The 57,671-nt window shown below is 43.6% G+C and carries 57 protein-coding genes (1 of these 57 only partly in view); 20 read left to right on the forward strand and 37 right to left on the reverse strand.

Features of this window, described 5'->3' with window-relative positions; translation table 11 throughout:
• On the reverse strand, positions 1-807 hold the 5' portion of the coding sequence (locus tag DEHRE_RS12745) for a beta-ketoacyl-ACP synthase III (protein WP_019224675.1). The gene continues 177 nt to the left of window position 1, outside the view; the window shows 807 of its 984 coding nt (coding positions 1-807); the start codon lies at positions 805-807; its stop codon lies beyond the left edge, outside the window.
• A gap of 97 nt (positions 808-904) precedes the next feature.
• Positions 905-1,432, reverse strand: a complete 528-nt coding sequence (locus DEHRE_RS12750) for a MarR family winged helix-turn-helix transcriptional regulator (RefSeq protein WP_019224674.1) — start codon at positions 1,430-1,432, stop codon at positions 905-907.
• Positions 1,433-1,620: 188 nt separating this feature from the next.
• Here DEHRE_RS12750 and DEHRE_RS12755 point away from each other — a divergent pair, with 188 nt between their 5' ends.
• Positions 1,621-1,977 (forward strand): LysM peptidoglycan-binding domain-containing protein, encoded by a 357-nt coding sequence (locus tag DEHRE_RS12755; protein ID WP_019224673.1) that lies wholly within the window; start codon positions 1,621-1,623, stop codon positions 1,975-1,977.
• Between the two features lie 3 nt (positions 1,978-1,980).
• Here the strand turns inward: DEHRE_RS12755 and DEHRE_RS12760 are convergent, their stop codons facing one another.
• Complete coding sequence (locus tag DEHRE_RS12760) at positions 1,981-2,652, reverse strand: hypothetical protein (RefSeq protein WP_242836965.1); 672 nt, start codon at positions 2,650-2,652, stop codon at positions 1,981-1,983.
• Positions 2,653-2,848: 196 nt separating this feature from the next.
• Between DEHRE_RS12760 and DEHRE_RS14520 the strand changes: the two genes are divergently transcribed.
• Positions 2,849-2,998 carry a DUF1540 domain-containing protein gene (locus DEHRE_RS14520; RefSeq protein WP_019224671.1) on the forward strand — a complete coding sequence of 50 codons (150 nt, stop codon included), beginning with the start codon at positions 2,849-2,851 and terminating at the stop codon, positions 2,996-2,998.
• An 81-nt stretch (positions 2,999-3,079) separates the two neighbouring features.
• Here the strand turns inward: DEHRE_RS14520 and DEHRE_RS12765 are convergent, their stop codons facing one another.
• The 4 genes from DEHRE_RS12765 to DEHRE_RS12780 form a co-directional block, all read right to left on the reverse strand.
• Positions 3,080-3,463, reverse strand: coding sequence for a hotdog fold thioesterase (locus DEHRE_RS12765; RefSeq protein ID WP_019224670.1), 384 nt, complete (start codon positions 3,461-3,463; stop codon positions 3,080-3,082).
• Positions 3,448-5,097 carry a sensor histidine kinase gene (locus tag DEHRE_RS12770; RefSeq protein WP_242836966.1) on the reverse strand — a complete coding sequence of 550 codons (1,650 nt, stop codon included), beginning with the start codon at positions 5,095-5,097 and terminating at the stop codon, positions 3,448-3,450. The genes DEHRE_RS12765 and DEHRE_RS12770 overlap by 16 nt, the downstream gene beginning before the upstream one ends.
• Before the next feature lie 19 nt (positions 5,098-5,116).
• Positions 5,117-6,175, reverse strand: a complete 1,059-nt coding sequence (locus DEHRE_RS12775) for an HD domain-containing phosphohydrolase (protein ID WP_019224668.1) — start codon at positions 6,173-6,175, stop codon at positions 5,117-5,119.
• Positions 6,176-6,314: 139 nt separating this feature from the next.
• Positions 6,315-6,590, reverse strand: a complete 276-nt coding sequence (locus DEHRE_RS12780; RefSeq protein WP_019224667.1) for a DUF1294 domain-containing protein — start codon at positions 6,588-6,590, stop codon at positions 6,315-6,317.
• A gap of 348 nt (positions 6,591-6,938) precedes the next feature.
• Between DEHRE_RS12780 and DEHRE_RS12785 the strand changes: the two genes are divergently transcribed.
• The 8 genes from DEHRE_RS12785 (at position 6,939) to DEHRE_RS15415 (ending at position 12,769) form a co-directional block, all read left to right on the forward strand.
• The gene (locus tag DEHRE_RS12785; RefSeq protein ID WP_021315824.1) at positions 6,939-7,238 is read left to right on the forward strand and encodes a zinc-ribbon domain containing protein; all 300 of its coding nucleotides are present in this window, start codon (positions 6,939-6,941) and stop codon (positions 7,236-7,238) included.
• Positions 7,239-7,431: 193 nt separating this feature from the next.
• A complete protein-coding gene (locus tag DEHRE_RS12790) occupies positions 7,432-9,825 on the forward strand; it encodes a vitamin B12-dependent ribonucleotide reductase (protein WP_019224664.1) in 2,394 nt (797 codons plus the stop codon).
• Between the two features lie 127 nt (positions 9,826-9,952).
• On the forward strand, positions 9,953-10,123 hold the full coding sequence (locus DEHRE_RS15055) for a hypothetical protein (protein ID WP_019224663.1): 171 nt from the start codon (positions 9,953-9,955) through the stop codon (positions 10,121-10,123).
• A gap of 15 nt (positions 10,124-10,138) precedes the next feature.
• A complete protein-coding gene (locus DEHRE_RS14525; protein WP_015044768.1) occupies positions 10,139-10,309 on the forward strand; it encodes a CDIF630_02480 family spore surface protein in 171 nt (56 codons plus the stop codon).
• Positions 10,310-10,504: 195 nt separating this feature from the next.
• Positions 10,505-11,086: a TetR/AcrR family transcriptional regulator gene (locus tag DEHRE_RS12795; RefSeq protein ID WP_019224662.1), complete on the forward strand. Its 582-nt coding sequence runs from the start codon at positions 10,505-10,507 to the stop codon at positions 11,084-11,086.
• A gap of 59 nt (positions 11,087-11,145) precedes the next feature.
• Positions 11,146-11,466 carry a YhgE/Pip domain-containing protein gene (locus DEHRE_RS15405; RefSeq protein ID WP_242836967.1) on the forward strand — a complete coding sequence of 107 codons (321 nt, stop codon included), beginning with the start codon at positions 11,146-11,148 and terminating at the stop codon, positions 11,464-11,466.
• 102 nt (positions 11,467-11,568) lie between these two features.
• A complete protein-coding gene (locus DEHRE_RS15410; protein WP_019224661.1) occupies positions 11,569-11,715 on the forward strand; it encodes a hypothetical protein in 147 nt (48 codons plus the stop codon).
• Positions 11,716-11,719: 4 nt separating this feature from the next.
• Positions 11,720-12,769 carry a YhgE/Pip family protein gene (locus tag DEHRE_RS15415; protein ID WP_242836968.1) on the forward strand — a complete coding sequence of 350 codons (1,050 nt, stop codon included), beginning with the start codon at positions 11,720-11,722 and terminating at the stop codon, positions 12,767-12,769.
• A gap of 106 nt (positions 12,770-12,875) precedes the next feature.
• Here the strand turns inward: DEHRE_RS15415 and nifJ are convergent, their stop codons facing one another.
• The 7 genes from nifJ to DEHRE_RS12835 all read right to left on the reverse strand — a co-directional run bounded on the left by nifJ (position 12,876) and on the right by DEHRE_RS12835 (position 21,233).
• Positions 12,876-16,427: a pyruvate:ferredoxin (flavodoxin) oxidoreductase gene (nifJ, locus tag DEHRE_RS12805; RefSeq protein ID WP_019224660.1), complete on the reverse strand. Its 3,552-nt coding sequence runs from the start codon at positions 16,425-16,427 to the stop codon at positions 12,876-12,878.
• A 266-nt stretch (positions 16,428-16,693) separates the two neighbouring features.
• Positions 16,694-17,254 carry a hypothetical protein gene (locus tag DEHRE_RS12810; protein ID WP_019224659.1) on the reverse strand — a complete coding sequence of 187 codons (561 nt, stop codon included), beginning with the start codon at positions 17,252-17,254 and terminating at the stop codon, positions 16,694-16,696.
• A gap of 20 nt (positions 17,255-17,274) precedes the next feature.
• Positions 17,275-17,691, reverse strand: a complete 417-nt coding sequence (locus DEHRE_RS12815) for a hypothetical protein (protein WP_019224658.1) — start codon at positions 17,689-17,691, stop codon at positions 17,275-17,277.
• A 134-nt stretch (positions 17,692-17,825) separates the two neighbouring features.
• The gene (locus tag DEHRE_RS12820) at positions 17,826-19,232 is read right to left on the reverse strand and encodes a sensor histidine kinase (RefSeq protein ID WP_019224657.1); all 1,407 of its coding nucleotides are present in this window, start codon (positions 19,230-19,232) and stop codon (positions 17,826-17,828) included.
• On the reverse strand, positions 19,225-19,929 hold the full coding sequence (locus DEHRE_RS12825; protein ID WP_019224656.1) for a response regulator transcription factor: 705 nt from the start codon (positions 19,927-19,929) through the stop codon (positions 19,225-19,227). The genes DEHRE_RS12820 and DEHRE_RS12825 overlap by 8 nt, the downstream gene beginning before the upstream one ends.
• 191 nt (positions 19,930-20,120) lie before the next feature.
• On the reverse strand, positions 20,121-20,285 hold the full coding sequence (gene rd, locus DEHRE_RS12830) for a rubredoxin (protein WP_019224655.1): 165 nt from the start codon (positions 20,283-20,285) through the stop codon (positions 20,121-20,123).
• 216 nt (positions 20,286-20,501) lie between these two features.
• Positions 20,502-21,233 (reverse strand): FadR/GntR family transcriptional regulator, encoded by a 732-nt coding sequence (locus DEHRE_RS12835; RefSeq protein ID WP_019224654.1) that lies wholly within the window; start codon positions 21,231-21,233, stop codon positions 20,502-20,504.
• A 139-nt stretch (positions 21,234-21,372) separates the two neighbouring features.
• Here DEHRE_RS12835 and sleB point away from each other — a divergent pair, with 139 nt between their 5' ends.
• From sleB to cshA, 7 genes are all read left to right on the forward strand, one after another.
• Positions 21,373-22,068, forward strand: a complete 696-nt coding sequence (gene sleB, locus DEHRE_RS12840) for a spore cortex-lytic enzyme (RefSeq protein ID WP_019224653.1) — start codon at positions 21,373-21,375, stop codon at positions 22,066-22,068.
• Between the two features lie 11 nt (positions 22,069-22,079).
• A complete protein-coding gene (locus tag DEHRE_RS12845) occupies positions 22,080-23,447 on the forward strand; it encodes a PepSY1/2 domain-containing protein (RefSeq protein ID WP_019224652.1) in 1,368 nt (455 codons plus the stop codon).
• A 41-nt stretch (positions 23,448-23,488) separates the two neighbouring features.
• Complete coding sequence (locus DEHRE_RS15060; protein ID WP_015044780.1) at positions 23,489-23,626, forward strand: hypothetical protein; 138 nt, start codon at positions 23,489-23,491, stop codon at positions 23,624-23,626.
• On the forward strand, positions 23,608-24,300 hold the full coding sequence (locus DEHRE_RS12850) for a Crp/Fnr family transcriptional regulator (RefSeq protein ID WP_019224651.1): 693 nt from the start codon (positions 23,608-23,610) through the stop codon (positions 24,298-24,300). Before DEHRE_RS15060 ends, DEHRE_RS12850 begins: the two co-directional genes overlap by 19 nt.
• Positions 24,301-24,337: 37 nt before the next feature.
• A complete protein-coding gene (locus DEHRE_RS12855; protein ID WP_019224650.1) occupies positions 24,338-24,604 on the forward strand; it encodes a hypothetical protein in 267 nt (88 codons plus the stop codon).
• 270 nt (positions 24,605-24,874) lie between these two features.
• Complete coding sequence (locus DEHRE_RS12860; RefSeq protein WP_025206193.1) at positions 24,875-26,032, forward strand: ABC transporter substrate-binding protein; 1,158 nt, start codon at positions 24,875-24,877, stop codon at positions 26,030-26,032.
• A gap of 277 nt (positions 26,033-26,309) precedes the next feature.
• Positions 26,310-27,725, forward strand: a complete 1,416-nt coding sequence (cshA, locus tag DEHRE_RS12865; RefSeq protein WP_019224648.1) for a degradosome RNA helicase CshA — start codon at positions 26,310-26,312, stop codon at positions 27,723-27,725.
• 115 nt (positions 27,726-27,840) lie between these two features.
• Here the strand turns inward: cshA and DEHRE_RS12870 are convergent, their stop codons facing one another.
• From DEHRE_RS12870 to modA, 3 genes are all read right to left on the reverse strand, one after another.
• Positions 27,841-28,512: an ABC transporter ATP-binding protein gene (locus tag DEHRE_RS12870; protein ID WP_026071816.1), complete on the reverse strand. Its 672-nt coding sequence runs from the start codon at positions 28,510-28,512 to the stop codon at positions 27,841-27,843.
• A gap of 5 nt (positions 28,513-28,517) precedes the next feature.
• A complete protein-coding gene (modB, locus tag DEHRE_RS12875) occupies positions 28,518-29,210 on the reverse strand; it encodes a molybdate ABC transporter permease subunit (RefSeq protein WP_019224647.1) in 693 nt (230 codons plus the stop codon).
• 279 nt (positions 29,211-29,489) lie between these two features.
• Positions 29,490-30,278, reverse strand: a complete 789-nt coding sequence (modA, locus tag DEHRE_RS12880; RefSeq protein WP_019224646.1) for a molybdate ABC transporter substrate-binding protein — start codon at positions 30,276-30,278, stop codon at positions 29,490-29,492.
• 233 nt (positions 30,279-30,511) lie between these two features.
• Between modA and DEHRE_RS12885 the strand changes: the two genes are divergently transcribed.
• Positions 30,512-31,465, forward strand: coding sequence for a helix-turn-helix transcriptional regulator (locus tag DEHRE_RS12885; RefSeq protein WP_019224645.1), 954 nt, complete (start codon positions 30,512-30,514; stop codon positions 31,463-31,465).
• 107 nt (positions 31,466-31,572) lie between these two features.
• Here the strand turns inward: DEHRE_RS12885 and DEHRE_RS12890 are convergent, their stop codons facing one another.
• The 6 genes from DEHRE_RS12890 to DEHRE_RS12915 form a co-directional block, all read right to left on the reverse strand.
• Positions 31,573-32,415 (reverse strand): DegV family protein, encoded by an 843-nt coding sequence (locus DEHRE_RS12890; protein WP_015044790.1) that lies wholly within the window; start codon positions 32,413-32,415, stop codon positions 31,573-31,575.
• A 333-nt stretch (positions 32,416-32,748) separates the two neighbouring features.
• On the reverse strand, positions 32,749-33,264 hold the full coding sequence (locus DEHRE_RS12895; protein WP_019224644.1) for a hypothetical protein: 516 nt from the start codon (positions 33,262-33,264) through the stop codon (positions 32,749-32,751).
• A 22-nt stretch (positions 33,265-33,286) separates the two neighbouring features.
• On the reverse strand, positions 33,287-34,381 hold the full coding sequence (locus tag DEHRE_RS12900; protein WP_242836969.1) for a sensor histidine kinase: 1,095 nt from the start codon (positions 34,379-34,381) through the stop codon (positions 33,287-33,289).
• A complete protein-coding gene (locus DEHRE_RS15420; RefSeq protein ID WP_038603407.1) occupies positions 34,378-34,764 on the reverse strand; it encodes a hypothetical protein in 387 nt (128 codons plus the stop codon). The genes DEHRE_RS12900 and DEHRE_RS15420 overlap by 4 nt, the downstream gene beginning before the upstream one ends.
• Before the next feature lie 16 nt (positions 34,765-34,780).
• Entirely contained in the window at positions 34,781-35,455 is a 675-nt protein-coding gene (locus DEHRE_RS12910; protein WP_019224642.1) for a response regulator transcription factor, read from the reverse strand.
• A gap of 132 nt (positions 35,456-35,587) precedes the next feature.
• The gene (locus DEHRE_RS12915) at positions 35,588-36,766 is read right to left on the reverse strand and encodes a GGDEF domain-containing protein (protein WP_019224641.1); all 1,179 of its coding nucleotides are present in this window, start codon (positions 36,764-36,766) and stop codon (positions 35,588-35,590) included.
• Between the two features lie 201 nt (positions 36,767-36,967).
• Here DEHRE_RS12915 and DEHRE_RS12925 point away from each other — a divergent pair, with 201 nt between their 5' ends.
• On the forward strand, positions 36,968-38,152 hold the full coding sequence (locus DEHRE_RS12925; RefSeq protein ID WP_019224639.1) for a pyridoxal phosphate-dependent aminotransferase: 1,185 nt from the start codon (positions 36,968-36,970) through the stop codon (positions 38,150-38,152).
• A 166-nt stretch (positions 38,153-38,318) separates the two neighbouring features.
• Here DEHRE_RS12925 and DEHRE_RS12930 read toward each other — a convergent pair whose 3' ends face one another.
• Both DEHRE_RS12930 and DEHRE_RS12935 read right to left on the reverse strand, forming a co-directional pair.
• Positions 38,319-38,558 carry a DUF2922 domain-containing protein gene (locus DEHRE_RS12930; RefSeq protein WP_019224638.1) on the reverse strand — a complete coding sequence of 80 codons (240 nt, stop codon included), beginning with the start codon at positions 38,556-38,558 and terminating at the stop codon, positions 38,319-38,321.
• 37 nt (positions 38,559-38,595) lie between these two features.
• Positions 38,596-38,820, reverse strand: coding sequence for a DUF1659 domain-containing protein (locus tag DEHRE_RS12935; RefSeq protein ID WP_019224637.1), 225 nt, complete (start codon positions 38,818-38,820; stop codon positions 38,596-38,598).
• A 143-nt stretch (positions 38,821-38,963) separates the two neighbouring features.
• On the opposite strand from DEHRE_RS12935, the gene DEHRE_RS12940 reads away from it, so the two are divergent.
• Positions 38,964-39,710: a DUF3102 domain-containing protein gene (locus DEHRE_RS12940; RefSeq protein WP_019224636.1), complete on the forward strand. Its 747-nt coding sequence runs from the start codon at positions 38,964-38,966 to the stop codon at positions 39,708-39,710.
• Positions 39,711-39,727: 17 nt separating this feature from the next.
• On the opposite strand, the gene DEHRE_RS12945 is transcribed toward DEHRE_RS12940, so the two are convergent.
• The 12 genes from DEHRE_RS12945 to DEHRE_RS13000 all read right to left on the reverse strand — a co-directional run bounded on the left by DEHRE_RS12945 (position 39,728) and on the right by DEHRE_RS13000 (position 57,578).
• Positions 39,728-40,948: a S1C family serine protease gene (locus tag DEHRE_RS12945; RefSeq protein ID WP_019224635.1), complete on the reverse strand. Its 1,221-nt coding sequence runs from the start codon at positions 40,946-40,948 to the stop codon at positions 39,728-39,730.
• A 173-nt stretch (positions 40,949-41,121) separates the two neighbouring features.
• Positions 41,122-41,892, reverse strand: a complete 771-nt coding sequence (locus tag DEHRE_RS12950; RefSeq protein WP_025206194.1) for an energy-coupling factor ABC transporter ATP-binding protein — start codon at positions 41,890-41,892, stop codon at positions 41,122-41,124.
• Positions 41,893-42,702 (reverse strand): cobalt ECF transporter T component CbiQ, encoded by an 810-nt coding sequence (cbiQ, locus tag DEHRE_RS12955; RefSeq protein ID WP_025206195.1) that lies wholly within the window; start codon positions 42,700-42,702, stop codon positions 41,893-41,895.
• A gap of 72 nt (positions 42,703-42,774) precedes the next feature.
• Positions 42,775-43,833, reverse strand: a complete 1,059-nt coding sequence (locus DEHRE_RS12960) for an energy-coupling factor ABC transporter permease (protein ID WP_019224634.1) — start codon at positions 43,831-43,833, stop codon at positions 42,775-42,777.
• A 365-nt stretch (positions 43,834-44,198) separates the two neighbouring features.
• Complete coding sequence (locus tag DEHRE_RS12965) at positions 44,199-45,239, reverse strand: bifunctional glycosyltransferase family 2/GtrA family protein (protein WP_019224633.1); 1,041 nt, start codon at positions 45,237-45,239, stop codon at positions 44,199-44,201.
• A gap of 162 nt (positions 45,240-45,401) precedes the next feature.
• Positions 45,402-46,904 carry an HD domain-containing phosphohydrolase gene (locus DEHRE_RS12970; protein ID WP_025206196.1) on the reverse strand — a complete coding sequence of 501 codons (1,503 nt, stop codon included), beginning with the start codon at positions 46,902-46,904 and terminating at the stop codon, positions 45,402-45,404.
• A complete protein-coding gene (locus tag DEHRE_RS12975; RefSeq protein WP_242836971.1) occupies positions 46,888-48,879 on the reverse strand; it encodes a sensor histidine kinase in 1,992 nt (663 codons plus the stop codon). The genes DEHRE_RS12970 and DEHRE_RS12975 overlap by 17 nt, the downstream gene beginning before the upstream one ends.
• 47 nt (positions 48,880-48,926) lie before the next feature.
• Positions 48,927-53,237: a non-ribosomal peptide synthetase family protein gene (locus DEHRE_RS12980; RefSeq protein WP_025206197.1), complete on the reverse strand. Its 4,311-nt coding sequence runs from the start codon at positions 53,235-53,237 to the stop codon at positions 48,927-48,929.
• A gap of 82 nt (positions 53,238-53,319) precedes the next feature.
• On the reverse strand, positions 53,320-53,985 hold the full coding sequence (locus DEHRE_RS12985) for a 4'-phosphopantetheinyl transferase family protein (RefSeq protein ID WP_025206198.1): 666 nt from the start codon (positions 53,983-53,985) through the stop codon (positions 53,320-53,322).
• An 800-nt stretch (positions 53,986-54,785) separates the two neighbouring features.
• Positions 54,786-56,210, reverse strand: a complete 1,425-nt coding sequence (locus tag DEHRE_RS12990) for a sensor histidine kinase (protein ID WP_025206199.1) — start codon at positions 56,208-56,210, stop codon at positions 54,786-54,788.
• Positions 56,194-56,883 (reverse strand): response regulator transcription factor, encoded by a 690-nt coding sequence (locus tag DEHRE_RS12995; protein WP_025206200.1) that lies wholly within the window; start codon positions 56,881-56,883, stop codon positions 56,194-56,196. Before DEHRE_RS12995 ends, DEHRE_RS12990 begins: the two co-directional genes overlap by 17 nt.
• Positions 56,884-57,011: 128 nt before the next feature.
• Entirely contained in the window at positions 57,012-57,578 is a 567-nt protein-coding gene (locus tag DEHRE_RS13000; RefSeq protein ID WP_242836973.1) for a DUF4342 domain-containing protein, read from the reverse strand.
• Positions 57,579-57,671 lie beyond the last annotated feature (93 nt).

Below are 57,671 nucleotides of genomic sequence, written 5' to 3' on the forward strand. Positions count from 1 at the left end.
CTTCGCCTGATCCACCTGCAGCTTTTTGGCCGCTGAATCGATGATCCGCAGGTTCGCCTGGTGCGGTATGATATGGTTAATGTCTTCCAGCGTATAAGGTGTATTTTCAAGTATCTTCAAAATACACTCAGGTAAAATATTGACTGCAAATTTAAAAACTTCCCGTCCGTTCATTTTGGCATGTGGGGGCTTTGCTTCCTCGGCCTCAATAAAGACGTTCTTGAGCGGAAGGGCAGGACATTCCAAACATTCGCCTTTGCTCCCATCAGAACCGATTACTTCGGAAATGATGCCTTGATTTCCTCTTTTGATAACCGCCGCGCCAGCCCCGTCTGCAAACAGGACACAAGTGCCGCGGTCTTCCCAGTCCGTTATTTTGGAAAGGGCCTCGGCACCAATGATCAGTGCCTTTTGATACATCCCTGTTCTGATAAACTGGGAGGCAATGCTGAGTCCAAAAATAAAACCGGTGCAAGCCGCACTGATATCAAAACAAGCTGCCCGGCTGGCTCCGAGACTATTCTGGACAAAACATGCCGTTGACGGGAAAAAATAGTCCGGTGTAACCGTGGCCACAATAATCAGATCAAGCTCCTCAGCGGCAACTCCGGCATCATCAAGCGCTCTGCGGGCGGCTGCAACTGCCAGATCCGCTGTGGTTTCCGTCAGTGAAATTCTACGTTCTTTGATCCCTGTCCGGGTACGGATCCATTCATCGCTTGTGTCAACAATCTTAGACAGATCATCATTCGTCACCCTGTTTTCAGGAACATAGCTGCCAGTGCCAATTATCTCGACGTCATACATATTTCCAAATTTCCTTTTCTCTCATATTATTTCGTTTATTATCATCCATTACGAATCTTCTGTTCGTTTACCTTTTTCATGTATCTTTTATCTCTTGTTAATGGTTAAAGGAATACTTCGAATCAAAAAATTCGGTGAGTTTCTGCAATGATTCGATTAAAATATTCTCCTGTTCCCCTAATCCGAGAAGCATATGCTTGACCATATCCAGATGGAATTTTTCATGAATCCTGTAGGCAAGCTTTCCCCTTCGGGTCAGACTGATCCTGACAATTCTCCGGTCTGCCTCATCCCTTTGTCTGGAAACGTACTCCTTTTTAACGAGGTTATTGATGAAAGAAGTAAGCGCTCCGACAGTGATACCCAGATCAGCGGCAACCTGAGACATTGTCCTGTCCTGATACATTCCAATCGCTTCAATCGCATGCAGTTCTGAGATAGACAAATTATTTAATGGTCCTTTCTTAATCTCATTCTGCTCTACATCTAGAATTTGATTAAATGTTCCAATCAGAAGTTCATTTAAAACAGTACGAAAATTTGTTTCCAACCTTTCACTTCCTCTCAGCGCATAATCAAAGTTTACCTTATTTTTAATTTGGTTGTCAAATATTTTAGTATTCAAACTAACTTGTACATCTCCTGCTTTAATCTGAATATTTTAGAAGTATTTTCACTATCCCTTTATGGATTTTCTTATTCTAACCTTTAAAACGAAAAAAATTTGGGGTTGGGTTTGTCCTTCTGTCCGGCAGACAGGTAATCCTTTCATACAATGAGAAGAGAAAAAATATCTGCTGGGAGTGAGCTTTCATGACCTGTCCGAAAGGAACAATCCCATATCAAATCAAGCCGGGTGATACTTTTTATAGCCTTGCCCGCAAATTCAATACAACTGCAGAGGCAATTGCATCGGTGAACACAGGAGTAAACCCAAATAACCTGAAACCGGGGGTCTTGATCTGCATTCCAATCAGGAGGAGCGTTGTTTCATGTCCACCAGCGAACCGTTATGTTATCAAAGCAGGTGATACCTTTTCCAAATTGGCTGGTAAATACCACCTTTCAACAACTTCGCTTATCTCACTGAACCCCGGAGTTGATCCCACGAACCTGCGGATCGGCCAAATGATCTGTCTTCCTGTCAAGAGACGGAGAAGATCCCGCTAAGGACTATGTGATCAAAGATATAAGAAGTGACAGAACAAATAAATTCCAGAAGGATTCCACAGCAGCCATGATTTGCGTCCCGCTTTTTTCCGGTGTCACATTAAAAGTTTCCCCCACTGAAATACTACCAATGCTTAAAGAAAGAAACGAAATAAACTGAGTTACACGCGTTTTTCCGATTGTCCCGGAAAAGGAAGACGGATAAAGCGAGTAGACCAGATTAAAGAGCAGTGCAAAAAACAAAATGACTGTTATCAGCGGAAGAATAATATCCTTTAGTTTGGCGTCTTTCCTTTCCTCGAGGGTTAACGTTTCGAAGATATATGTCCCGGCGCCCAGAGAAGCAATGATCGCATAGATATTAACAAAAAAAATAAATTTTGAATATCCTCTGCTGAAACTGCGGCCGTACAAACTAAATCCGACCGTAAGCGCGGCCGCAGCTCCAAAAATTGCCGGCGTAAGCAAAATCAGATTGGCTCTGGACGGAATCGAAGGTTCAAAGAGAGGATGGATGCCGTTATTCCAGCTATTTTGCTGCATTGGACAGCCCCAAGGCTTTCTGGGATTGCCCGGCTGCGGTTGATAATAATAATTTACCGGATTGCTGTGGTTTACGGCATATCTGTAATTAAAATCATTCGTGTGAGTCACCCCATTCCAAAAAATGATCATGGCAATAATAATATATGCGGCCTTCTTCAATAATTTTCCATTTATGCAAGCCTTATGAAAAAAGACGCCGAGGCGTCTTTAGAAATTTATTGATTTTGCTAACCACATAGTAAATTAATTTTTGTTCATAATAATAAGAGGTATAAACGCCAAAGCTTTAACGTTAATAAGATACTCGCCCAAGGAGGTGAAAAAAATGGGTTCAATTAAATGTACAGTCACCGAGTGTCATTACAATAAAGATGTCATGTGCGATGCGCCGATGATTCAGGTGAATCACAGAGGGGTCAAGTATTCCCAAGGCTCGGAAGAGACACAGTGTGATACCTTCAAACCTCAGAAGTAATGAATGCCAGACGTATGAAATTCCAGAGCCCATGTTCGCACCATGTCACCGTTAGTATGGTACGAACATGAGCTTTCTATTTTATTGTTTTCTGTAAACCGTTCCCTGAAACATGGCGATGAGATTGTCTTTCTCATCCGTGACTTCAACCAGATAGGTCGCTATTTTCCGGTTTAGGGATACTTCTTTGGCCCTGGCGGTGAGTATTCCCAGACCGGCAGCTTGACAATAGGTAATACTGACATTTACGGCAATTGCCGTACCCTCCCGGGAATTCGACGCTGCAGCGAGTGCCGAATCCGCCAGCGTGAAAATGGCTCCGCCCTGAGCGATCCCAAGCGCATTTAAATGGCGCTCGTCTATCTTTAACCTGGCCTCAGCTGTTCCGGCTTCGGCTTTGAGTATTTCTATCCCAACATATTTTGCAAAAATATCCTTACCCATTTCCTCTAATATGTTATCCATTTTGTCATCCTTTCTGCCGAGCCGGCATGAACCAAAGGAAGTTCAAACCAGAAATGGCTTCCCTTTCCCTCTTGACTGTCAAATCCAAGATTTCCGCCCATCAGTTCAATTAATTCTCTGGCAACCGGCAACCCAATCCCGGTACCTTCGATTAAATGGTTGATATTCGATGCCCTGAAAAAAGGATCAAATATCTTACCCTGTTCTTCCAACGGAATGCCTAAACCACTATCGATGATGCTTAACCGCAGCCACCCATCAAACTCCTGACAGCTGGATTCAACCATTCCATTATCAAAACTATATTTAATCGCATTCGAAAAAATATTCAGCAGCACTTGTTTCAAACGGATCTGGTCTGCCGCCACACAATAATTCTCACACCCGGAATACGCTGCCGTGATCGCAATTCCTTTCAGATCAGCCAGAGGCTTGACTAAATTGATCGAAGCTTCTAGGACAGGTTTTATTTCTACCGGTTTAATCACGACATCAAATTTGCCTGTTTCAATCTTCGCGAGATCAAGGACTTTATTAATCAGGTCAAGCAAGTGGTTCCCTGCTTTATAGATTTCTTTGACACTCTGCTTCTGAAATTCGTTTAAAGAAGCCTCCGTATCGATCTCCAGGAGTTGGGCAAAGCCCATAATCGCATTCAGGGGTGTTTTAAATTCGTGGCTCATACTCGAGAGGAATTCCGATTTGGCCAGGCTGGCCCGTTCAGCCTCCATCTTGGCTGAAATAAGCGAATTCTCCAGCGCCTTCCTATCGGTAATATTCCTTACGGAGATGGAAACACTATGCCTATCATTGTCAATAAGGGCTATCCGTGCCTGATACCAACGGACGCCTTTTGAAGTGTTCAGGAAATATTCAAATACCTCCGGTTCCTTGCCTTGAATAGCACGATTGATCAAGGTCATGTTGATCTTTGCGGTCTCCTCATCCATAACGGAATAAAAGGAGGAACCAATGATTTCAGCAGCCGGTCTAATTAAAATACTCTGATCATTTGTCCAAGCATTCCGAACGATCCCGGATTCATCTACTTCAAAAATAGCATCATCAATGGATTTTACCAGGGCCTGCAGATTTTCTTCCTTTTTCCTGATTTCAGACTGGTAAACTGTCAGATTGGCATCGAGATGATGCAGCCGTTTACCTAATTGTACGACTGAGACTGCCGTATCCTGCAACTCTTCAATGAAGAAATCCGGTTGTTCCTGGAGGTGCTGTCCTGTACCGATATCAAGGACCATCTGCTTAATCCTGGCCAGAGGGTCCGAGATCGCCTTGTTTATTCGATGAGCTTTCCGGTAAAACATGATGATAAATATACCATAGAAAATAAGAAGACCTACAATGATAAAACGGCCAATACGGTACAATTGATCGCTTAAACCGTTCAGCGCGGCATAGAGCTTTTCTCCCTGACCAGCAATCGGCATACCTGATACTTCTTTATGCAGCCAGAAGTGCGCGAGAATGAACATAGCAATAAACACCAATCCCATGATAATCAATGGAATGAGTGCTTCGCAAACATAGGTGCGCCAAGTCCACTGGAAAAGCGGTAGCTTTTTCTTTAACTCTTTTGACCTCATTCCAACACCGCCGCCGTTTATTACATTCAATGACCATAGGCAGAACTTGTTATTTATAGATTTCCGTAATTTCCCTGATTACCGGCATAATTTTCAGAAAATGATCGACAAGAGAAGGATCGAAGTGTGTGCCTCTACCTTTTTCTATCTCAGCTGAGGCTTCGTCGATTTCCCACGCCTTCTTGTAAGGACGCTCCGAAATCAAAGCATCAAACACATCACAAATGGCGGTGATTCGTCCCACCAACGGGATTTCCTCTCCTTGAAGCCCGTTCGGATAACCGTTTCCATCCCATTTTTCATGATGATACAGCGCAATCTGCTCAGCAAGCTTAATCATTTCCGCTGAACTGCCGGCCAGGATCTGAGCCCCTTTAACGGTATGGGTTTTCATTTTTTCCCAATCATCAGGAGTGAGTTTTCCTGGTGTCAGCAGTACTTCGTCGGGAATGCCAATTTTCCCAATGTCATGCAGCGTACTGGCATGAAACATTAGTTCACAGTCTTTTTCCGGCAATCCGAAGGCTTTACCAAGTTCATACGTGTATTTGCTCATTCGCAGAATGTGATTTCCTGTCTCGCTGTCCCGAAATTCTGCGGCTCTCGCCAGCCTGTGGATCAGTTCAACCTGCAAATCTTCCAGTTCTTTTGTTCTCTCCTGGACTTTATTGACCAGTCTGCGGTTGTTCTCTTTGATTTCGTTGTTCAGTAAACGTATTTCCAGTATATTTTTGATTCGCATCAGAACTTCAGCATAATCGAACGGCTTCCCAATAAAATCTTTGGCGCCGAGCGTCAAGGCTTTCAGTCTGTGCTCCTGATCGTTGTAGGCTGTAATGGCAATGATCGGAAGAAAGTCATCCTCTTTGACTGCATTCAACTGCTCCATTACCTCAAATCCATCAAGGTAAGGCATCCTTAAATCCATTAAAATCAGATCGGGATTATGCTCTCGATATAAGGACAGGGTTTCCCTGGAATCAGTGGTGGACATGATATTGCTGTATCCCGACATTTTTAACAGTTTTTCAAGTAACAAAATATTTACAGAATTATCGTCGACGATCAGTATTCTGGCCCTTGAAATACTATCAGTATTTATCTTCATCCGCCTCCCAATCTTTCACAAATCAACTGCTTATTAATGAGGAAATTTCCGGTCAGCCGGCCACTATATCTTAATATACCTTATTCTTATGGGAAATTCTAGATAAAAAATGTTTATCCTTGGAATCTCTACAAATTTTTTAAAATTTTTGCAGAAAATAAACAAGAACAGATATATTCAATATGATCAGAACAGGGATACCGTATATAAAGGCCTTATGCTTGGTTTTGTGCCGAAAGAAACGCATGGCCAGATAGATCCCCGGAGCACCAAATATCAGTCCTGTAAGAAAGAAACGGCGTTCAGGGACCCGCCGGCCTCCCCGTTTGGCCTTATATTTGTCCCACCCCATAACGGAAAAACCATAAATATTTACAAGGACAATGTATCCCCATATAAGCCAGTTATATTCCATATCTGCAGCCTCCTTGCTCAGTTAAAAACCATTTATGACCAAAATCATACCATGAATGAGACAGGAAAAAAATACGCAGAGAAATGCTTGAAAAGATATTAGGACTAAATAGGACAAAATATAAAGATATAGGACAAAACATAAAGATTAATAGAAAAAATGCTGAGAAGTTTGAAAAATTAGCCAGAATACTTTATACTTTGTTTTGACAATTTGTATTTTTTTAGTTATACTAAGTATTGCTCGTTAATATTTGAGGGATTAGAAGACCTTCTCGACTGCCTCAGGCTCAGGGAAGATGTCGAATCAACTTCCAATGAGGCGGGTAATAAATCTAGGAGGTCATTTATGTATAATGACAAAACACTAAGTTGTAAAGACTGTGGCCGTGAATTCACTTTTTCTGCATCCGAGCAGGAATTCTACGCTGAAAAAGGATTCACGAACGAACCAGGCCGCTGCCCCGAATGCCGTTCAGCAAGAAAAGCACAGAGCAGAAATGGTGGCTATTCGCGCCCTCAACGTGAAATGTTCCCTGCTGTTTGTTCTGCTTGTGGCAAAGAAACCACAGTACCTTTCCAACCTACTGGTGACAAACCTGTTTATTGCCGGGATTGCTACCAACCCCGCTCCAGAAACAACTGGTAATTTAATTGTTATCAGACCCTTCCGGGTATCTTACCCGGGGGGGTTTTTGTTTTGAGAGCCTATTTATTTTTTATGATTAATTTTTCCATTTGACCCCTTGACTACCAGATATAGTATCTGTAAACTTTATATAGTACTACTTGTAGTTTACTAACCGGATTTACAGTCCGAATGAATTTTGGAGGTATAAACGTTGCGTAACAATACGGAAGTTTGGAAAAAGTGGCCCAAAGCCAATCTTTCGCCGAATGCCAGAGTTGTCCTGGAACGGAGATATTTGAAGCAGGAAAATGACCAAAAATGCGAGACGCCGGAAGTGATGTTTTACCGGGTTGCTTCGGTCATTGCCGGCGCTGAAGAAAAGTATGGTAAGAATCCGCAGGAAATTGAAGATTTGACCAAAGAATTTTACACGGTCATGGCTAATTTGGAGTTTATGCCGAATTCGCCGACACTGATGAATGCCGGGCGTGACCTTGGACAGTTAAGTGCCTGCTTTGTTTTGCCGGTCGGGGACAGTATGGAGGATATATTTGATGCACTGAAACATGCAGCAATTATACATAAGTCAGGCGGCGGAACAGGCTTTAACTTTTCCCGGCTGCGCCAGAAGAACAGCATGGTGCGTTCCACTGGAGGGGTTGCTTCCGGTCCGGTTTCGTTTATGAAAGTCTTTAATGCCGCTACGGAGGCTGTCAAACAAGGAGGAACAAGACGCGGCGCCAACATGGGCATTCTTCGGATCGACCACCCGGATATTCTGGAATTTATCAGCTGCAAAGAAGATAACCGAGATATTAACAACTTCAATGTTTCGGTTGCTGTAACGGAATCATTTATGAAAGCTGTGGAAAATGACACGGAATATGACCTGATTGACCCTCATTCTGGAAAGTCGGCAGGTAAGCTCCCCGCCAAACAAGTCTTCGCTAAAATTGTTGACCACGCTTGGCGGAACGGTGAACCAGGCATGATCTTTATTGACCGGATGAACCGCGATAATCCGACGCCGCATATTGGCGTGATTGAGGCTACCAACCCCTGTGGCGAACAACCCTTACTCCCCAATGAAGCATGCAATCTTGGCTCCATTAATTTAAAGCTTATGGCGGCGGAAAAGGACGGAAAGACCGTAATTGACTGGGAGCGTTTAGGCTATGTCACAAGGCTCGCGACCCGTTTTCTTGATGATGTGATTGATATCAACCAATATCCTCTTCCCGTAATCGAAGAAATGGTCAAAGGAAACCGGAAAATTGGCCTGGGTGTTATGGGTTTTGCAGATTTGATGATTCTTCTGCAGACATCCTATATTTCCGAAGAAAGTACAGCCTTCGCCGAAAAGATTATGGAATTCATCCGTACCGAATCCCGTATAGAGTCCCAGCGACTGGCCAAGGAACGCGGTACCTTTCCTAATTATCAGGGTTCCATTTATGACGGCAAGATCGAATTACGCAATGCTACACTGACTACAGTTGCCCCGACAGGGACGATATCGATGATCTGCGGTGCTTCCAGCGGCGTGGAGCCGCTCTTTGCCGTGGCCTATACTAAAACGGTCATGGACGGTACGGCACTGATTGAGGTCAACCCGCTTTTTGAAGATTATGCGCATAAGTATGGCTTTTACTCAAAGGAGCTTATGTCCAAAATTGCCGAACGAGGTAACGTCTTCGGTTTGCCGGAAGTCCCGGAATGGGTACAGAAGGTCTTTGTTACCGCGCAGGAGATCTCTCCTGAATGGCATATCCGAATTCAGGCTGCTTTTCAAAAATATACGGATAATGCGGTTTCCAAAACTATTAATTTTGCAAATACAGCTACCTGCGAAGATGTTGCCGAAGCGTTTCGTTTAGCCTTTGAGCTTGGCTGCAAAGGAATTACGGTCTATCGGGACGGCAGCCGTGAACAGCAGGTGCTGTCTGCCGGAACGAAAGAAACTGCCAATCCGGCGGCTGATTTCAAAGCCACAGCTGAACCTGAGACGACTGCAAAGCTCGAGACCACCACTGAATCTGAAGCAACCGCTTCTGCACCGATGCCTACCATCAAGCCGAGGCCCCGCCCGCCGGTGACTGTCGGCGTCACTGAAAAGATTAAAATTGGTTGCGGTAATCTCTATGTTAGCGTAAACGCCGATGAAACCAGTATCTGTGAAGTGTTTACCAATACGGGAAGAGCCGGTGGCTGTTCTTCCCAATCGGAAGCAACCTCCCGCCTAATCTCGATCGCGATGCGTTCAGGTATCTCTGTTGATGCTATCATAGAGCAGATCCGTGGAATCCGCTGCCCCGCCTGCATCCGAAGAGAAGGTGTCAATGTCACCTCGTGCCCGGATGCAATCTCGCGGGTAATCAAAAAGTATAAGGATATCGGCGTAAACGGTAATTCTGCGATTATCAATCGCAATAAAACGGAAGAACCTGTCCTTTCGGATGATTTGAAGAAAACTGAAAAAGCCGTAATTAAAAAAGCTCAGGCCGCCGTCGCGATCGACAATGCCTGCCCTGAATGCGGAATGCCCGTGAATCACGAAGGCGGCTGCATGGTCTGCATCCACTGCGGCTATTCCAAATGCGGGTAAAATAACGACTTTTGAAAATGCACAGCCAATACACAGTCATCATTTTCCATTGATGACTGTGTATTTTTTTCTAAAAAATATCAAAAACTACAGGCAGCGAATAATTCTTGGTGAGGTGAATCACGCGATGGCGAAAGACAGACGCAAAGTCAAAGAAGTATTGACAACCAATAACTCGCTTGCTTGGGGTCACCTGAACAACACTCATCCGATGCCGGCAGGCTCGATTGCTTTTGCCAGTCCGCAGGCGATTGGCGGGATGGCTGAAGATAGAAGACGGTCCCCGGATAAAGCGTAGCGGAGGAATAGAAAAGTGGCCAATAATAAAAAGAAGGAAACTTTTATGGCGAACCCTGTTGAGAAACATACTACCGCTGCCTGGGACAGCCGCTTTGAAACAAAGAAGCCTGTATCAAATGTAGGCATTCCCGGAGAACTTGAAGTTCGCAATGCCAAAGAATATGTGGACTCTAACGAAAAATAAACAATTTGGGTCAAGGGGCTGTTGCAAAACGAATAGTAATCATTCGCATGCAGCAGCTCCTTTCCTATTGTTAATTACTTTAATGTAGAAAAATGCTTTCTTCTTGTGAATGATAAACTTTTTCTCTTGACAAATAAATCCTTAAAACATAGTATTTATACTGACTAGTCAGTATAAAGTGTAAAGGAGAAAGGGATGACAAACCAAAAAGATAAAGCAATATTTCAGGCTGCACTTCAATTATTCGCTGTCAATGGGTTTGAACGAACGACAATGGAAGACATTGCCTCTCAGGCAAAAGTTGCCAAAGGGACATTATTTTACCGGCACAAAAGCAAAGAAGAATTATTTGTCAGTATGATTCGCTGGACTATCGACCAATTTGTCGCAACAGTTAAAGAATCAGCCGAAAATGTAGAAGGAGCAATCCAACAGTTAGAAAAGTTAATTGAGGTTCAAACAAAGCTTTCCTTTGAACATCCTGAGTTTGCAAAAGTACTTTTAAGCGAAGTTTGGGGAAGACAAGACAGGCAACTCCTGCTGCGTGAAAGTTTAAGAGAATATTTGCAATTCATTGAAAAAATTATTCAGGAAGGAATAGAAAAGAAGGAAATCAGGCCTTTGGGCCCGGAACTTCTGGCTGTCTCCATATTTGGCATGACAGCGGCAGCAAGTCTTCGCATCCTATTATCCAATCAGAAGATCTCTTACGAAGCCACCGTAGAAGAAATCAAAGGGTATTGGTTAACTGGGATCAAATTATCAGAAAATCTTTGAAAAAACAATAGGAGCTGCAGTAGCTAATTAGTTATAAATAGCAGTTTGGAGGAAATGTCATGGCATTAGAGAAAAAACGTTGGAGAAAACGAGCAGTTATTGCAGCTGTAATCATTCTTCCCCTCATATACAGTGTATTTTTTCTTTCAGCGTTCTGGGATCCGTACAGCAAATTAGAGAAGCTTCCTGTGGCTTTTGTCAATCAGGACCAGGGCGCAGTTATCAATGGTAAGTCAAGAAATTTAGGAAATGAGATCACTGAAGAACTAAAATCCGATGAAAACATCAAATGGGTTTTGACTACGGACGCAGAAGCAAAGACAGGAATACAAAACAGAGAATATTATGCTGAAGTTTCGATACCGGCCGATTTCTCATAAAAAATAGCTTCGGCAGATAAATCAGATAAGAATGAGGGCATCATCATCTATCAACCGGAAGAGAAAAGAAATTTCCTTGCTGTCCAGGTTCTGAACAGAGTCATGCTCGAATTTAAAGATAAGGTTTCACAAAAGGCGACCAAAGAAATCGTCAGTGAAATGACGACCGAAATGAAAACGATTCCTGAGGATTTAGGTGAACACCGCCACTTTAGTCAGCCGTTCCCAACAGCTGCAGGCAGGAAGTAAACAATTGAATGACGGCATCGCATTAATCGATAGCAAGTCAAAAGAACTCATGAATGGTGCAACGCAATTGGCAAGCGGGGCAAATCAGTTAGGGACCGGCTTAAATCAGCTATCTGGTGGTGTAGGACAGTTGGCGGAAGGTTCCGCAGAATTGGCAGCTGTGTATCCACAACTAAATTCTGGTATCCAGACGGCTGCCATGGATATAGCGGCAGCTGCCCAAGGAAGCAGTGAACTGAACGCCAGTGCGGCTAAGTTTCCGGATGGCGAACAGCGGCTTCTAAACGGTAGTCAGACCTTGAATGATGGCATCAACGAGGCAAAGACTGCGGTTGCGGATTCAATCACAACAGCAAATGACAAAACGGCGAATCTTTCTGGACTCGATACCTACGCAGCAACACCTGTTGCGCTTAATCAGCTGAGCATTGATCCAGTGCCGAATTATGGAACAGCATTTTCACCGTATTTTATTTCGTTGTCATTATGGATCGGATCAATCCTCATGCTAATTGTTATTTACCTTGATCCGGAAATCAATTTTGAACGCCGTCTTTCAAGATATCTGCCTGCGGATCCAAGGTTTATTGGATTCTCACTGGTAGCTGCAGTTCAAGCGGTGGCATTAGCTCTTGTTTTACAGCACGGATTGCATCTGGTGGTGAAGAATGTTTTCATGTTTTATGTCGTGTGCATTCTGATTGCTTTATGCTTCACCGCCATTGTGGATTTTTTGATCGCGAACCTCAAGGATGTTGGCAAGTTTTTGGCACTTTTTTTACTGATCCTTCAGCTTACCGCTTGCGGAGGAACCTTCCCACTGGAGCTTGTACCACAATTCTTTGATATCGCATATCCATATTTACCAATGACATACGCAATCAATGCACTTAAAGAAGTAATATCCGGTGTCAACTACAGCTTTCTGTATGAGAATCTGTCTATATTGGGAGGCATCACAGTTGTAATTTTTGCAGTAAATCTACTGCTGAGCATCAGAGCAACGAAAAAGCAAAGGGAAAAATCCGCTGTTGAAATGACCGTTGTTTCATAGACAGGAGGTCATCTTCTTTCAATAATCGAAGGGGCCGTTGCAGAACGAATGAAAGTAAATTCGTCTGTAACAGCCCCATATAATTCTATAGCCGAATAATTGTAGATTAGGATTGGGAGGTTGCCATCTTCCTGTAGCTCTCATAACGTTCAGCAGCATGTTGTTCCGCCAAGCTAAACATGTCTTCGGCAATCTCAGGGAAAACGTTTTTCAAAGAAGCATAACGGATCTCGCTTTCCAGGAATTCTTTAAAGTTTCCTTTGGGTTCTTTGGAATCTAGGATAAACGGATTTTTACCCTGCTGCTTAAGATCCGGATTGTACCTGTAAAGATGCCAGTATCCTGCCTCTACTGCTTTTTTTTGCTGGGCCAGGCTCATCCCCATCCCGTTCTTAAGACCATGATTGAAGCAGGTGGAATAGGCAATGATCAGGGACGGTCCGTGATATCTTTCAGCCTCTGTAATCGCTTTGATCGTCTGCATCATATTCGCTCCCATTGCAATCTGGGCGACGTAAACATAGCCATAGGATATCGCCATCATGCCAAGGTCCTTTTTCCGGATCTTTTTGCCTGCGGCGGCAAACTTGGCAATCGCGGCTGTCGGGGTCGCTTTGGAGGACTGCCCGCCTGTATTGGAATAGACCTCCGTATCCATTACAAACAGGTTGACATCGTCCCCGCTGGCCAGGACATGATCGACACCATTATAGCCGATATCATACGCCCAGCCGTCCCCGCCGATTGCCCAAACTGAGCGTTTGACGAGATAGTCCTTTCTCTTCAGTATTTCACGGATGACAGGAAGACCCAAGGCAGCGTTGCCGTTCAATACCTGAAGCACTTTGGCGGAAGCGGTCAGCGACCTTTCCCCGTCCTGGTACGCATCGAGCCATTCTCTGAAAGCTGTCTTGATTTCTTCGGACAGCTCCATCGCCAGGGCTTCCTGCATCAGGGCAGAAATTCTTTCTCTGATCTGCAAAGCGCCGAGGTACATGCCGTATCCGTACTCCGCGTTATTTTCAAAAAGTGAGTTGGCCCAGGCCGGTCCTCTGCCCTCGGCATTGGTCGTATACGGGATGGAAGGGTAACTTCCTCCCCAAATTGAGGAACAGCCTGTCGCATTCGCGATCATCATACGTTCCCCGAAGAGCTGCGTCAGCAGTTTGACATACGGCGTTTCCCCGCAGCCCGGGCAGGCACCGTTAAACTCCAGCAGCGGACGGATAAACTGGCTTCCTTTTAAGGTATTGCGGTCCATACGGTCTTCCTTGGGCCGGATGGATAACGCATATTCCCAGTTTTCCGCTTCCATTTCGATTTCGTGTTCGGCTGGTTTCATGATTAATGCTTTTCCCGGAGCAGGACAAATGTCGGCACAGTTCATACAGCCTGTACAGTCCAGAGGGGCAATCTGTATACGGTAATGCAGGCCCTCCAGTCCTTTTCCGGCAGCTTCCTTCGTTATAAATGTCTCCGGTGCCTGGGCTTTTTCCTGATCATCCAATAAAAAGGGTCTGACCGTCGCATGCGGACAAATATAGGCGCACTGATTACACTGAATACATTTGTCTATCTGCCATTCTGGAATCTGGACTGCAATACCGCGTTTTTCATAGGCTGTTGTCCCGAGAGGCGTACTCCCGTCCTCCATCCCCAAAAAGGTACTGACAGGAAGCTCATCTCCCTCAGAGCGCGCAATCGGCCGCTGAATTTTCTTGATAAATTCGGGTTCTTCTTTGAGCTCCGTTTTTTGATCCTGGGCACTCTCCCAGGAAGCAGGCGCCTCAATACGGATAAGCCGGCTGATGCCTTGATCTACGGCGGCTTTGTTCATTTCAACGATCTTCTGCCCTTTCCGGCCGTAGGTTTTTTCAATCGAATTTTTCAGATACCGGACGGCATCTTCAATCGGTATGACATTCGCCAGCTTAAAGAATGCGGCCTGCATCACCATATTGATCCGTCCGCCCAGGCCAATCTGCGAAGCAATATCAATTGCGTCTATGACATAGAAATGGATGTTGTTTTGAAAGATCGTTTTCTTCAGGTATGCCGGAAGATGCTCTTCAAGTTCATCAAGGCTCTTCCACGGGCAATTCAAAACAAAAGTGCCATTTTTTTTGATTCCTTTCAGGAGATCATAATGGTAAATGAACGATTGATTATGGCAGGCAATGTAATCCGCGCTGAAGACCAAATAGCGGGACTTAATCGGACTTCTGCCGAATCTGAGGTGGGAAACCGTTGTCCCTCCTGATTTTTTGCTGTCATAGGAAAAATAGGCCTGGGCGTTAAGGTCGGTATTGTCCCCTATAATCTTTACCGCCGATTTGTTTGCCCCGACAGTCCCATCGGAACCAAGCCCCCAGAACTTGCAATTGATGGTCCCTTCCGGGGTTGTATCCAGCCATTCGCCCTCCGGTAAAGAAGTACCGGAGACATCATCCACAATCCCGATGGTAAAATGATTTTTTGGTTTGTCCTGTTTCAGATTCTGGTATATCGCCAGGATCTGAGAAGGCGTTGTGTCTTTGGATCCTAGCCCATACCTCCCCCCCACGATAACCGGCTGATAGGCTATTTGTTCCGGAGTCCCATCCGAGGTGTGCCTGAATAATTCTAGAATATCGAGGTAGAGCGGTTCGCCTAATGCTCCCGGCTCCTTGGTACGGTCCAAAACCGCAATTTTTTTGACGGAAGCGGGTAATACATTAAAGAAATATTTTGCCGAGAATGGCCGGTAAAGATGAACGATCACCATCCCGACCTTTTCCCCTCTCTTCTGCAGAACGTCAATCGTCTCTTCAACCGTGTCACAGACTGACCCCATTGCCACAATGACATTTTCAGCATCCGGTACTCCGTAATAATTAAAAGGGTGATAGACCCGTCCTGAAATTCTTTCTATTTCCCGCAGATAGCCTTCTACAATATCCGGGACCTTCTCATAAAACGGATTGGAAACCTCCCTGAACTGAAAGTAGACATCCGGATTCTGCGTTGATCCTTTTACAACGGGGTGTTCAGGACATAAGGAATGATCCCTGAAATCCTGAAGCGCCTGATGGTCTACAATTTCTCGGATCTCTTCCTGTTCAATTAAGCTGATTTTTTGATACTCATGCGATGTACGAAATCCGTCAAAGAAATGAAGAAACGGAATTCTGGATTGGATTGCACTTAGATGAGCGACATATCCCAAATCATGTGCTTCCTGGACGTTAGTTGATGCCAACAGCGCAAAACCTGTCTGCCTGCAGGCCATGACATCCTGATGGTCGCCGAAGATGGACAGCGCATGGGTTGCCAGTGCTCTGGCACTTACATGAAACACGGCCGGCAGCAGTTCCCCGGCAAGCTTGTACATATTCGGAATCATCAGAAGCAGCCCCTGAGAAGCGGTGTAAGTAGTGGTCAGCGCTCCTGAAGCGAGTGATCCGTGAACGGCTCCCGCAGCACCAGCTTCAGATTCCATTTCCACCACTTTTACAGGCTGACCGAAAATATTCTTTTTGCCGTGCGCCGACCATTCATCAATACCTTCGGCCATTGGAGATGACGGAGTGATCGGAAAGATGGCGGCAACTTCAGTCAGGGCGTAGGACGCCAGCGCTGCAGCTTCATTGCCATCCATCGTGGCCGTTTTCATTGGCATCAAAAGACCTCCTTTTTAGCTTAAGCTTGATCCATATTTGTGATCCATTATTAAATTGATGACCCAGTGCCTCGTTAACTCAGTACTAAGCTTTATGATCTATATTATTGATACTTTCCAGCGAAAAATGCACAGAAATGCAAACCAATCAATTTTGCAAGAATTACAAAAAAATACTGCCAATAGTGCGTTACTATTAGCAGTATCTCAGAGGCTTATGGTTAATCTCATTTTTGATCTTTCATCAGACAATTACTGGAGAATGTCTAATCCAGAAAATCCTCTAAATCTTCAATCGTCGCTTTCAGCGTCGTAATTCTTTGTTCTTGTGCCATAATAATATTATGCAGCGTTATTTTGGCCTGAGCAATATCCAGTTCTTTTTTTGTCTTTCTGAGATCAACGACTTGCTGCTGAACGTCGCCCAGCTGGCCTCCTATCTCAGCTTTATCTTCCTTGAGCGTCTGCAAAAAGTCCTTCAGCGGAGCAAGCAGGGCATCCATCTGTTCATCGGTCAAATTCTCATTCTGTTGTCTAAGATCATCAATCTTGGCAACTGCATTATCGCGAAGCTGAGTTAATTGATTGCGCAAATGGATCGTCTCTGTTTTATTGGCACGGATTTCATCAAATAAAGGCTTGAGTTCCTTCTGCCATTGCTGGACAGTAACACCCTTAGCTTCAGTATTCGCCTGCTTGTTGCTTTGGGAACTCTGTTTACTTGATGTGCCATCCGTTGTTTTGTCTGTCTTGGCCAAAACCAATGCACTGTTAAGGATTAAGCAAACACTCATAACAGCCAGTACCAAGACTTTTATTCTTTTCATATTGCTTCCTCCCCACAATGCTATTTCAGGTCATTTTCCTCAATATCATCCATCGCATTCACAGTGTTGATGATTTCATCAAGCTCTCTGGAAATCTCGTCCAATACAGCTTCTTTTTCTTCATCTGCCGACCGTGTGCCTGATTTTGCAACCACCGAAATTTCTTGATTATCGGATTCCTTGTTTTCTTTCTTGTCTGTTTCCGTTCCGTCTGTCCCCGCTCCATCGATTCCTGCTCCGCCGGTTTCTGCTCCATCGATTTCTACTCCATCACTTTGCACCTGATCGCCTTTGTTCGCGGATTGCTGGTCTTCAGTCTGAACACCGTTTCGCGGCACTTCGGAATTCTTCGATTGATCCGTTTGGCCCGAGCAGCCGCTCAGCGTGACAAAAAAGGAAAGAATTAGGAATGCCGTTAAGAACACTCTACCTTTCATCACTACCCTCCTGATACTTCAGGCAGGCAGACCATCGGTCTACAGCCTTACTATAAAGAAAAAATATCAAAGCAAAACAGATGAGTTGTAAATAATACGTAAAATTATGACCGTACTTTTTAAAATTCTAGGTATTATCCAGGGAAAAAAATCACAATCTCCGTTCCCTGCCCATAGGTGCTGGAAGCGCTAATTCTGCCGCCGTGCTGCTCAACCAGCATCTTGGTGATGTTAAGACCAAGACCGGTTCCGCCTTCCACCTCCTGCCGGGATTTATCTGCCCGGTAGAATCTCTCAAAAATAAATGGCAGATCCTGTGGTGCGATTCCCTTCCCGTTGTCCTGAACGCTCAATTTGATCCCGCCGTCTTCCGGCGTTACAGTCAGTTTGATTTTTCCGTTCTTTCCGGTATATTTCAACGCATTATCCAGGATATTGATCAGGATCTGTTTAAAACGATGCTGATCTGCATAGATTTCCAGTCCGTCCGGACAATCCATCATCAGCTCTATGTTTTTAGGATTTTCCCTCATCCCTGTGCTTTCCAGAATCTCCTCCAGGGTATTCCCGACCAGGAAATACTTCCTGGTGAGTGTAATCTCCCCCGACTGAATTTTCGCTGATTCCAGGATTTCACCTGTCAGCCCCATTAAACGGTTTGTTTCCGTTTTAATAATATTCAAATACTTTGGATAGTCCTGAGGTTTTACCAATCCATCCAGCATTCCCTGGACAAAACCGTTGATCGATGTCAGCGGAGTTCTCAGATCATGAGACACACTTGCCATAAAATCCCGCCGCATATTTTCGGCCGTACTGATTTGGTTTTTCATATTATTGAAGGCTTTTGCCATCTTTTCCAGCTCATCACCTGAATGAACTGCCAAATCATTGATCTGCTCTCCGGCGGCCAGCTGTATCGCTCCCTCTTCCATGATTTTCAACGGCCTGGTAATTTTAAGGGCTGCCAGATAAATCATGATACCGCTTAAGATAACTGCCGCCAGCGCAGAACACCATATGATCATATTGATCTTTTGAATATAAGCGTAGATTTCGTCAAGCGGAGCAAAAAACAAAATAGCTCCTTCAATCATATTGCCCTGGCCGTAGGGGACCCCTAAAAAGGCTACATCTGCGGCAAACCTGTCCGAGTATTGCTTTTTCCGGGAAACTTCCTTGCCCTGCAGGATGCTTTTTAAATCTTCAAACAGGTACGCATCCAGCAGTTTCTTATCCAGTACCAGATTCTTATTCGCAAGAACCTCCGGATTCAGCCGGATTGCATAAATCCGTGAACCCGTCATCGAACCCAGGATATCCAGCGAATCATTTAGTTCCGAATAGGTTATTTCGGCCTGTTCATACTTCCCAAGCAGCAGAACCGTTTCGGCTGCCGCAGCACGCATTTCTTGCTGCTTTTCCCCGAATACATAGTTGTTAAACGCATAGGAGAGAAGAACGGCAATGACAGCCATCACCGCAATGATCAAGATCAGATAGGTAAAAAACAGTTTTGAGAAAATTGTTTTCTTAACCATCAATCTCCAGCTTGTATCCTACTCCCCAGACGGTACTGATCCGGCAGTTAGAATAAACACCCTCCAGTTTTTCTCTCAGTTTGTTGATATGAACATCAACAGTCCGGGTATCTCCTTCATATGAGTATCCCCATACTTTTTCCAGCAGCTGATCTCTGGTAAAAACCATATTTCTGTTCTTGAGAAGGAAATACAGCAGCTGGATCTCTTTCGGCTTCAGTTCTATTTTTTCGCCTTCCAGTCTGGCCTCATAACGGTTCATATCCACCTGGATATTTCCGATATTCAGAACATTGGTTTCAGCTTGTTGATCTGCTCTATCCTTCGTTTCATATCCTTGAACGTTTTTTAGTCTGGCTTTGACCCTGGCCACTAGTTCCCTCGGTTCAAAAGGCTTCACAATATAATCATCGACACCAAGTTCAAACCCCTGAATCTTATCTTCCATCAAATCACAGGCAGTCAGCATAATGATCGGAACAGAGCTGATCTGCCTGATCATTTTACAGACTTCCCACCCGTTAATGACCGGCAGCATGATATCGAGAATCACTAAATCTGTTTTTTCTGTTCGCAGGACATCGAGCGCACTGCTTCCATCATGAACCATATAAAGCTGGTATCCCTCATTCAAAAGATAAAGTTCCAACAGCTGGCAGATATTGTGATCATCATCAACGACAAGTATGCTTGTCATCCATCGTTCACCCCCACACTTCCGGAAAGGAAAAATAAGTTGCCAATAGACCAGACAACTATACCTGATGCTATTATATCAGTTTTTTTCCAATTCTGTCATGGTTTTTCAAATGAAAAGAGGATGCCGAATAACATCCTCTCTGGTCAATCTTTATTTAAAATCAAAGTGAAAAAATAATCGCAATTCTTCTATTCAACAGCAACTTCGAATTCGTCTTTCCCGGCCCCACACAAAGGACAAACCCAACTATCGGGCAGATCTTCAAAAGCTGTACCGGGAGCAATCCCACCATCCGGATCTCCTTCAGCCGGATCATAAACATAACCACATACTGTACATTCGTACTTTTGCATTCAAAGCGCCTCCTTTGTCAATTTTTTTCATTATAACCGCAGGTTTTCTTGAAAACAAGAGGCTTTCAGCTAAAATATTCACTGAATTTTCGCGGTTATTCCTGCACTCTCTTAGCTGCGCGGCGGTCCATAAATCCTGAACGATTTACGGATACTCTTTATCCAGCTTGTAAAACAGCAGCACTACAATCAGGAAATAGATGTATACCAGGCATACTAATACTCCAGGATATCCCTAATTCTTTCAAATCTTTTCAGTTCCTGTTGGGCTTTGGAAAGATGGGCATTCATCAGCCGGTTAGCTGATTCGTTATCCTTATTCTCCACAGCCTGAAAGATCTCCAGATGTTCCTGATAAAGCATCTGTCTGTTTTCAAAATAATAGGTCCGCACCCACTGCTGATACGTCGATCGTAAAACCTGACCGGATATATCCAGAGCGGTATTGATCATTCGTTCCAGAAGCGGGTTTTTGCACATCCCGGCTAAAGCGAGATGAAAAGAGACATCATCCTTCTGGACATTTTTGCCTTCCGGCAGATCCTGTTTCATCTTTTCAAACAATATGTGCATGGCGGCAATATCGCTGTTATCCCTGTTTCGGGCAACAAGATCAACGGCTTGGGTCTCCAGAGCAATACAGATATCAATAATTTTTTCGAAATCATTTTCCAGCAAAAAAATAAAACTTAGAGGTTCAATCACTGCATTGGATGGAGAACGTTTGACAAAAATTCCTTCTCCCTGCCGGATATCGAGAATCCCTGTCAGGCTCAGCGCTGATAATGCCTCCCTGACCGAAGTTCTGCTTACTTCAAACTTTTCGGCAAGAATACTTTCTGTCGGTAGCTTATCACCCGGATTCAGCTGACCCTGAATCATAAAGTTTTTGATCTGCTCAAGAATAATCTCTGTAGTTCTCCTGCTCTTGATCGGCTTGATATCCATGCCCATACTCCCTCACAGGTATCCGACAAAATATAGTTATACGATTGTATTATAACATATGACTTCAAAATATGGGAAAGCGGATAATATTCGGTATCTTAAGCCAGACTATGGAAAAAAAGAATCATGAGGTGGTTGTATGTCATTATCTCCCCATCCAACGTATAAAAGAATTCTTGTTGTAGTGATGACCCTCATGCTGTGTGCATCCTCCTTGAGCAATGCTGCCTTGGGAGACCGCAATCTTTCACGCGGATCCCGCGGGCCGGAGGTAGCGGAACTCCAAAAAAGGCTGTCTATGCTGGGATATGTGATCGGTTCAATTGACGGAATCTATGGACGTCAAACCGAGGCCAGGGTCCGTTTGTTTCAAAAAGAACACGGACTAGGCGCAGATGGTATAGCCGGAACCAGAACCATACGTGAGCTCAAACGCTTGACAGGGGAAAGTGTGACAGTCGGCGGCACAGCGATTGGATATAAGAATTCGGATATTAATCTTTTAGCCCGTCTGGTCAGTGCCGAAGCTAAAGGAGAGCCCTATCGCGGACAAATTGCCGTTGCCTCTGTTGTGTTAAACCGTATCCAAAGTTCCTCATTTCCAAATACGATTCCAGATGTTATTTACCAACCCGGTGCTTTTTCTCCAGTAGCAGATGGGTCCATTTGGAATGAGCCTGTTCCTTCGGCCTATAACGCAGTATATGAAGCGTTACACGGAACAGACCCTGCCTACGGAGCATTATTCTTTTTTAACCCTGCCAAGACAAGCAACAATTATATCTGGTCACGACCTCAAATTATTCAAATTGGCAAACACATCTTTTGTCGTTAGGAGGAAAAACTATGAAGAAAAGATTTTGGCCGTGGGCTTTAGCTGCGGGGCTCGCGCTCTCTCTGATCTGGGGGGTGAATCAATTCCAAAGAGCTGAAAGTTTGGACCTCGCTGCCGAAAACCAATATCAAAGATCTTTTGCCGACCTGGTGACTCACCTTGACGGTTTGGAAACCACTCTGGCCAAAAGCAGGGCTGCAGGGACCCCGACCCAGCAGGTATTGTATTTAAGCCAATCCTGGCAGCAGAGTGGAACGGCCGTGAAGGATCTCTCTCTGCTGCCGTCAGATGAATACGGGTTAAATTATGTCGATCAGTTTCTGAATCAAATCGGCGAATATGCCCATCTGATGACGCAGCAGATTGCCAAAGGTGAGCAGATGAATGCTTCTCAGGAAAAAACGCTGACCAATATGCAGGAAAGGCTTATTTCTGTTAACCGGACCGTTCAAGAACTCAACGTCAGTCTTAGTACAGAAAATATTTCCTGGCTCAGTAAAAATAAGCGGAGTGCTTCAACTAATTTTTCCAATGCTGCTCCTGCCTCAGCCATTGGAGAAGAAGGTGCTGCTACAGTCCCTGACTCAGTCAGCTCTGGTCTTGAGCAGCTTGATTCCAGCCTGCAGAAATACCCCCCATATTCTTATGAGGGTCAGGCGGATACGCATTTTGTGTCGGAACCGCTTGGTCTGCCTGAAAAGACCGTAACAGAGACGGAAGCAAAAGCTGCAGCCACTGATTTTTTGCAGACCCTTGGCTATACGAACGTTGATCCGCAGTCTTCCGGCATCTCCAACGGTACTTTCAGCGTTTATGTTTTCAAATTTAGCAGCACTACGGTCGACGTGGCTAAAAAAGGCGGTGTGATCACGTACTTCCGGGATGAAAGAGCGCTTGGTCTGCAGCGATTTGATGCAGACAATACAGCATCTCGGGCCTTGAAAACTTTACAAAATCTTGGATGGAAGAATCTTGTTCAGACTTCAGTCAATGATTTTGGCGGAACGATACAGCTGGACGCAGTCGTTGAAGAACAAGGCATTCGAATCTATCCTGATAAAATCCGGCTGATTGTTGCCAAAGACAACGGCAGAATAATAGGTTATGATGCAACATCGTACTGGCTGTTTCACCATAAACGCACGCTTCTGCCTGAAATCACGATGGATCAGGCCAAATCTCGTCTTCGTTCTGACGTCTCCATCCAGGAGTACAGGCTGGTCGTCATATCCCTTCCCGGCTGGCCCGAAGCTTTCTGTTATGAATTCCGAGTAAAAAAAGGCGGGGAGGAATTCATGATCTATATCAATGCGGTCAGTGGGTACGAGGAAAAAATCCAGCGGGTTATCCAAACTCCACGGGGAGAATATCTGGAGTAAGGTAAATCACTGGAAATACACCGCCAAAAAGGTTATAATTCTTGTATAAAAAAATGCGCAAACCGGCAGCCCAAAGCAAAGAATCCGCCGGTATGGTCACAGAAATCCTGACAAAAATGAAAGATGCGCTACAGGATATCGATTCAGAGGTGTGTGGGACATGTATGAAAAATGGCTAAAGCCGTTGAGCAGCTGTGCGCTGTTTGACAAGATTGAACCCAGCGAAATTCTTGGTATTCTTCATTGTATGAATATAAAAATTCATGATTATAAAAAGAATGAATGCCTGACCTTAGCTGGGGAAACGCTCTCCAAAATTGGTGTAGTTTTGAGCGGGAATGTTTCCTCCACCAAAGAAACGGTTTCCGGGAACAGGGTTTTAATCAGTATTCTTGGCCCCGGAGAAATGTTCGGAGAAATGGCCGCCTATTCCGGTACAAAGTCCTGGCCGGTCACAGTCATCGCCCAATCAAGCTGTACGGTGATGTTTTTTCCACAGGACAAAATTGTCGGCTGCTGTGAGAAAGTATGCATCAGCCATAAGAAATTGATCATGAATATGCTGAAGGTCTTATCGAACAGGGCATTAATGCTCAATAAAAAGGTAGAGTACCTTTCAATCAAGAGTCTCCGGGGCAAGGTCAGCACCTATTTACTCGATGAGTACAAGAAGACCGGCAATCATACCTTTCAATTAAACCTCAACCGGAATGATTTGGCCGATTTCATTAACGTCTCCCGCCCTTCCCTTTCCCGTGAACTCTGCAAAATGAGAGACGAAGGAATGATCGATTTCCACAGTACAGCGATTAAAATAAAAGATTATGAGGTTTTAAAAAAATTTAGCGAATGAAGTTGTTGATTTAAACGATACCTGAAGGAGTGTTGTGATGACGAAGGACACCTTTGCAAGAACATTTGGCTTCGAGGATTATGGCCATATGCTTGCAAGTACAACAACTGTCTTTAAGGACAACGATGCTGATACTTGCTGGAATATCACCAAACTCTCGCAGGATAGATTTCTTACCTGGGATGATGCTGAAATCGGGGACGACCGGGTTGAAGTATTCTTGACAGAAAATGAAGCCCAGGCTTATCTGAAACAGCTAAGAGACAATCAAAATATACTCAAGACCGTCATTACGGACAGATGATGTCCCGGTCCAGAGGCAACTTAGTTGTTAGCGAGACTTTAACTTTGGTTAAAGTCTCTTTTTAGATTGCTTTGATTACTGCCGGAGTTTTGCTGGTTGGACAATGGAAAAAACAAAAAACCTGCTCGACAAAGTAATAGCTTAAATTTTGCTTGTGCGCTGAGGAACATCGTAAAAAGCAACTTCATTGTTAAACTGATTCTCTTATTGACACTTTCCTCAATAAACTATACGATTAAAATGGTTGGAAACGTAGGAGGATCAGAAGATATGAAATTTAAACAAATCTGTTCTGCCACCTTGATTACAGGACTATGTCTGATGCTTGTATCCGGCTGCAATGCTCCAAAAACAGCAAAAATAAAAATCGGCGGCAATTTTGAATTAACCGGAGAAATTGCCGAGTTTGGAATCATGGGTGAAAACGGGGCGAAGCTGGCAATCAAAGAAGCGAATGAAAATGGAGGCGTACTTAAACGTCAAATTGAATACATCAGTGCCGACAATCAGTCCAATGCTGCCGAATCAACCGCAGCGACCACCAAACTGGTTACACAGGATAAAGTCATCGCGATCATCGGTTCGATGACGAATGCGAATACGCTTGCAGCAATCCCTGTTGCGTCCGCCAACAATGTACTGCTGATTACGCCGACCAGCACAGACGAAAGCATTACCGTCGGCGATGAAGGGCTGAACAAATGGGTGTTCCGGAGCTGCTTTATCAACACTTTCCAAGGGGAAATCGCTGCATCCTATGTGCTGAACACACTGAATGTGTCCAAAGCCGCGCTGATTATTGATCAGAACGGCACCTATGCCAAGAGTCTGGCAGTAGGTTTTCAGGATACTTTTGAAAAAGCAGGCAAACAAATTGTCGCTTCCGAAGAATACACTTTCGGCCAGGATACAGATTTCCGGGTCATGCTTGCAGAAATTAAAGCTCAAGACCCTGATGTGATCTTTGTCCCCGGATGGGCCAATCAAGCCGGGGCCATCATAAAGCAGGCCCGTGAAATGGGACTTGACACGGTCTTCCTCGGCGGTGATGGCTGGGGAACAGGGCCGATTAGCGATATTGCCGGCAAAACCGCGCTGAACAACGCTTATTATGTAGATCAGGTCGCTTTGGATGATCCAGTCCTGGCAGACTTTGCAGCTGCTTACAAAAAGGAATACGGTCAGGATGCTGATATGTTTGCCGCACTTGGTTACGACGCTGCGAACATGATCATCACAGCCATTGAGCAGGCGAACAGCATGGATACGGAAAAGATCAGGGAAGCCCTCGAGAACCTGACAGATTTTCAAGGAATCACCGGTACAATCACCGTGAATCCTGCAACCCATAATCCTGAGAAAAGTGCTGCCATCTTGAAGTTTGTGGGAGGCCAAAAAGTATTTGCTGCTCGCGTGGATCTTCAATAAAGGAAATTTGTGAACGTAATTATAGATAGAGTAATGAAAGAAGGCAGTTCTCTATTCTTTTATACTTCTATTTTTCTGTAATTCTGTTTCCTATTTCTTTCAACAGTTGTATTTAACTTCCCTGTTTTTCAGTTATGTGTTAAAATGTTTAGATAGATTTGATTAGATATTATAACGATTGCTTTTTCATTTATTATTTATAAAAATGAATAAATGATATGAAGCAGTTTTTGTCATAATAAAATAGTAAACACGATAAAAAAGGAGAACCATTTACATGTCAAATTTCTTTGAAATAGGCCTTAGTAGTGTACTGACCAAAGCTATTTCTGAAATGGGCTTTGAAGAGACCACACCGATTCAGGAGAGAACGATTCCGCTTGTGCTGGAAGGCAAGGATATTATCGGGCAGGCTCAGACCGGAACTGGCAAGACAGCCGCTTTCGGAATTCCGATGATTGAGCGTATGAATCCTGACAGAGAAAGTATCAAAGCCCTTGTGGTCACACCAACCCGGGAACTAGCTATCCAGGTAGCTGAAGAACTGAACCGTATTGGTCAGTTTAAAGATGTCCGGTCCCTGCCAATTTACGGCGGACAGGATATTGACCGGCAGATCCGGTCTCTGCGGAACCGGCCGCAGATTATTGTGGGGACTCCCGGACGGCTGATGGACCATATGAGAAGAAGAACCATCCGTCTTCAACAGGTTGAAACGGTCGTGCTTGATGAAGCAGACGAAATGCTCAGTATGGGTTTCGTGGAAGATATTGAAAACATTCTGAAGGAAGTTCCCGAACAAAGGCAGACGCTGCTTTTCTCTGCAACGATGCCAAAATCGATTCTGGATCTGGCCCAGCGCTTTATGCAGAATCCGGAATATATCAGCATGAAAACCAAAGAGATCATAGTTCCTCAAATCGAACAGTGTTACGTGGAAGTCCAGGAAAAACAAAAGTTTGATGTACTCTGCCGCCTGTTGGATATTCAGTCTCCCGATCTGGCCATTGTCTTTGGACGGACAAAGCGGCGGGTCGATGAGCTGTTTGAGGCTTTAAGCAAAAGAGGTTATTCCGCGGAGGGAATCCACGGCGACCTGACCCAGGCCAGGCGCGATATGGTAATGCGTCATTTTAAAGAAGGTTTAACGGAGATTCTGGTTGCTACGGACGTTGCGGCCAGAGGTCTCGATATTAGCGGCGTGACGCACGTCTACAATTTTGACGTTCCCCAGGATCCAGAAAGTTATGTCCACAGAATCGGACGTACTGGCAGGGCCGGCAAAGGCGGACAGGCGATTACATTTGTTACTCCAAGAGAGATCGGCCATTTAAGACTGATTGAGCAGGTCGCCAAAAGAAGAATTACGCGCAAGCCTCTGCCGACCTTTAACGACGTACTTGTCGGTCAGCAGCGCCTGACCATGGATAAAATTCTTAAAGCGGCCGAGGACGAAGATATTTTACGCTACAAGGAAATGGCGGAGGAACTGTTGGAGGACAACGATTCCATCACTTTGTTATCCGCTGCACTGAAGCTGCTGACAAAGGAGCCAAGTACTGCTCCGATCGTGCTGACCGAGGAAGCGCCTTTGCGCAGTAGGCAGCCCCGCAGGTTTGACCAGCAGCAAGGATTCCACCGAAACCGCGATAACAGCAAATATCCTTCAAGGTTTCCGAAACGGAAATTCTAAACGAATAACCCATAAGATGGTTTACAATTCATAAACATTTTGGCAACATATAAAAAATCCTTTCCGTTTTTAGCGGGAAGGATTTTGCGATTTATTCAAGAACAGGTGACAGGGTTTAGCCTTTAATGTCTCCAAAGCTTTGTCTTCTATTGGAAATGCTTTGGCCCCTGTCTATGCGGATGATCTGATCCCCCAGCAGTTCTGCTTCAGCAAGATCATGGGTAACCAAAACAAAAGGAATTTTCCACTGGCTTTGGATTTTCTTTAGCTCCTGCTGCAGCCCGCTTCTCGTTTCCTGGTCAAGAGCTGACAAAGGCTCATCAAGCAGCATGATCTCAGGTTCGGTCATTAATGCCCTGGCCAAAGCGACCCGTTGCTTTTCTCCTCCCGAAATATGCTGAGGATAACGGTTCTGGAGGTGAAGAATACCAAGCATCTCCATCATCTCCTCAGCAGCCCGCGGTTTGGCATGACGCTTTTCCTTGCTTACTCCGTACAAGATATTTCTTCTGACCGACATATGAGGAAACAAGGCATACTCCTGGAATACGTATCCCACCCTTCTCTCTTTTGAAGGACAATTAATTTTATTCTCCGAGAAGTAGACGATACGATCGTTGATTTGAATGATCCCCTGGGAAGGAGCTTTCAGTCCGGCCAGGCATTTTAAGATCGTCGTTTTTCCCGAGCCTGAGGGTCCAACAAGGACCAGAATTTCATTTTCAGCTTCTAATTCGGCCTCAAGCTCAAAATGACGAAGCGTTAAATTAAATTTAGCCTTTAGCATCTTACTTACTCACTCCCCTCTTCCTGAATAAATCCTTTTTGCTGCCTTTTTGACCAACGGTTCAGCCAAAAGATCACTAAGAAGCTGAATACCGTCATGATCACAACCAGAATCATCGCCGTTGCAGTATCCCCGCCTTCATTGGCCATATAAATCGCAATCGGCATGGTTTGTGTTTTTCCGGGAATATTGCCTGCGATCATTAGTGTGGCTCCGAATTCTCCAAGAGAACGCGCAAAGGATAGGATGAACCCCGAGACAATACCCGGCCAGGAAAGCGGGATCGTGATGGTAAGAAAAACGCGCAGCTCACCTGCACCCAAGGTACGGGCAGCATTCTCCAGCGTTTTGTCGACTCCCTCCATTGCAGCTTTCGTCGATTGATACATCATAGGGAATGATACTACAGCCGCAGCAATGACTGCTCCAGCCAGATTGAACACGACGCTGACATGAAAAACACCGGTCAAAAATTGACCTAAAGGCCCATTCTTACCGAACAGCCAAAGCAGGATAAAGCCAACGACCGAAGGAGGAAGAACCAGCGGCAAAGTGACAAAAGCCTCTACCAGATCCTTCCCCGGAAAATTTCGTCTGGCCATATGACCGGCTAAAGGGATCCCCAACAAGACAACAATGATAACTGCTGCCGTTGCAACTTTTAGGGATAAGATAATTGGTGTGTAGTCAAAGCTCATTAGCGTCTCTCCTGATCCGTGCAGAACAAATATCCTATTTACTGTACTCTATCAAGCCAAAATATGAAATACATGACAGCAGATTTTAAGCAATACTGCGTTAACATACCGCTCCTTTACTACTAAAAATCTGCTCGCCATAATTTGATAATTTAATATATTTATTTCGGGCATGTATTATCATACCTATTATTTAGATATAAAACAACTAAATATCAACAACTAAATATTTATCATGCTGTCAAATTCCACTGAATGTTGATGATTCTTCTTATTTGTTTATTTGAAACCGTATTTTCCAAAAATTTGTTGAGCATCTCCACTGCTTAAGTAACTTAAGAAATCCTTCACTTCAGTCAGATTCTTGGTACCGGCAATTACAGCCGCAGGATAAACAATGGTGCTATGGCTGTCAGCCGGTGCAACTGCAACGACTTTTACTTTATCGGATCCCTGAGCATCAGATTGATAGACAATACCAGCATCAACGTTCCCGCTTTCTACGTATGTCAGTACTTGTATGACATCTTTGGCCAGAACCAATTTGGCTTGCAGCGTGTCCCATAATTTCATACTGGTTAAAGCTTCCTGAGCATATTTCCCTGCCGGTACACTGTCCGGAGTACCAATACTGATTTTGTTTGCCTTGGCAAGGTCCTGAAAACTGGTAATATCTTCATTATTTTTCCCTGCAATCAGCACAAGATCGTTCCCAAGCAGGTCAATCCGGGTCTCTTCCGCTAAAAGATTCCCTTTTTCCAATGCATCCATTTGTTTTTTTCCTGCTGAAATAAATAAATCAGTCGGCGCACCTTGCTCAATCTGCTGCTGCAAAGAACCAGATGAACCATAGTTAATCGTCAGATTAATCCCTGCGTTTTTTCCTTCGTACTGTGTTTCTATTTCCGTCATGGCATCTTTTAAACTGGCTGCTGCTGATACAAGAATCTCCACCGGAACCGTTTCTTTTTGTTCAGTACGATTTGCTGAACTACCCGAACTGCTGCAGCCAACAAGTACCAAACATGAAACCAAAACCGCAATCAGAATTCCACCCATTTTTTTCATTAAATTTTCCTCCTAAAAATAAATGATATGTTTGCTTTCCTATCTCCATCCAAGATAAACAAACATAAGCCAATTAAACTAATATAAATGATTATACAATATATAACTCGGCCCTTCAATATTAATTGAAAACCAATATAGACCAATATAATTGTTTTGTTCTTTCATTTTGAGTACTGTTTTGTCCTGTGATATAATAAAATGATATTATTTTAAAATTGAGGTGACTGGCATTGCTTGAAAGCACTTCCTATACCCCTGAAGAAGTAGCCCAGAAACTTAAAATATCCAAGTATACCGTCTATGAATTGATCAAACGCGGGGATCTTGCTGCATACCGGGTTGGACGTAAGGTAAGAGTAGAGGACAAGGATATCGAAGCCTATATTCAGAAAAGCAAAGGTGCCTCAATGACGACCGACGTCTTTACTTATCCAGTCTTAGAGCACTCTTCAGAATCCGTCCGTTCTCCTGATGTCTCTATATCGGATACGGTCGTTATTTGCGGCCAAGATATCATACTGGATATTCTAACCCGTCACCTTTTGAAACAATACCCGAATATCAAATTCTTAAGAAGCTATATCGGCAGCATTGATGGTCTGCTGGCACTCTACAGGGGTGAAGCCAACATTGCTACTGTCCATCTCTGGGACAGTGATGCCGATGATTATAATCTTCCTTATATCCGAAGACTTATGCCCGGACACCAAACAATCGTGATTAATCTGGTCTATCGCCAGGAAGGCTTTTATATTTCCCGTGGCAATCCTAAAGATATTACATCCTGGAAAGACCTGATCAGACCGGACGTCCGGTTTATTAACCGCGAACGCGGGTCGGGAGCCCGAGTCTTGCTTGATGAAAAATTGCGTATTGAGAGTATCCCACATCACTTGATCAATGGCTACTACGATGAAGAAATGAGCCATATGGCCGTGGCCAGCAAAGTTGCGCGGGGAGAAGCCGATGTAGGGCTTGGCATTGAAAAAGCAGCTATGCAGGTGTCAGGTCTTGACTTTATTCCACTAAAAACGGAAAGATATGACCTCGTGATGCGCCAGGAAGACCTGAATAAACCACATTTCCAGGCCCTGCTGGCTATTATCCGTTCTGAAGCCTACCGCAAGGAAATCAAGGGATTAGGCGGCTATGATGTCTCGCGGATGGGCGAAATGATGGGGTAGTCAAAACATATAAAAAAAGAGAAAAGACTTCCTGCTGCCTTTCGAAAAGGCAGCAGGAAGTCTTTTCTCTTGAAAATTTACTAAACAGATATCGTATTGTCACCTGGTTACTCCAGCTGGATAGCTGCTCCAACTGTTCCCGGTCCTGTATGGGCACCTATTACGGCTCCAACCTGCGCAAACATCTCAGCCGGTTTTTGAAAAGCATTCTCCAGTTCTTCTTTCAAATATAGTCCTGCCTGGGGAGCCGCTCCATGCGCAACGGCAAATTTAATATTTGTCCTTTTCCCAGCGAAGTCCTGAAATGCCTTGACAATGCTTTTTAAAGCTTTCTCCTGACTCCGGACTTTGCCAAAATTCTGGTAAACTCCGTCATCACCTACCCGGATTACCGGTTTGATATTCAGCAGTGTCCCCATAAACCCTGATACCCTGCCGATTCTTCCGCCTTTTTGGAGGTATTCCAGCGTATTTAAGGTAAAAAGCGTTTCAATGCTATTTCTGGCCTGTTGAAGCTTATCCAAAACTTGAACTGATTCCAAACCCTCTTTGATAGCTTTGGATGCCTCCATTACCATCAAGCCCAGACCGAGGCTTATGGTCTTAGAATCCACTAGATGAATGGCACCTTTTATTTTCTCTTTGGCCAGATGGGCCGCGTTCAACGTACCGCTTAAGCCGGAAGAAATATGAATGGAAATAACCTCCTGATATTCTTCAAGAAGCATCGAGTATAACGAAACAAACTGTTCCGGGGAAGGCTGAGAGGTTTTCGGAAGCTCTTCTTCCTGTTCTAGACATCGATAAAATTCTTTGGGGCTAATTTCTCCATCCACAAAACTTTTTTCCCCAAATAGAATTTTAAGAGGAATAACATGGGCCAGACATTTTTTCGATAGTTCGTCCGGCAAATCCGCAGTGCTGTCAGTGACCAAAGCAATTTTTTTCATACTTCATCCTACTCTCTCTTGAAATATAATCTGTTCCATCTCTTTATATGTCTCTTCTTATATCTCTCCATATCATCCCAATATATCAATCACGGAAGATTCACTGGCGCAACATCGGATTCCCCGACCCGGGCACCTCTGACAATGATAAACTTAAGCTCATACGTTTGTCCGTTTGTATTATTCTCTATATTCCGCCATTATCCCTTTAAAAGCAAGCAATCCGTTTTGGGATAAATCGGTGTTAAAAGGGATGCATCCTTCTGATTGGATACATCCCTCAGTTTTTTGATTCAAACAAACCAAAATCCTTCTCGCAAAGCATATTCTGACTTACGTCGTTTGCTGCGACGTTAATTCCACGTATACTGCGTTGGATTCTTCTGAAGTATTCAGTTCTTTCACCCATATTCTCAGGATATCGCCTGCTTTTAAATCACTCAGATTAATGCTGGTTTCCTGAGCGCTATCTGCGCCCGCCGTTCTACTAAAAATTGGTGTATCTTCAGCAATGACAATTGTATAGTTCATTCCGGTCGCCTTATCATTCATTTCCCGTGCCGGCGAAGTTCCTGCACTCGTATCTCCTTGTTCCAGCGGAGCTGCTTTCTGTTCGCTTTGTGAAGAATCCGAAGATTGCAGTTCTGCGACAATCAGTTGTTTTTCACCCACACTGACCACTTTTCCGAGTAAATCCATCTGCCGGGTTGGCCGGACTCCCTCGGTCTGTGTGCTTTCCATCTGTGCTGTTACCGTGTCGTCCGTCGCCGTCGAAGAAGTACTTGCCGAACACCCTGTCAACACGATCAGTAAGGTAACAAGTCCCACAACTAATAACTTCTTTTTCACTCACAAATTCCTCTTTTCTTGGTTATTCCGCTAGATCTACTTCAAACCAAAACTCGACGCCATTTTCCACGTTTTGAACCCCATATGCATTGCCATGCTGTTCCTGAGTGGCCCGGACGATCGACAAGCCAAGGCCTGTGCCGCCATAAGAGCGGGTTCTTGCTTTGTCCACCTTATAAAAGCTGGTCCAAATCTTATCCAGAGCTTCTTCCGGAATGGGAGTGCCGGAGTTGAAAACGCTTACTCTGGCTTTTTGTCCTGTTTTTTCGAGCTTGACATTAATTTCTTTGCGCTGGTCTGCATGATTGATCGCATTGACCAGATAGTTCACGATGATCTGTTCAATCCTGTCGATATCGGCATTAACCGTAAATTTATCCTGAATTTCCTGGGTCAGCTGAATATTTTTCTCTTTGATCGGCAGCATATTCTTTCTGAGGACAAATTCAACCAGTTCGTTTAAGTCAAAATCTGTTTTTTCCAGCCGGGTGTAGCCCGCATCGATCTGCGATAACTCCAGGAGCTGTTTGACAAGCTTATTCATCTTGGCGCTTTCATCAATGATCACATTACAATAGAAGTCTTTATCCTCTTCACTTTCATTGACATTGACCTTGAGTCCCTCGGCATAACCCTGGATCAGTGCAATCGGCGTCTTTAGCTCATGTGAAACATTGGAAATAAATTCTTTTCTCATGTCGTCTATTTTTCTTTCTCTTTCGATATCCTCCATGAGCTTTTCATTGGCCTGCCGGAGTTCATTGATCGATTTCTCCAATTGGGTGGAAAGCGAGTTAATGCTTGACCCAAGTTCGCCAATTTCGTCGTAGGTCCGCACTGGGTATTTTTTGCCAAAATCCAGTTTGACCATGGCCTGGGCGATCTCATTCAGACGAAGGATGGGTTTGGTAAATCTATTTGTAAAGAAAAATACGATCAGCACCCCGATAACCATAATAAACAAACCCGTAATAAGAGAAAACTTATTGGCAATTGCCGCACTTTCCTCGATCGCGACGACCGGAGTGTTTAGGTACAGATAGTCTCCGTTATTTAACCGTCCAACCAGATTAATAAAATCGGAATTCAGTCTGCGGTCAGTGGATTTAACAATCACAGGCTGCGTGGAATTCTGGGCATCTTTAAGGATGGTAATATCAGGAATAAACGAATAATCCGAGCCTCCAGGCTTTTTGAATGGCTCATGAAAAATTCTTCTTCTTTTAATGAAGAAATATATTTGATATACATGGATGAATCAAGAATCGTAATGTTCAGGCCCTCGGTCCTCTCAATTTTCTCCAGATTGAGTAAAATATCGAACGGCTCGCCATCATAGTTTTCATTGATCTCATGGTAGTACTCCTTCAAGGTGCTTTCCTTGTTCAAGTAGTAATACTTCGCAAGAAACTGGTCATTTAAAAACCACGAAAGCAAAACATACAATAGGGTCAGACAACTTATGGCAGTGAATAGTTTTAGTTTGATTGATGATTTCATTAGAATTACCTCAAATTCAGATTATCTCAAATCTGTATCCCAGTCCTCTGACGGTTTGAATAAAGTCTCCTTTGATCCCTAATTTGTACCTTAACCGTTTGATATGGGTGTCCACAGTTCTGGCGTCGCCATAATAATCGTAATCCCAGACTGAATTCAAGATCTGTTCCCTCGATACAGCCAGGCTTTCATTGTCTACCAGATATAAAAGCAGTTCATATTCCTTCGGGCTTAAATCTACCCGTTCTCCGTCAATACTTACAACTCGCCTGTTTTTATCAATCTCCAGGCCGTCAAGGTTTTTAACGCTAGCCTTCGGATCGCTGGTTCTGCGAAGAAGGGCCTGCACCCGCGCGACCAGGATCAGCGGACTGAAAGGTTTCGTAATATATTCATCTGCGCCCAGATCAAAACCGAACAGCTCATCCGATTCCTCAGATCTTGCCGTCAGCATGATGACCGGAGTCTGGCCGCTCTTTCGGATTTCCCTGCATACCGTCCATCCATCCGTCTCGGGCATCATGACATCCAGGATAGCCAGGCTGATATGCTGTCCAGAATGAATAATATCCAGGGCCTGTTTCCCATCTTCCGCTTCGATGACGGTATACCCTTCCTTTTTTAAAAAATCAGCAACCAGTTTCCTCATTCTGGCTTCATCGTCTGCGATAAGTATATTCCCTGCATTCATTGCCTAACCCCCTTTAGGTTTTCCCAACAGTCCATGATTCTATTTGTCTCAGGAGGGATTGTATCCCTGGATGATATTCTAAGGAATGAATGTGTACATTTCGTGAACAACCGATTAATATTCTGTGAAAATTCAGATCTTTGAGCCGACATGGTTTATTGCGTTCTTACCGACCCTTTTGGACTGATACAGGCCAGCATCGGCGGTCTCAATCAGATTCTGGGCTGTCCTGCCATCTTCCGGATAAGCAGCCAATCCAATAGAAACCGAAATATCCGGTTCTTCACTGACTCTCTTTCTGAACCGTTCGGCAATAATCAGGGCATCCGTTATTTTAGTTTTCGGCAAAATGACCAGGAACTCATCTCCGCCGTAACGACCAAGTATGTCAAACTCCCTGATATTTTCCTTGGCAATACTTACGACCTTTTTGAGAACCATGTCCCCGACGACATGTCCCCGGTTATCATTAATGCTTTTAAAATTATCAATGTCAAAAAGCATGAGAGTGAATTCGCCTGTCTTGGGATCATCAATCAGGTTTTTAAAATAATTCATAATCCCCTTTTTATTATATGCATCGACCAGGGGATCTCTCTGGACCATGTTGAGCAGGTGTTCATTGTGCAATTCCATTTCCAGCATTTTTCTCTTTACTTCGTAGTTGATGGTTTTATTGATGTTCACTAGCTTCTCTTCAGCGTTCGCCAATTTTAAACGATACGGCTCCTTTAATGTTTTTTGGATATAACAGTAAAACAGCAGGTACCCGGCAAACTGACATAACGGAATCAAGAAAGAGGAATTGGTAGGAAACTCATATTGGAGCAGCTGTCCAAAACCCATAAATATGACTCCCCAGGTCAATGATATCTGCTTTTCACCGAGGAATCTATGCAGCAATATAATAATGCCGGCGGCCAGGACGACAGCCGCTCCGCCTAAGAATTCCGTCATCGTCAGAATAACCGGCAGGTGGTCCGCATTCATGACCGTGAAAAGTACCAGAAACGGGAAAATCACGCTCAAAGCGGCAGATGCAGCGTAATTCTTCCACCGCCACGATAATATCAGTATAAGCAACAAGCAGAGAAAAGCAAAATTTGTATGATGAAGCACTTTTATACGCAGTACCATATCAGGATATGCTATACTAAGCAGCGCCAAGAGAAACGGCGCAATAAAACTGAATCCAAAAAGAGCCGAAAAACTCTTCTCCTTGTTCATGGTAAATACAAATGCCAAATTCAGAAAAGAAAAACATAAAATAATAATGACTGCAGCCTGATCATTTAAATAGGCATAGAACATTTTAATCCCTCTAATCTTTTCTCGTCTGATTAACTGTAAAATTCGACATTTTCTTCTATATTCCTGTTTTCGTTTATTCTTGACATTTTTTTCATCGATACGGACATTTTGCCGGACTTCAACAAATAGACTTTTTTGTCAAGATGAAATGAGGTAAAATAATACCAGTAACAATATGAATGTCCTAAAGGAGAAATGTGCGTGTTTTCGGAAAAAGTAATCAATAATTTAAAGAATGCCTCCTGGATTAGAGCAATGTTTGAGGAAGGCGAAAGGCTCGCCAAAATTTATGGACGCGAAAACGTCTATGACTTCAGTTTGGGCAATCCCTTTTCTGAGCCGCCAGAAGAGGTCATTGAATCTCTGAAAAATTATGTCACCGGGAATTATAAAGGAATTCATAAATACATGAACAATGCCGGCTATCCCGAAGTCAGAGAAAAAATTGCTCAGTCGCTCCGGAGTGACAGCCAGATCGGACTTACACAAGATAATATCATTATGACTGTCGGGGCTGCCGGTGGGCTGAATGTTGTCCTGAAAGCACTTCTGAATCCCGGTGAAGAAATAATTATCTTTGCACCTTATTTTGTGGAATATATTTTCTATACGGATAACCATGGTGGGAAACCTGTCATTGTGCCGCCGGATCCCCGGACACTCGAGCCGGACCTGGATGCCCTAGAAAAAGCGGTTTCGCCCAAAACAAAGGCGATTGTCATCAATACCCCGAATAATCCAACCGGCATTGTCTACAGCAAGGAGAAGCTGGAACAAATCAAAGAAATCCTGCAGAAAAAAGAAAACGAATACAGTACGATCATCTATATTATCTCCGATCAGCCCTACGACCAGATTGTCTATGACGGGATGAAAATTCCGAACATCCTATCGATTTTTGAAAACAGCATTATTGTCAATTCCTTCAGTAAATCACTCGGCCTTGCCGGAGAGAGAATAGGATATATTGCAGCGAGCAGCAGAATTAAAGACGCTGACGTGCTGAATAACGCCTTAAGCTTTTGCAACCGAACGCTGGGGTTTGTCAATGCTCCCGGATTGTTCCAGAAAGTTATCGGTGATTCTCTGGACGTCAAAACAGATACCGCAGATTATCAAAAGAAAAGAGATTATTTATATGAGCATCTGACTGCGCTTGGTTTTGAATGTGTCAAACCACAGGGAGCCTTTTACCTTTTCCCCAAAGCACTGATTGAGGACGATGTTGAATTTGTCAAAAGAGCCGTTAAATATAATTTACTGCTTGTCCCAGGAAGCGGATTTGGCTGTCCCGGTCATATCAGGATCTCCTACTGCGTAAGTATGGATACCATTGTAAATTCCATTCCTGCGTTTGAAAAACTGGTACAGGAATTCCGATCCTGATAGCTGATCGAAACGAGCTCTTGTAAAAGAATTGCTTATTTAGGAGCATCGCTAATTACTTGAATTCGTATTCAGCGATGCTCCTTTTACAGTTGATTTGGTAACACCAGAATATCAAAAATTCTGTTTAACGCGGTCGCATCAGGGCTGGCTTTGATGCCGGCGCTTAGGCCTGAGGCGGGTCATATAAGTCATCGGTAGTCGTATCGATGACCTTGATGTCTCGTACACCTGTCAGGGCTCCGCTGGATGTCATGAATATATTGCTTTCCACAATCGTATTCATAACGGCCAGGGCCTCGGTCTGATTCAGGTCCTCCCGCGGATCAGGAATCGTAATGGTGAACGTCTTCCCGCCGGCGGTGGCAAAACTTAACCTTGCCACTTTGCTTGTGGTAATGGCCATGGGCTTCTTACCCCCTCTCCCCGGATTTTCCTGCCGGTCACTCCATGATCAGCTCAAAGTTCTTGCGCAGTATCACGTCGAGCACCGGATGCAGCGACAGTCCGAATAAAGCCTGCACAACCTCGAAAAGCGCCTGTTCCGTAGCGTCGGGCCGTACATAACTCAGGCTTTTCTGCCTGCTGATCGGGGCGCCAGCGGAATTAGTACCCTCCTGGTAGGCTACGACCAGCGCCGAATTCAAAGGTACCGCTACAACTGCCATTCCTTTCGCCACCTTTCTTTCGTATGGACAAGCCGTGCTTACCGGCATGTCCCTATACTTTATGATTTTGCTTGTCCAAAAGTTACCATTAAAATGAAGCATGTCCCAAATTATTCAACGTTGAATAATTTGGGACATGCGTTGTGCTGAAGGAAGCCAAAGACCTGCTTCCGCATGGCGGATGGGGCAAGTGGCTGGAAGAGTCGGTGAGCTACTCCCAGATTACGGCTGATCGGCTTATGCGTATTTATAGCGCCTACGGGAGCAATCAGCCCTCTTTACCCGAATCCGACGCGCAGGCGCAGGAACTGCCGAATTTGACCTCCTCTCAGGCTCTGATTCTTCTGGGACTCCCGCCGGAAGACCGGGCTCAGTTCCTTGTCGAAATGGATGCCGAAGGCCTGAGCACGCGAGCGTTGAAAAAGGCTGTTGATGACTGGAAACTAGCCCGGCAGGACAAAGACCGGGCCTTTGAGGAACGGGATCAGGCCCTACAGGAAAAAGAGGATGTCCGTCAAAAGCTGGATGACGAAAAAGGCAAGAATGTTGAGTTAACCGCAGAGCGCGACAAGTTGAAGGCTGAAACGAATCATCTGAAGCAGACCAAACAGAAACTCGAACAGGAGATTGAGAACGGGAAGGCGGCCTATGATAAGCTCAAGGAAAGGATCGGTTATAAAAATATCGAAAAAATGAGCGCTGGGCTTACGGAAGCGCATAACAAGGCGGAAGCCAACAAAATCGCATTTTTATACGACACCCTGAACAAAACATTTAAGGAACTGGCCTATGAGATGACGCGGTTTGCCGCCAAGAATCCGGACGCACACGCCATGTATCAAGAAAAAGTGAGGGACTTTCTGCTCAAATCGATAAAGGAGAAATTGTGAAGCTTAAGGCTGGCTGCTCAGGATTTTAATTCTGCCAGTGTAACCTTAACGTCTTTTGTGTTCTCCTGACGATAATAGGTAATGGTGACCGTATCTCCGACCTCAAATTTAAACAATTCATGGGTCATTTCAAGAGAACTGGTGATCTCAACACCATTGACTTTGGTAATGACATCTCCGGCACGAATCCCGGCTTTATAGGCAGGCCCTCCGGTTGAGACCGCTGAGATATAGGCGCCAGCAGGCCAGCTCTGCTGAGAAGCCCATTCAACAGTATACCGTTCATCGATCGAGACCAGAATGCCTGGATGAGCAGCATAGCCTTTCTTGATCAGCTGTTGGATCGTCGGCCAGGCATCCGTAATCGGAATCGCAAAGCCCATTCCTTCATAGCCGGTGTCTTGATTCTTCGCCGCATTAATGCCAACGACCTTTCCATGATAATCTACCAGCGGTCCTCCGCTGTTTCCGGGGTTGATCGCCGCATCGGTCTGAATCAGATTAAAACTTGCTTCTCCCTGCAGTTCCAAAAAACGGTTCGTCGCTGAAATCACACCCGTCGTCACAGAGCGGGCAAAATCTTCTCCACCTGGATTCCCAATCGCAACCACAGGTTCTCCGACTTGAAGTGTGCTGGAATCTCCGAGACTGACTGCAGTCAGTTTGTCGGCGGATATTTGAACAACGGCCAGATCTGTCCGCGCATCTCCTCCCACGAGTTTACCTGTGATATTACGCCCGTCAGCGAGACTTACCACCAGTTTCTCGGCATCTTCAATAACGTGATTGTTGGTCACAATAAGCCCTTTCTGCGCATCGATAATAAAGCCCGATCCGCTGGCTACTTCGGCAAGCTCACTTGACCGGCCAAATATATTACCGCCGCTCTGGAAATTGGCAATCCCCACGACAGCCGGACCTATTTTTTTCGAAATTTCTACCACCGGATACGTGTTGCCATTACCGTCTGTACTCGTCGAAGTATTCGCGACCGCCGAGGTTGTGACGAGTGAATTCGTGTTAGCCGAACTGCCGCTCTGGTTCTGGATACTCATGATTTCCGGATAGATTACCGGGGCTAAAGTGAGAGAGGCCGTCCCGCCCAACAAGGCGCTGATGATCGCGACAACCGCAATAACCATGATCCCCGGTTTCTTTCTCTGCGGCCGCTCCCCATTGTACGGATAGTCATGATAAGCGTTATAGTCTTTATAATGGTTATTGTTGTTAAAGTCCACGTCATTCCCCACCTTTTTAAATTAAACTTACTTATGCAAAATAATCGGGTTACAGATTATTTATTATTGTAATCATTATTTATGACAATCCTGTGAACTTTTGTTTACAGAATTGTGAAAAATGGCCCCTAAAAATCCGTTCTTAATTTTTTCTGCTTACATCACATCTCATCTTATGATCTGCCCGTAAAGTACCGTTCTCCGCATTTCGGACATCTTTGCAATGAAATCGGCACCTCAAGCCCGCATTGGTTAAGCAGCTCAGCATCCGCCAATATCTCGGCAGCCTCTCCGTCGGCAGCAATTTCGCCGTCTTTGATCACGATGACTCTCTGGCTGATGTCCAGGATCATATCGAGATCGTGGCTTGTAATGATTTTGGTATGTTCAAAACAATTCAGTAGATTGATGACTCTACGGCGGGATCTCGGGTCAAGCGATGCAGTCGGCTCGTCCATGATCAGGACATCGGGCTGCATGGAAAGAACAGACGCAATCGCCGCTGCCCTTTTTTCGCCGCCGGACAGTTTAAAAGGCGGCCGGTCTTTCAGATGTAGGATGCCGACCATTTCCAAAGCTTGAAGAACCCTGCTTTCTACTTCCTTTTCATCATAACGGTAATTCCGGGGACCAAAGGCCACATCGTCATAGACCGTCGACATAAAAAGCTGGTCATCCGGGTCCTGGAAAACCATTCCGAGTCTTTGGCGGATTAACGGCAGTGTTTTTTTGGTAACGTGAATATCGCCTACCAACACCTCTCCGCTGCTCGGAAAAAGAACGCCCATCAGTAGCATGAGCAGGGTGGATTTTCCTGCGCCGTTTGCACCGACAATGCCGACCGACTCCCCATGATGAATCGTGAACGAGATATCCTTAACCGCCTTGTTACCGTCCGGATAAACATAATTAATTGTTCTGGCCTCTAACTTATGATGGCTCATTTAGCTTATCACTCCTGATATTAATAGACCGATCATCAATGGGATATTAATCATTCTAGCAAAAATGAAAAACAACAGCCAGCCGCCAAAATAAGCTCCGTCCCTTACAGTTATCCTGGTGTCGGCTCCTGCATAGTATTCTCCTGTAAAACCACGTACACACATTGCCTGATACACTCTCTCCGCCCTGTCAATGGTCCGCAGGAGCAGCTGACCAACGAGCGTTCCCCAAGCACTGGGGTGAATGCCTTTTTGTTGGGGGGCCCGAAGCTTATATGCCCTTATGCTTCTGGATACTTCTTCGATTAATACGGAAATATACCTGTATGTCAGCAGAAGCTGCAAAACAAAAAGCCGCGGAACTTTCAGCATACGCAAACCTGCAGCAAGTTTATCCATTCCTGTCGTACAAATAAGAATCAGGGCAGCTGTGATCGTTAAGAGACTCTTCAGCAGGATTGAAGCAAAAGTAATCCACCCTCTGGACAATGCAAGTCCGCCCACTGTAATGACTTGAGAATCAAAAAACGGGTTTAAAATACCGATTGCAATAATAAACGGTTCGATCAGGAGTAATCTTGCCAGCACCTGTTTGACCGGCAGCTCTGCAAGAAAAAATACTACCACCGGATAGAAAATCAAGGGCAGCAAACCGATAATTTCGTGCCTGTCATATGAGACCACGACGAATAAGTAGGCGATAGTCGTCAATATCTTAATCAGCGGATGAAGCTTATGGACAAACGTGTCCTTATAGGCCAGCTCATCCATAAGCCTCATGTTGTACAACGAACTTGTAAAGTCAGCCATTATTGCTTTTCAATCCTACTTCCGGAACAGAGTAATTCAAGGCAAGGATATCGTTCCCCGCCTCAAGATGGTTCATGCAGTAACTTTCTTCTTCCTTCTCTTCACGGAACGGATAAAGAACCCTATCATGACTGCCAATACGAGTGTCATCGCGCCGCCCACCAATCCGGATACGGTTGTTCCTGCATCTACAGCTGGCCATGCGACCTCAGCGCTTGTCTCTGAGACCTGTTCTTCGCTCACGCTGCTATCATTTTTAAAACTGTAATCCGGCAAAAATGCTGTTTTACTTTGAATATCGGCCAATATGCCATAAATTCCGCCAGACTCTGCCAGTTCCGTGATCCCGGCGGTCTTTTCCATAGACCATTCCAAGCCGTCCGGATTTGACGATGCAAACCAGGAAAGTCCTCCACCGATAATGACTGCTGCAATAGCAAGTCCGTATATAATCCTTTTTATGGAAGTATTGCCTGAGATTTTTCCCGATACCTGCTTCTCAATAAGTTCAGGCCTCGCTTTCCATACAAAAGTGAGCACTGCGGCGGTAACCAACCCTTCTACAATCCCGATTGCAAGATGAATAGGCTGCATCATAAGTACAAAAGTTGAAAACGGAAGCTCAGTCTTTCCAGAAAAAAACGTCTCCAAGACAACGCTGAAAGCTCCCAACTGAAGCCCGACAACCGCTGCAATCATCGAGCCAGCCATAATGCGTTTAGCCGAAATCCCTTTCTTAATAAACCACTTGGATATCAGCGGATAAGCAATAAAACAGGTATAGAATCCCAGGTTGAATACATTGCAGCCGTAGGCCAAAAGTCCGCCATCGCCAAAAAACAAGGCCTGTATCAACAATATTGATGCCATGGCCAGGAACCCGGCGTACGGCCCAAGCATAGCAGCTAGAATCAGCCCTCCTCCAAGATGTCCGCTGGAACCCGTTCCTGGAATCGAAAAATTAATCATCTGGGCTGCAAAAACAAAAGCTCCCATAACTCCCATCAAAGGAACCTTTTTTTCCTCCATATCGTCTTGAATTTTTTTTATCGAATAAGCCGCTACCCCTGCGGTAGCAACCCACATGGTTCCACCAATAACCGGCGAAATCAAAGCATCTGCCATATGCATTCCCCAACACCTCTATATTTCTGTATATTTTTCACAGACTTTTCAACAAGGCATCAATTTCTGCTTTGTAATCGCAAAGCAATCTTGCTTAGATCAATTATAAATCACTCTTCAATTTTTACAATCCTGGTAGGGGGGATACATCGCATATCTTCTTCACCATTTATTCTATTTGTGCGTTGAACTAAGAATAGACCCTATGTCCAGCTGTTCAATTAATTACGGCAGGAGGTCCTATGTTCAAACCAATGCCCATTAAGGTATCAAACCTTGCACAAAACAAAAAACCGGGCGTGGCCACGGACTTCAAAGCAAATCTTCTTTTTCCTTTTTATGAACATTCGTCAGTGGGTCAGTGTTATTTTTTATTTACCGTGATCAGGTTTTTTTCCCGAACTAAACACAAAGTTGCGCTGAGACCAGTAACTGAATAAGAAAAGTGTTAATTCGGTGATAATTTTGGCAAAGACTAACGGTGCGCCGATCAGAATGTGGAAGAGATACATCAGCCCGTAATTGCAGGCCATGATAAATACGACGAGTGAAAAATATTTCGGGGCGGATTTATGATGTTCCGTGCTTTTGTTTCGGGAAAAGACAAAGTAATGATTCATACTGTAATTGAAAATAGAACTGCAGACTCTTGCCCCGGCTACTGCGATCAGCAGATTTGATGTAGAGAATTGAAACAGCAGCAGCAGAGCAAAGTCAAGCGCTCCGGACATCAAAGAAGAGGTACAAAATTTAAGGATCGGGTAATATACTCTGGCTGAATCTGAAAAGGTCCGAAAATGGGAAGACCTGTTTTTTTCGTCATATACTGTATTGATCCATACTTCGTAGAACAAATAGCCTGCTGCCTTCGCTTCGAGCAGAATGTTCATTTCATATTCAAATCTTTTCCCCTGGATACTGCCTAACCAGTCCAGCATATCGGCTGAATACCCTCTTAGACCTGTTTGCGTATCCGTCAAATGCGAACCCGAAGAAACAGAAAATACTGCCCGGGTTACCGTATTTCCGAAACGGCTGCGCGGAGGAACTTTGCCGCAAAACTTCCGGGAGCCAAGAACGATAAATTCGCGGCGTTCTTTGGCAACCTGGGCAACTCTGATGATATCTTCAGGCAAATGCTGTCCGTCACTGTCGGCACAGATAACCCCTTCTTTTTCACCTTTTTCCTTGATATATCGAAATCCCGTCTTCAGGGCAGCCCCTTTGCCCTCATTGGCCGGATGTGTTAATACGGTGCAGCCCAATTTGCCTGCGGCCTGGAATATCCTGCTATAAGGCTTACCGCTGCCGTCGTCTACAATCACAATCTGAAAATCGCACTTTTCTTTTATATTCTCTATCAACCTGAGAAGCCGTTCATCCGGTTCATAGGCTGGTATAAGTATCGTCATCGAATTTCCTCCTTACATTACTGCACGATTATATCTATTATTGTAAGGATTCATTATGTCCGTTTCGTGAACTTTCAATTACGGTTTTATGAATTCAAACATCAATATCATTGGTAAAACAATAGTGAACGCCGTACCTTTTTCGAGTATGCTCGAATGATTTTATTCAAATGTTGAAGCAACTTCCTTAGCCATTTGTTCGAAATCAGACAGCTGGTGGATGAATTTTTCAACCACTTCCACATCGAATTGGGTCCCGGATCCCTGAATGAGCTGATTCCTAGCTTCCTCAAACTTCAGTCTGGAGCGGTAGCGGCGGTCGGAAATCATCGCATCAAAAGCATCGGCAACAGAAATAATTCTCGCCAGGAACGGGATTTCATCTTTTGTCAGCCCTTCCGGATATCCTTTGCCGTCGATGCGTTCATGGTGGCATTTGACAATCGGGACCACCTCTTTGAACATCGATACAGCCGACAGGATTCTCGCCCCTTTCAAGGGGTGTTTTTTAATTTCTTCATACTCTTTCTCGTTCAGCTTCTGGGACTTAAATAAAATATCATCTGAAGTACCGATTTTCCCAACATCATGGAAAATGCCGCTGATCCGCAGCAACTCAAGCTCCTCCTTGGAAAAATCAAAAGCCTCACCGATCTTAACGGCAAAATAGGCTACTCTGTCGGAATGACCACGGGTATAAATATCCTTCGCATCGACGACCATTCTCAGGGCTTCAATCGTATCCATGTAGGTTTCTCTGAGCTGATCATATGTTTTATTCAGCTCATCATTTTTAATATTCACCAGGGAATGCAGAAACGCATTATTGATGGATGAGGAGGCCTGGTTGGAATAGAGCTCAAGCAGTTTCAGTCCATCCTCAAGATCGTCCCCTTCTACAAAAATGATGCCAATGTCCTGAAGATATTCGTTGATCAGAGGAATAATTACTTTTTTATCAAGCTTAACGACCTTTTTATTGATCCTGGCGCTGCCGATAAACTCCATCAGTTCCGGATCAAGCATTTCCATGAAATCGGCCACTTTTTTCTTATATTTCCCGATCCCTTTAAATATGCTGTTATTGCCGGAACTGATCCTGGTGATATCATCGATCAGAATAAAAGCATTCTTGCTATTGACCAAAGGCAGGATTTCAGCCAGGATATCCTCCAGAATGTTATCTATCGGCTGAAGCTGATAGATTTTAGGAACAGACTGCAGAATTTTGTTCAGGCCTTCCTGGAACTTCTTGATCGTCCGCATTTGGGAAATCGATTTGATCCCGGATTCAACAAGCAGGAGCAGCTGGTCAAAGCGGTCACCTTTTTCACAGTAACCTTGGATTTCCAACGCTTTGATGGTTTCCAGCGGCGGAGCAAGATCCTTGTGTCCTGTCAGCAAAAGAATATACAGTTCGTTGTTGAATTCTCTGATTCTCTCTACGACCTTGTCTCCATGGATCGGATACATTAAATAGTCAAGAATCAACAAATCGTACTTCTCTTCACGGACTTTTTCGATAGCCTCCAGTGGATCGGTCAGTCCGACGAATTGGTAGCCGCTTCTTTTCAGGACGACGGACAGCGAATCAATGATTCCTGGTTCGTCATCAACAATTAAGATTTTGTAGTCCAGATTAACGCGATTAGTTGAACGTCTCATCGTTAGCCTCCTGTACGTGTGCGGATAGATAAGGAATCGTGATATAGAATGTAGTGCCAACGCCTTCCTGCGATTCAAACTTCATATTGCCCGAAAATCGTCCTTTAATTGTAGAATACGACATGTATAGTCCAAGACCTGTCCCATTTTTACCTTTGGTCGTAAACATTTCCTTGAACAGTCTTTTCTGCACTTCCTCAGGAATACCCTTACCATGATCGCTTAAAGCAAATTTGAGGTTATGTCTTTCTTTGTAAATGCTGAAACCGATTTCTCCGGTTTGCCCTTCATAAGCATGCATTGCGTTGATGATCAGATTGTCAAATACTTGTACCAGGCTGTTCAGTTCTCCTCGTATTTCTGTCTGCAGATCAATTTGAAAATCAGGTTTAAGCTTGCAGTGGTATTTTTTCAGCTCATGCTTCATCAAAACATCAATTCTTTTGACCAAATCTTCCACGGTAAACTTATCTGAGCCTGCGTAGTTCATCTGTACCGCCTGACCTTTAACTGCACTGATAATGTCTGTCATATAGGAACAGTATGGCTTCATCTTATCGAGCCATTCCTGCATCTCTTTCGCAATCTCATAATGATCGGCAGGTGATACAGCTTGATCTTCAATAGATTCCTTGTATTCATTCGTTAAATCCTTGAGTGCTTCGATACCTCCGGCAATCGACATGATCGGTGTTTTCAGGTTATGGGCGATTCCGCCGATCAGCTGGCCAAGCGAAGCCAGCCTCTCCTGTTCCAGAATGATAGCCTGATTTTCTTTCATCGATTCAATATTCGCTTTTTCTTTTTCCTGGATTTTATTGAAGGCAATAATCAGATCTCCGATTTCGTCATTGGAGGTGATCGCCAGCTTCTGATCGAGGTCAACGTTAACGCCATGCGAAATGTCGGAGAGGTTTTTGGCCACCCTTGAAACGTCTTCACCGAGGGACCTGGAGAAGTAGTTTAAGACGATAAAGTTTAAAATAAACAGTGCAATGAAACTAATAATAAAATAGAGTACAGTATTATTGGAAGATATATCATATTTGATCCCCAAAATATAGGATCCGTCTTGACCATTTACTTTAATAGAAGCCCCTTGGGAATCGAGTCCATAACCCTCAAATATTCTTCCGCCATACTTATCTGACACATCAATAGCATATTGAATAAAAAAGTCACTCGCGTCCATGTTGTCCAAGGAAATATATTTTCCACTCGGTGTAATCATAAATCTGGAATCCGTTTTCTCATTTAACAGCTTGATATGACTTAAAACCTCTCTCGCCTTTGCTTCATCATAAATGCTGCTTACTTCATACTGCTGAAGTTGATCCTTATAGACATCAAAGATTAAATCGCCTTTTTCGGTTATCAATCTTGAATACCCTACCAAAGAAGTAAATAAAATAGCCAGGATAATTGTTGGTAAAACATGAAGCAGAATTTTTCCGCGGACACTTAATTTTATTCCCTGGAGTTCATTGTACCGAGACGTGTTTAACAATATTTTTGTAAAAATTCTTTTAGCGAATATAAATGAAAAAAGTGCAGCGAGCGTAGCAAATGAAAAACTTAAGATCAGAATCTTATAAATCATAACGGCAGGATGACTGCCGGTAAAAACTAAAATTAAGATAATAACCAGCATAGAAACCACAATTTGCCCCATATAGATGATATAGGGCAGATTTAAACACTTTTTACGAATCTTCAGCAATTTATTTTGTGAATCAGGAGAATCATCATTAAGCAAAATAGCCCACTCGTCAATATCTGACAATGTTTTTTTAAGAAAAACAAAACTAGGAACAAGGATTAAGATTGTTATTATCGAAAACTGTGCCATATAGGAGATGTAGGATACTTTTATATCAAAATCCGTATTAATTGAACCAGGCGCATAGTTAAAGATAAAGGGAATCAGAAAATAGATAACAATGACAGTACATAAAATAACAAGATTATAAATCAAGGTTATTTGAAGACTAATACTTTTATTAAAATATTCCCTGAGTTTATTTAACATACGATATCCCTTTTACCTTGCTTTTCTTTCAAGTAATCCATTCTAAACATGTATTGCAGAATTTGGGAAACGTATTCCTTACTGATTTCCGGCCAAGCAAAGTTTTCATTATTCAATACTTTTTGAGTCACTTCTGATTTAACATTGACCGTTTGTGAATAAGCAGAAAATTTTCCTTTAAGCAGTTCGTTGACAGCAGGACTGATATTATGCTCTTTCATATTCTTTTCAACAATTTGAACAAAAACATCATTCGGGACAACTTCAATATCAATGCCCAGGCTGTTTAAAATCTCAACTACTTTGACCAGACTGATTGTTTTATGATTAAACAAATGGAAAATACGTGTTCCGGCAGATAAATTGATTAACTTGGCTATCGCTTCACTGCAACAATCAACCGGAGTAAATTCCAATTGTTCATTCGCCCAGATTTCCGGAACAAAACCAAGCTCAATAATTGCTTTGATCCTCTCATAGAAACCATTTTCCTGAATGTTTTTCTGAAATTGCCCGTCATTGTAACGACCGGTCAAAACGCCGATGCGATAAACATCCGCCTTCAAACCATTTTTGACGTTCTGGTAAATGAAGCGTTCCGATTCAAACTTGCTTTTTACGTAAACATTCCCACCGTAATCCTGTCCGATATACAAGTCTGATTCTGTAAAATCTACCTTTTCCTCGTGAATATTATTTGTAAGATAATTTCCGGAGACTGTGATCGAAGATACATAGTTCAGACGAATATCCCCCTGCAGACAAAAGTCAGCTACTCTTTCTGTACCTTTAATGTTGACATCCAGATAGTCCTCATATAAACCGTAATGCTTTACGATTGCGGCTGAATGAATGACTAGATCGATCTTATCCAGAAGGTATTGATAAATATTACTATCCAGCCCCAGCTGAACCTGCGTGACGTCACCGGGAATAATGATAATCCGTTCATCTAATTCCTGACTGTATTTTCCGTTGAAATAGAAATCCAGTTGTTTGCGCAGTTTATCTTCTGCTTCACAAATCGTTTTCCCTCGCAGTAGACAGTAGATATTACAGTCTTTTTGCTTAAGAAGCTGTTCGAGCAAATGTATACCTAGAAAGCCGGTAGCTCCAGTAAGCAGGACATGTTGTGCCTTCTTTAGGCAGGGCTTAATATCATAATCAAGTGCAATATCTTTGACAGGATCATCCTTGATTTTCATGCTATCTATGATGTTTTTAGCTGATTCCATGCCGTCAAATATTTGTCTGATCGTCTGATATTCATAAAGCTCCTGAATTCCGATATCAATTCCTTTTTTCATTAACAGGACTTGAAGCTGAACAATCGTCAGTGAGTCTCCACCTAAATCAAAGAAATTATCATCAATACCGACGGATTTTCTGCCCAACAACGAACACCATACTTTAGCGATTTTACGTTCAGTTGGATTTCTTGGTGGAACAGGTTTGACTGCTTTTTCTTCATACTCTGGCAGCGCATTTCTGTCTATCTTATTATTCGGAGTTTTAGGTATGAAATCGACCGGGATAATATGGCCCGGAACCATATAGTCAGGCAGATACTGAGCTAAATAGGCTTTTACCTCGGTGCTGCCTATTTCGGTGTCTGCAACAATATAAGCACATATTACTTTGCTATTGTTTGAATTCTCTTTGACAACCGCAACTGCCTCTCTGATATGAGGATGTTTAAGGAGCCTGTCCTCAATCTCTCCAAGTTCAATTCTATATCCCCTGATTTTAATTTGATAATCAGTTCTTCCCAGAAATTCAATATCCCCTTCCGGATACCATCTGGCAAGATCGCCCGTTTTATATATTATACCGCCTTCATCAAATGGATTCTCAATAAATCGTTCAGCGGTTAATCCTTCCTTCTCAAAATACCCCTTGGAAACACCCATCCCACCAATATATAGGTCTCCGGGAATTCCGATAGGCAGTAAATTCAAATACCGGTCAAGGATATAAATTTTCGTATTGGCAATAGGTTTGCCAATATGGGGACGGCCTTCAGCAGTAAGATCAGCAACTGTTGACCATACTGTTGTCTCCGTTGGTCCGTACATATTATAAATTTTCGCTCTGCAAACACTCTTAAGATTATTTAATAGCGAAGGAGTAAAAACCTCACCACCGATCATAATTTCCGAAAGATTCATTAAACTAGCTAACTCTAGTTCGCTGTTTAAGAGTAACTGGATTCTTGAAGGAGTTACTTGAAACATCTTGACGTTGTTATTAAGTATTACATCATTCAATTCTTTCGGTATGATCTGCTGTTTTTCATTTGCGACGACTACAGTCAACCCTTTACTCAGCGGCAGCAGTGATTCAAGAACAAATATGTCAAACGAAATCGTTGTGACTGACAGCATGACCTTCTCGGGAGAAAAGTCAATCTTTGCCGTTATTCCCGAAATCAGATTCACGACGGCTGAATGCTGGACCATGACACCCTTGGGCTTTCCAGTCGAACCGGAGGTATAAATTAGATAGGCAATATCCTGTGGTGTATTGACTTTCTGCAGGTTAGCTAATCCGGTCAGTTGTTCATTGTTACTAAAAACGTCGATAATTTCCCCGTTGAAATGGATCTCTTTCATGAGTTTCTGACAGGTTAACAGAATAGCAGTATGGCTATCCTCGAGCATGTAATCGATTCGCTGGGACGGATAGTCCGGATCAATCGGCAGGTAAGCACCGCCTGCTTTCAGTACTGCCAGGATCGCTATCATCATCTCCAGAGAACGTGGAACAAAGATTCCTACAAATTTGTTAGGCCCAACACCTTTGTCCCTGAGCACTTTAGCAAGCCGGTTCGCTCTTTGATTCAACTCATAGTAGGAAATACTGCTCTCCTCAAAAATCAATGCTGTCTTGGCAGGCGTTTTTTCTGCTTGTTCTTCGAATAACTGGGCAACCGTTTTATTGTGAGGGAAGAATAATCCAGTGTCATTGAACTCACACAGGATTCTCTGCTTTTCCTTTTCTGAAATCATCTCTAGTCTGGAGATTTTTTTCACGGAATTGTCCAGCGCATGCCAAAGAATCCTCAGCACATGGTCATGAATAAATTCAATTTCCTTGCTATAGAAAAGATCCGTCAGATAGTCATAGTCAATAATGATATTGCCGTCGTCTTCGCGTTCGTTAATATGAATATAAAGTGATTCTGTCTGGTGACCGCAAAAATGCCATCTGCCCTCACAGCTATTGATATCACTATTCTTAATAAATTTGGCATTTTGGTAAGATACGGCAATTTCATATAATTTTTCGATACTTCTGTTGTGTTTTCTGACATGTTTTAAAATTTCATCATACGGATATTTTTGATGCCTCAGGATATCCATCCAGTTTCTGGTCAGCTTATGGCAGAAATCCTGAAAATTCGTATCATTATCGATATTAACCCTAAGCGGTATCGTGCTGATGAACATTCCGACTGTTTTCTTTTCCCGAGCATTGGCTCGGTTCAGTACTGGCACCCCAAGAACAATATCTTCTTTATTGGAGATTCTGTTGATATAAATACAGAGCGCGGAAATATAAAGGGTAAAAATCGATGTTTTATTTTCCAGGCAGTATTGAGAAATTTTTTTGGACAATTTATTTGGAATTTTAAACGTTTTTCTAACAGCTTCAGTATGGCTAATCTTGGCTGCTTTGCTTTTCAGCGTGGTCATTTCTGGTGTATCCGTAAAGACATTCTCCCAGTATTCCTTATCTTTGATATACCTGGGAGAATGCAGATATTCAAGCTCACTATTGACATATTCTAAATAAGAAGGGTCATTTTCCTGTTCATAGGAAACGCCTTCTTCCAGCATATTGTAATTCTCCATAATTTTATTGCCTATATAAACAACAGTCCACCCATCAGAAATCAGATGGTGGATTTTGCAGTATATCACATTCTCTTTTCCGCTGATTTTAATAATAGAAAAATAAACCAGTGGGCTGTCGTTAATGGTAAATGGTTTTTTGGTTTCCTCCTGATCCCAGGCATACAGCCGTTTGAGGCCGCCGCTTTCACTGAAATCGAATAAATCTATTTTCGTATATGCAAATTCGGCAACATATTGGAATACCTGTCCGTCCTTTTCCCTAAACCTGAGCCTGAGCGCTTCATTTTTCTCGATCACAAGGTTGATGGACTTTTCGAGAAGCCTGAGATCTATGCTGTCTTTAATTTTCAGGGTTGAAGCAATATTGCCGATACTGGTTCCTGGATGAAGTTTCTCTAAATACCAAATACTTCTTTGCGGGATTGATAACGGATAATACTCGACCATAAAACAGCGGCCCTCCATAGATCTGCAAATTTTCCCATACCCTGTCGACTTGATCAACCCAGGTACGTGTATTCAGAGAAGCTCAAAAGTCTGAATATTGGATGTTTACTACATGAACCTTGGGACTGAATTCTTTTTCGCAGCCGCATGCTGCCACAGCGTAACCCGGATCAAATGGATAAATATGAAAGTACAGCCCTTCATTCGGATAAGAAAAACTGGCTCCGGCCATGCTGGAAAAATCAGCTTCTTTAAGATTACCCGCAAGGCCTGTACCCTTTGCTTTAAAATAGCTTTCTTTAAGCGTCCAAAGTTTAAAAAAGTATTCTTTTTTCCTGTCCAGGCTAAGCCCCGTTAAGAAAATGTTCTCTTGTTCGGTAAAATGCTGCCTGGCGATCTCTGGGTCAACCGGTCTGATTCGTTCGAGATCAACACCTACTTCTTGACTGCTTGTCGCACAAAGAACCCATTCTCCGGAATGGGCAACACTGAAATGAAATGCATCCAGGTCTTTGACATAAGGCTTGCCATAATCGTTTACACCAAAAGAAATTTCATCATTTCCTCGAAAATAATTTTCCCTGACGATTTTGCGAATGAGCAGTTCTCCTAGTAAAGATCTTTTTACATCATCTATGTACTTCAACCTGGCCAAACTGCTTTTTCTTTTTCCCGAGATCAATTGCGTATAGGCATTAATCTCATTTTCGCAGATACATGCTAAATTACAACCAAATAGGTTAATCATGGAACATTAATTCTTTATTTTTCCGGAAATTCCTTTAACAAAATCCATATTAGGTGTAATTTTTAAGTCATATAATTAGGTAGTAAACTTTCTAAAAACCTGTAAATCAAAAAAATAGGACACCCTGAGTCATATTCTAACATTTGAAAATGTGATAAGCAATTTTTTTCGACAATATAAGGCATTTTTTACATCTTCCTTGAATTTGCTGCAGAAGGTCAGAAAGACAGCGTGGCGCTTATGGCCCATGCTGTCTTTCTGTCTATCGAAGAATCGTTGATTGCCCAACCATCTTAGATTGAATAAGAAAAATGTTATTCAGATCATTTAGAAAACGATCCCCATTGCAATTAAGAGGAGAATGATAACCACTACGATCGCGATGCCGCAGAGGCAACCGCCGCCGCCAAATGTTCCGCCGAAAGTACCTGCTCCAACTGCCATGTTTTTCACCTCCTGGTCAAAGAATACTATACCTGATAAATGCTGCATGCCAAAAATTGATTTAGAAGATAACGCCCAGAGCAATCAGGATCAGTACTGCAATAGCGATTATGCCAACACCGGCACCCATTCCGCAGCCGCGGCCATAACCATAAGAACCGTACATATTTTTTCCCCCTCCTCATATCTTAACTTCATAAGAACTGATTTCGAGATATCTTATTCAGAAGCCAGGCAAATTGCAACCTTAATTTTCCAATATTTCTATTAATTACTTTATGCATAACAAAAAAGGAAAGACATATGTCTCCCCCTATCTCCCGGGTTCGTGCTATTGTAAATCACGTATTGTTGTGCTAGGAGAGCAGAATAATAAATTCAGAACCTTCTCCGACTTTGCTTCGGACTGTGATTCTACCATTGTGGCCCAGGATAATGATCTTGGCAATCGCGAGTCCCAAGCCATAACCGCCCCGATCCTTCGTTCTGGACTGGTCGGAGCGGTAGAAACGGTCAAAGATGTGCTTCAACTCTTCATTTGTCATACCTGCACCGGTATCCTTAATACTTATCGCAATGGACTCCCCTTCTTTGCTAAGACGGACCGTAATCTGTCCGCCAGCCGGTGTATATTTCATCGCATTGTCCATAAAGATCCGACAGGCCTGTTTCATTAGGTTTCGATCGCCAAACATAGAGATTTCCTGATTGAGCTCATTATTGATTTGATGCCCGGAATCGATGATCTGGGTCTCTTTGATGACTTCCAGGAGCATTTCCGTGAGGCTGAATTCTTCCTTTTGATAGGCGAGCGTACTGTTGTCATGCCTGGCAAGAAACAGCAGTTTGTCAATCAGCTCCTGCATATTCCCGGCTTCATTTTTGATAGCCGTTATTGATTCCTGAAGAACTTCCTGATCGTTTTTTCCCCAGCGGTCCAGCATAACTGCATAGCCCTGTATCACGGCAATCGGTGTCCTTAGCTCATGCGAAGCATCGGATACAAACTGTTTCTGCCTATTATATTGGTCCTCTATTCTGTTCATCATTTCATTAAAGGTAAGCGCCAGTTCCTTCAGTTCATTTTTTGACCCGCCTACATTCAGCCTTAAATTCAGATTCTGTTCTGAAATTCCCTTTACCGTCTGGGTCATTTCGCGTATTGGTTCAAAAATTCCTCTCCCTGATAAGGCAATCGCAATCAGAGCCAGGAACAAGGCCGGTAAAGAGACAAAGAGCATAATCCTGGTGATGAACAGGATATCTGTAATTTCATCCTGAATGTTGGAAAAGATAATCATTCTTCCTGAAGTTCCGGCTGTTTCAAAATCCCTGTTAACGGATATGTAGATGTTTCCTTGATCCTTGGCCAATCCGAGCCAGTACTCAGAACCATATTCCCTCAAATTCTGGTCCGTAGCCATGAGCGTCTGCTGGCCCCGTTCAAAGATACGAAGCGGGGTCTGATGCTCCCGAGAGTAGGTTTCCAGTTCGAAATAAATCCTGCTTTCCGTGCTGAGAATCTTCTGGATTTCCAAATAATCCTGCTTAACCGTTTCCTGGATTCTAAATCCACCATAGACCAAAATGACGATAAGGCCCGCTCCCAACACTGTCCGCAAAAGTATGCCTGTATACCTCAAGGAAAGCTTTAAGCGAATTGAATAAGCGATCCTTTTCTGGATAAACGCATAAAGAAGCATAAAAAGATAAACCGGGAAAAAGATCACCTTTAAGATGTTTTTGAACATGCCCTTATCCGTTTTATTTTTGGTCATCATATTTTAAAAGATACCCGACCCCTCTTACGGTATGAATAAGTACCACATCATATCTTTGGTCAATTTTATTGCGCAGATACTTAATATAGACATCGGTGACATTGGTGTCTCCATAGTAGTCATATCCCCAGACATGGTCGAGGATTTTTTCGCGCGACAATACAATGCCTTTATTCTCCATCAAATATTTCAGAAGTTCAAATTCTTTCTTGGAGAGGGATATGTCTATCCCCTGATAGGTAACCCGATATTCATCCTTATACAAAATCAACGGCCCGGCTGCGATCACATTATTTTGATCTTCCTTTTTCCCTCTACGCTTCAGGATCACTCTGATCCTGGCAAGCAACTCTTCAATTGCAAATGACTTGGTCATATAGTCGTCGGCCCCGCTGTCAAGCCCCATTACTTTATCGGAAACATCATCTTTGGCAGTCAGCATGATGATCGGGATGTCCGATTCACGCCTTACTCTCCGGCAAATTTCAATACCACTGAGGCCGGGAAGCATAAGGTCCAGAATGATCAAATCTGCCTTTCCCGAGACTGCTTTTTCATAGCCTTCTCTTCCGTCGTGAGCAAGTTCTACCTCATAACCTTCATGGGCAAGCTCTAGTTCCAGGAACCTGGCTATTTTCACTTCATCTTCAATGACCAGAATTCTGGTTTTCATCCTTTCCTCCGCCCTCAATCAAAGTATTGCGACGACTCCATTATAATCGGAAATGAACCTGTAAACAACACAGGTTCATTTCTCATCAGCTCCTATCTCATCACTGGCACCCAGTCCATTCATCGGTACTAACCAATCGTGATCTCATTGTAGCCGTCTTCTTTTTTATCTTCATTCTTGGGGCCGGCTTCGGCCTGCGGACTGTTTTCTTGTTCCGCAGCCGGCTTTTCCCTCATTTTATCAGCCGCGGTTCTCACTTTGCTGCCAATACCGTCGACAAACTCGTTGATATTAACATCCTGCCCCTTTTCCTTTCTGATCCTAATCCGGTAGCCCATTACGTACAGCAGGATAAAAGCTGCAACATACAGCCCTATGATCGGCATTGTGATCAACACCGCCACAATCAGAATAATGATCGGTATATTTAGGATAATGTTCTGATCCTTTTCAATTATAAATCTTGTGACGCAGCCTTTTTGAATCAATGCCTTCACTTTTTTGCCAAAGCTCTGTTCTTTTGGACAGGTTTTCTGATTGAAACTTGAATTTGATTTATTCCCATGCATTTTTTCAAAGGCAATGATCGCATCAATCAAATCCCCGTCATACTTTTCTAATAGTTCTTTGGCTTCCTGATAACTGCAGTTGGTCCTTTTTCTCATCTCATCAATTTGTTCCATGCTGATACTCATAATTTTCATCTCCATTTCTAAACTATAGCTCTATTGTAATAACGTCAGATGAGACTGCGCTTAATTCAGGATTAAAACTTGATTAGAGTTTTG

This window comes from Dehalobacter restrictus DSM 9455, from assembly GCF_000512895.1.
Lineage (GTDB): Bacteria > Bacillota > Desulfitobacteriia > Desulfitobacteriales > Syntrophobotulaceae > Dehalobacter > Dehalobacter restrictus.

Coding starts and splice junctions, on each gene's coding strand:
- DEHRE_RS12860 (WP_025206193.1), top strand. CDS start 24,875: ATGAAATTTAAACAAATCTGTTCTGCCACCTTGATTACAGGACTATGT.
- DEHRE_RS12870 (WP_026071816.1), bottom strand. CDS start 28,512: ATGCTAAAGGCTAAATTTAATTTAACGCTTCGTCATTTTGAGCTTGAG.
- modB (WP_019224647.1), bottom strand. CDS start 29,210: ATGAGCTTTGACTACACACCAATTATCTTATCCCTAAAAGTTGCAACG.
- DEHRE_RS15405 (WP_242836967.1), top strand. CDS start 11,146: ATGGCATTAGAGAAAAAACGTTGGAGAAAACGAGCAGTTATTGCAGCT.
- DEHRE_RS12845 (WP_019224652.1), top strand. CDS start 22,080: ATGAAGAAAAGATTTTGGCCGTGGGCTTTAGCTGCGGGGCTCGCGCTC.
- DEHRE_RS12990 (WP_025206199.1), bottom strand. CDS start 56,210: ATGATGACCAAAAATAAAACGGATAAGGGCATGTTCAAAAACATCTTA.
- DEHRE_RS12995 (WP_025206200.1), bottom strand. CDS start 56,883: ATGAAAACCAGAATTCTGGTCATTGAAGATGAAGTGAAAATAGCCAGG.
- DEHRE_RS14520 (WP_019224671.1), top strand. CDS start 2,849: ATGGGTTCAATTAAATGTACAGTCACCGAGTGTCATTACAATAAAGAT.
- DEHRE_RS12835 (WP_019224654.1), bottom strand. CDS start 21,233: ATGGATATCAAGCCGATCAAGAGCAGGAGAACTACAGAGATTATTCTT.
- DEHRE_RS12825 (WP_019224656.1), bottom strand. CDS start 19,929: ATGACAAGCATACTTGTCGTTGATGATGATCACAATATCTGCCAGCTG.
- DEHRE_RS15420 (WP_038603407.1), bottom strand. CDS start 34,764: ATGAAATCATCAATCAAACTAAAACTATTCACTGCCATAAGTTGTCTG.
- DEHRE_RS12785 (WP_021315824.1), top strand. CDS start 6,939: ATGTATAATGACAAAACACTAAGTTGTAAAGACTGTGGCCGTGAATTC.
- DEHRE_RS12890 (WP_015044790.1), bottom strand. CDS start 32,415: ATGAAAAAAATTGCTTTGGTCACTGACAGCACTGCGGATTTGCCGGAC.
- DEHRE_RS12910 (WP_019224642.1), bottom strand. CDS start 35,455: ATGAATGCAGGGAATATACTTATCGCAGACGATGAAGCCAGAATGAGG.
- DEHRE_RS12960 (WP_019224634.1), bottom strand. CDS start 43,833: ATGCATATGGCAGATGCTTTGATTTCGCCGGTTATTGGTGGAACCATG.
- DEHRE_RS12855 (WP_019224650.1), top strand. CDS start 24,338: ATGACGAAGGACACCTTTGCAAGAACATTTGGCTTCGAGGATTATGGC.
- cshA (WP_019224648.1), top strand. CDS start 26,310: ATGTCAAATTTCTTTGAAATAGGCCTTAGTAGTGTACTGACCAAAGCT.
- DEHRE_RS12795 (WP_019224662.1), top strand. CDS start 10,505: ATGACAAACCAAAAAGATAAAGCAATATTTCAGGCTGCACTTCAATTA.
- cbiQ (WP_025206195.1), bottom strand. CDS start 42,702: ATGGCTGACTTTACAAGTTCGTTGTACAACATGAGGCTTATGGATGAG.
- rd (WP_019224655.1), bottom strand. CDS start 20,285: ATGCAAAAGTACGAATGTACAGTATGTGGTTATGTTTATGATCCGGCT.
- DEHRE_RS12950 (WP_025206194.1), bottom strand. CDS start 41,892: ATGAGCCATCATAAGTTAGAGGCCAGAACAATTAATTATGTTTATCCG.
- DEHRE_RS12915 (WP_019224641.1), bottom strand. CDS start 36,766: ATGTTCTATGCCTATTTAAATGATCAGGCTGCAGTCATTATTATTTTA.
- DEHRE_RS12935 (WP_019224637.1), bottom strand. CDS start 38,820: ATGGCAGTTGTAGCGGTACCTTTGAATTCGGCGCTGGTCGTAGCCTAC.
- nifJ (WP_019224660.1), bottom strand. CDS start 16,427: ATGCCAATGAAAACGGCCACGATGGATGGCAATGAAGCTGCAGCGCTG.
- DEHRE_RS13000 (WP_242836973.1), bottom strand. CDS start 57,578: ATGAGTATCAGCATGGAACAAATTGATGAGATGAGAAAAAGGACCAAC.
- DEHRE_RS12820 (WP_019224657.1), bottom strand. CDS start 19,232: ATGGTTAAGAAAACAATTTTCTCAAAACTGTTTTTTACCTATCTGATC.
- DEHRE_RS12965 (WP_019224633.1), bottom strand. CDS start 45,239: ATGACGATACTTATACCAGCCTATGAACCGGATGAACGGCTTCTCAGG.
- DEHRE_RS12765 (WP_019224670.1), bottom strand. CDS start 3,463: ATGGATAACATATTAGAGGAAATGGGTAAGGATATTTTTGCAAAATAT.
- DEHRE_RS15410 (WP_019224661.1), top strand. CDS start 11,569: ATGCTCGAATTTAAAGATAAGGTTTCACAAAAGGCGACCAAAGAAATC.
- DEHRE_RS12755 (WP_019224673.1), top strand. CDS start 1,621: ATGACCTGTCCGAAAGGAACAATCCCATATCAAATCAAGCCGGGTGAT.
- DEHRE_RS12815 (WP_019224658.1), bottom strand. CDS start 17,691: ATGAAAGGTAGAGTGTTCTTAACGGCATTCCTAATTCTTTCCTTTTTT.
- modA (WP_019224646.1), bottom strand. CDS start 30,278: ATGAAAAAAATGGGTGGAATTCTGATTGCGGTTTTGGTTTCATGTTTG.
- DEHRE_RS12850 (WP_019224651.1), top strand. CDS start 23,608: ATGTATGAAAAATGGCTAAAGCCGTTGAGCAGCTGTGCGCTGTTTGAC.
- sleB (WP_019224653.1), top strand. CDS start 21,373: ATGTCATTATCTCCCCATCCAACGTATAAAAGAATTCTTGTTGTAGTG.
- DEHRE_RS12760 (WP_242836965.1), bottom strand. CDS start 2,652: ATGATCATTTTTTGGAATGGGGTGACTCACACGAATGATTTTAATTAC.
- DEHRE_RS12985 (WP_025206198.1), bottom strand. CDS start 53,985: ATGATTAACCTATTTGGTTGTAATTTAGCATGTATCTGCGAAAATGAG.
- DEHRE_RS12775 (WP_019224668.1), bottom strand. CDS start 6,175: ATGAAGATAAATACTGATAGTATTTCAAGGGCCAGAATACTGATCGTC.
- DEHRE_RS12980 (WP_025206197.1), bottom strand. CDS start 53,237: ATGGTCGAGTATTATCCGTTATCAATCCCGCAAAGAAGTATTTGGTAT.
- DEHRE_RS15055 (WP_019224663.1), top strand. CDS start 9,953: ATGGCGAAAGACAGACGCAAAGTCAAAGAAGTATTGACAACCAATAAC.
- DEHRE_RS12970 (WP_025206196.1), bottom strand. CDS start 46,904: ATGAGACGTTCAACTAATCGCGTTAATCTGGACTACAAAATCTTAATT.
- DEHRE_RS12810 (WP_019224659.1), bottom strand. CDS start 17,254: ATGAAAAGAATAAAAGTCTTGGTACTGGCTGTTATGAGTGTTTGCTTA.
- DEHRE_RS12930 (WP_019224638.1), bottom strand. CDS start 38,558: ATGGCCATTACCACAAGCAAAGTGGCAAGGTTAAGTTTTGCCACCGCC.
- DEHRE_RS12780 (WP_019224667.1), bottom strand. CDS start 6,590: ATGGAATATAACTGGCTTATATGGGGATACATTGTCCTTGTAAATATT.